The sequence below is a fragment of the Dyadobacter sp. LHD-138 genome (genome assembly GCF_030929615.1).
Classification (GTDB): Bacteria; Bacteroidota; Bacteroidia; order Cytophagales; family Spirosomataceae; genus Dyadobacter.
In genome coordinates this window covers 1-57,671 of sequence record NZ_JAVFVU010000007.1, presented here as the reverse complement: position 1 = coordinate 57,671, position 57,671 = coordinate 1, and the positions used below count along the sequence as shown (strand labels likewise).

Below are 57,671 nucleotides of genomic sequence, written 5' to 3'. Positions count from 1 at the left end.
GGCATTTCCGCGGGTAATTTAACACCGGCGGAATAAGCATTTGTCGTGATAATGCCCTGGCTGCTTTCCCGCCAGTTTTGTATCGAAGTACCCGACCAGCCGGTATTCACAAACAAAATGGGAACATTCAGGCGTTGCGCCAAAAGATCCCCCAAAATCCCCCAACACCATGAAGTATGGCCCCTTGGCCCCATAATGTTGGGATTTTGGCCATTCCCATTCCAGGCAGTTTGTAGCTGCAAGGGCTGAATATTAGCTATGGGCGCATCAGTCCATCTATTCTGGGCATCGTTATCAAATATCACATAATTTACCCTGTCGTCCCTGGCAGGCGGCGGCAAAGGTGCTGATGGGTTGGTCTCGTCCATGCCCTGGGCATTGGATTGGCCTGCAATGATGAAAACCTCCCCCACACCAACGCGGGAAATGGCATCTATGTTTCCAATGGCAATTCCACCTTTCAACCCGCGAACTTCTACTTTGTACCACCCTCCGGCCATGGACAATTTTCCGCTGAATACGCCACCAGCGGGTTTATCCTGCAATGTTGTCCATGCGATTGCTATACCCTGCCCCTCAGCAACAGGTGTTGCGCGCACCTCAATCTTATCCACTGGAATCGCGTAGTTCCCACTGATGATCACATCGGCAGAACCATTTTTTTCTCTCTGATAAACAGACCTTTCCAAAGGAGTCGTTACATCAATTTGTGCTTTAACAATAACCGGGACCGCAAGGATCCATAATAAATTTAGTACTATACGAAAGGAAAAAATATACTTACTCACTATATGCTTTTTGCTAAAATTAAATCAGGAGGACTATTAAAATATACCGGTTTTTGAAAAACCCATCGCTAAAAACAGCTGAATATGGGCTGATCTTTCAAAACACCTTCCGGCAAAAAGCGGACAAACCTTGATCTTAAAAATGCTTTCATAAACTGACTAATATAACAACTTTACCAATAATTACCTCTAGATACATAAATGCTAAAAGTGGTTGCAACATTGCAAAAAAAAAGTTGGGTTTAAGAAACAAAGCGGTTTCTTTTCAACGATAAACGTAACCACAAAGATAATCTTTCCATGATCTAAAAATGTCTTTTTTGTAAGAACCAATTCATTTCAACAACACATAATCACCGTAACACCCTAAATAACAGACAACTTACCATTAAATCAATAATTATATTTTCAACATCCTGCATATTAAATCCAGAGCCAATAGTGAATTATTTTAATATTGGAGATATCCGAATTGCTGTTAACCGATTCTCGCAGTTGTTTCACTCCATTTGTCTGTCCCAAACAAAATCGTCCTCCTTCCCACGGGGCTCGTCCGGAAAAATCCGAAAAACGTAAAATTTAATGACAAATAGTGTTATTTTTATATAAGTGTTATCAACCAAAATTACCGCCTGTCTGCATTTTCAGATGAACATTTGCAGTTCGTTTTACCATATTAATACTGCTCAGTAGCTGTTGGCAATTAGCGTAGTAACCGGATGATTTATAACCCATTATAAAATTCAATAATGTAAACTAATTTTTCACTACTACTTATTATGAAAAATTTGACACTTCTCCTTTGCATCTTTTGCTCCATTCTCAACTTCGCATCGGCACAGCAAATCACAGGGACATGGAAACGAACATCCATTGTCCTTGAAAAAAGTGATGGAACTAAGTCCGATATGTTTCAGTCGCAGCTCAAAACCATGCCCTGTGCCGCAACAATTACCTATACCTATGCACCTGGTGGGCAGGTGACGATGAACGCGGGCGGTTGCAGTAACATGAAAAATATGCTGGAAGCCATGAACGGTAAGACAACCTGGACCCAGACCGGGAACAAGATCACGATCAATTCGGGCGATGAAAACTTCCCTATCCAAATATACAATGTCAGTTTTGAAGGAGGTGCCATGATCTGGCTTTTCGATTATGCCAGCAACCCTAAAACACCGAATCCAACACATGTCAAGTCAATGAAGATTGTTTACAAGCGCTAGAACGTAAATGAGCGTATAAAACCAAATGGTCGTCAAATATCAGTTAATACACATCCGGGAAAGTTTTGGCTCATTTTCAAAAGTCTTACATAAAGTTGACTATATTTAGTAAAATATTTTAAAATATCTATCCGATAAAATTTAATGTATGAGACTTACATTTCTCCTGACTACTTCCCTTTTATTAACCGTATCCCGGGCATTTTTCCCCGTTTCTGAAAAACCTATTGAATCATCCGCCCCCATACCACAAGTAGCGGGCACACATGCCACCCAAAAAGCGCTTCCCCGCATAGGTATTGCGGGCTTAGCGATCGAATCCAGTACCTTTTCGCCTGCACTTACTTTGGAAGAGGCCTTCCATCCTAAACGCGGAGCTGAAATTTTCACATCCTATCCATTTTTTTCCGCCGACTCTGTAAACAGGAAACGGGCCGTCTGGCTCCCTGCATTGGTTGGCCGGTCGTTACCGGGCGGTACCGTGACCCGCGAAGCTTATGAATCTCTGGTGAAACAGATGCTCGAATTACTCAAAAAAAACGTACCTTATGACGGATTATTTTTCGACATCCATGGCGCTATGAGTGTCGTTGGTCTTGATGACCCGGAAGGAGATTTGATCGTAAGAATCCGCGAAGTGGTTGGCAAAAAAACGCTTATTTCTACGTCCATGGATCTTCACGGCAATGTATCTTTACGACTGGCACAAAACACGGACCTGATCACCTGTTATCGGATGGCGCCCCACGAAGACGCCATGCAAACTAAAAAACGCGCTGTCGATAATTTACTGGCCCGGTTGGAAAGTGGCAAGGGAAAACCTGCCTACAAAGCCTGGATCCCCATTCCGGTGCTGTTGCCTGGTGAAAAAACCAGTACGAGAATTGAACCTGCGAAAACAATTTATGCAGCCGTTGACCCGGCATCAAAACAACCCGGCGTTATCGACGCTGCGATCTGGGTAGGCTATGCCTGGGCTGATGAGCCTCGCAATCATGCCGTTGTGATGGTTACCGGTGATGATAAAACCACCGTAACGCAAACCGCAGAAAAGCTTGCACAAAGCTTCTGGAAAGCGAGGGCCGATTTTGCATTTGTCGCGCCGACAGGCTCGTTGACCGAAAGTCTTGACAAAGCCATAGCCAGCAAAACACATCCGTTTTTTATCAGCGATTCAGGTGATAACCCAACTGCGGGAGGCGCCGGTGATGTTACCTGGACTTTGAAAGAGATTCTTGCCCGTCCCGAGTTCCAGTCTGAAAACGGCCCTTCCTTGATTTACGCGTCCATCCCCGGACCGGAATTCGTACAAAGTGCAATGGCGGCGGGCGTAGGCGGCAAAGTAGATGCCTATGCGGGTGCAAAAGTAGATGCCCGTTTCGCGCCCCCGGTAAGACTTGTCGGAACCGTCGAATCCATCGAGCATGGTGACAGAAACGCAGAAACAGAAGTTGTCGTAAAAGTAGGGAGTGTTCATGTGATTGTTACTAAAAAACGCAAACCCTATCATAAGGAAGCGGATTTCACTCGTTTGGGGTTAAATCCACGTAAATCTGATATCGTTGTCGTGAAAATCGGTTATCTCGAACCCGAGCTTTATGCCATGAGAGCCGACTGGATCCTTTCGCTTACACCCGGCGGCGTTGACCAGAATCTGGAAAGACTTGGTTACAAAAGGATCAAACGTCCAATGTTTCCATTAGACAAGGATATGAAAGACCCGGATCTGAAAGCCAGACTGATCCCGTCCTCTGACAAATAAATCAAATGGCATGGGGTTTCTGTTTTGAAACAATTGAAACTCCATGCCATTATTAAAGCAAAGTACTGGGATTTTATAACATTTTGACACGCTTATCTGCCCATTTCCCTGCCAGATTCAGCGCCACTTTTGTTTCCTTGGCATCTTCGGTATCTCCCACGCTCATTTGTGCCCGATACAAACCTTTCAATGCCCAGATATTTCTTGGAAAAATTGCCAGGTCGGCCTTCAAAACCTTTTCTGCCTCATCGTATTTTTTTTCTTTAAGGAGCAAATCACCCAAATTGTGCCGCACTGAAAAAAACCAGTCCGGCGGTTCGTTGTAATTCAGATTATCTTCCAGTGCTACGGCCTCTCTTAGCAGTTTTTCGCTCATGGAGACATCACCTTCCTTACCAGCTATTTCAGCCTCCAATACCCTTCTGGCAATTTCCAAAACGGCATTTAATGGATTTATTCCCGACGAAGTCAATTTTGACATTTCAGGATCTGCCGCAATTTTTTCCAATTCCGACAGCTCCAATTTAGCTTTATCAACCTGATTCTTGACCACAAAAACCCGTCCCATAGCATAATGACGTATTGCCATCGGGTATTTCAGTTTAACAGAATCCGTATTATTCATTCTGACGATTTCATCCCACAAGGAAAACTTCAACGCTACATGATACCGGATCGTATAATAATGCTGCAGGGTGCTCCATGCAACATCCGGCATTAAATTTTTCCTGCTGTACTCCGCCATCTTGTTGGCCGCCAGCATGGCCCATTTCTGATTACCTTCCAGCGTGGCAGTGGCTGCCAGCAAATGGTAGTTATGTGGAAAATACATGAGCGGAAACATACCCTGGGCATAAGAGCCTTTCAGATAGGCGCTATCCACTTTTACCGAACGAATATTAGCCAGCGACGCCTCATGGTAATTACCGGTATGGATGTAGATATGTGAAGGCATATGCACCAGATGACTGGCATTTGGCGCAAGCTCTGCAAGAATGGCTGCACTGGCCAAACCCTTTTCCGGCGTCTTCGAGGCTTCAATGACGTGAATATAATAATGCTGAATACCGATGTGTTTGGGAAACCGCACCTTTAATTCTTCAAGTTCCGCAAGAATGTTTTTCGTCCATGGCTTCGGCTGACCGTTTTTCTCCCACAAATCCCAGGGATGCAAATCCATCACTGATTCGACGTATAACGCCCCAATATTTTCGTCGTTGGGAAACTGGTGGTAAATGTTTCTCATCGCCTCCGAATACTTAACATCATAAGGCTTGCGATCTTCCACGGGTCCGGGCGGATAACGTCTGGACAGGGCCCTGATCAGCATTTTCTCCTTGGCCGTACAATTGCCCGAAAGCTTTTCTGCCTGTTTTACCGCCTTATATGCCCGCGCATAATTATCCGGCTCCATGCCTGCGTTATAATTCGGCCCCAACACAAAAGCAAACCCCCAGAAAGCCATCGCACAGGTTGAATCAATTCTTGTCGCCTCAAAAAAGGATCGTGCGGCTTCTGCGTGGTTGAATCCCATCGCCAGCATAAGGCCCTGATTGAAATATTTCTGTGCTTCCTTACTTTGGGTAGATATCGGATAATGAACATTACCTAATCCTTCAAAAAGCGGCGCTTTTTTCCCGGAATTATACCAGTCTTTATCGGTAAGCTGTGTCCGGCAAATAATTTGGGAAATCGTCGAACTGTTGTCCGCTTGTTTTTTAGGCTGACAGGAAAAGAGCATACCAGTCATCAATGACAGGTACGTTAGAAGTATCTTTTTGTTTTTCATACACAACCTCCCGCAGGAAGACGTTTACAATCAGCAATTTATGCATTAATTTAAACAAATTTCAGACAGAATCCTATCAATACATTCCCGGAATATTTTTGTTTAAACAAATTTTATTACAAAATAAATTAGTAAACATGAACGCCCTCCTACTTTTGATAACAGCTAAATCCAGATTCCATGAACAGACGAGAATTCGTTAACAAGTCAGTTGTCCTATGCTGTGCTGCGCCAATCGTTAATATTTCGGGCATTATCCCCACCCGCGTTGAAAAAATGCCGCCATGGCTTCTGGAACTGATAAAAAACAATGATAAAGGGATAACTCATTTAAGAACTTTACAGGTTAAGGACGCGAAAAGTCCGGACTTTGGAGGTGTCATGGATGGTTTCGATATTTTGAATCCGCACAATACTGCTGCTGTCATTCAATGGGGCTCCTGTTCGCTTTCCTCGCCCTCATCCCAGTTTTATCAATCCGCTGAGCTGTTGAATGATATGAATCTGGCGGCGCTATATCTGGTAAAAACACAACATTCAGATGGCACGATTGATCTGCTATCGACTAATTTTCATTCAACACCTGACACTGGCTTTATTGTAAAACGGCTGGTGATGGCTTATGTTTTGATAGAAAAGTCCAAAACAAAGGGCCAGGAAAACCTCTTGTCCAACCTGAAAACATTTCTTCTCCGGGCCGGCGATGCGCTGTCCGTAGGTGGCATCCATACCCCCAATCATCGCTGGGTCGTTTCGGCTGCTTTGGCTAAATTGTATACCTTATGGCCGGATCCAAAATATGCTGCCAGAGCCGAACAATGGCTTGGGGAACACATTGACCTCGATTCAGATGGTCAGTTTAATGAAAAAAGCACCTACATCTATTCGGCACTTTCGGATCGTCTGCTGATAACCATTGCAAAAGGTTTTAACAAACCGGCACTTCTAGATGCCGTTCGTCGTAACCTGGACATGACCATGTACTACGTTCACCCGAATGGCGAAATTGTTACCGACGCATCAGGCAGGCAAGACAAAGCACTGATCGGAACATTAGAAAATTACTATTATCCATACCGGTATCTGGCCCTTTTGGATGCCAACGGATCCTATTCGGCCATGTGTGCTTTGATCGAGCAAACAGCCGGACCCAAAATTGGTGGTTTCCTCGATTATTTTTTAGCCGATCCATCTCTTTGGGCTAACCTGCCACCAGCGAAATCATTGCCCGTCGCGTACGTCAAATCCTTTCCAAATTCAGAACTGGTACGCATCCGGCGCAACCAGTGGGACAGCACTTTGATTGCAAAAAATCCTGTTTGGCTCACTTTCATGAAAGGAAATGCGGTATTACAGGGTGTGCGTTTTGCTTCTTCCTTTTTCGGCAAAGGCCAGTTTCAGGCTGACACCATTACCAAAACAGAACGCGGATGGGAGTTGACCCAAAAATTAGACGGCCCATATTTTCAGCCTTATCCGGTCGACAAAATATCGTCTGACGGAGATTGGGAGAAAATGCCCAAAACAAACCGCCCGCAAAGTGAAGTACAAATCCTTGAAACCAAAATTTTAATACATGAAGCAAAAGAAGGAATCGAAATAGAGATCACAACCAGCGGTACCGAACGAGTACCCGTTGCCTGGGAATTTGTATTCCGACCGGGAGGCGTACTTAACGGTGCGTCCAAAATCGAAAACACCAAGGATTCCTGGTTATTGAAAGAAGGTAATGGTACATACACGCTTGGTGAAAACACGATCACGTTTGGGCCAGGGGCGGCATTACATAAAAACATAAGTTTACGCGGTTCTTTACCTGCGATGGAAGCGCCAACGGTTTACATAACCGGTTTTACACCTTTCAGACATGTGATCACACTTTCGTAAAAGTACGGAACAGCGATTAACGGGAAACTTATTTAAGTTTTCGCGATAATTGCATCCTCGGCAAAGAAATCTTCCTTCCTGTAAAGCGTGTATCCGATCACAAGAACCAATGTAAATATCTCCGCAAACGAGCGGGACAATAAAATGCCGTTCAGCCCCATTTTAAAATACTCCGTGAGCAAAAACATAAACACAGCAATAAGCAAAAAGCCTTTTAGGATATTGATCGAAGTAGCCGGCCCCGACTTGCCAATGCTTTGAAGGTAAGCCGACAGGATGTAATTAGGACCAGCGCCAATGAAAAGAATAAAATAGAGTTTTGTAGCATTGCCTGCAACATTTGCAAATTCGTCCGTTTCATTTTCAGAAACCAAGCCGACCAGCAGATCCGGAACTATAAACCCAACGGCTGTTACAATGAAACCAAGCACGAGGGTAAAGCTAAATGCAAACTTAAAAATGTCCAAAACGCGAACCGGTAACTTTGCGCCAATGTTAAATGAAATGATGGGAAGCGACGCAATCATGGCTGCGGTAAAAAGCCGGATAAATATGAAGCTCAAATAATTCACCAGCCCAAAAGCCGCCACCGCCAGTGGCCCATAAGGAACAACACTGTGACTGATCATCAAAAGACCAGAGGAAAAAGAAAGTTCCGAAGCGAAAGACGGAAGTCCAAAATGAACCAGCACTTTCCATTCCTCGCATTTAAGGGTAAACTGAAAATTACGGAAACTGAAATTGTTTTTCCCTTTTCGAATATAGAAAAATAGATAGGAAGCCGAAACGAAGATCGAAACGGCCGTGGCAATGGATGCCCCCTCCACGCCTAAATGCAGGCCCATAACCAAAAGTACGTCTAAAATAACATTCAGCGCGACCCCGATCAGTGACGCATTTCTGGAAACTTTGGGGCCGCTATCGTTGCTGATAAAATTTCCCCAAAACATTCTCAGAAAGAAAAAAGGCAGGCTGATTAACTGCCAGAACATATAATCAGACAAATAATCGACGATCTTGCTATGCTCATTACCCGCCAGAAAATCAGCAATGGGTTTAATTAACAGCGGTGAACTGAATGCAATAATCCCCCCAAACAGCAATGCCAGCGTAGTGGCAAACTGAAAAATCTGCTGGGCGTTCTGATAATTTCCCGCGCCAATACTTTTGCCGATCAGAATGCCGCCTCCAACCATAACCGGAAGCGTTAAAGCAATAAAAACGATTACGACCGGTCCATACAAACCGACAGCAGCCAGTCCTTCCTTCCCGACCTGCTGTCCGAGAATAATCCCATTGACAACCTGATGAAACGTTACGGATAAAATACTGGTGAGTGCCGGAATATAGTACTTAAAAAACAGCGATTTTACCGGCGCCTCACCCAACTGATTCTGCGAATTCATAAGGAGCGTTTTTGAAATTGGGGGACGAAGGTAAACTTATTATCTGGATTCTTTGGCAAATACAAGAAAATCAATGTTCAATGCCGCGGTATGTTGATCACTAAAATTTAACGCGAAAACCAAAAACATAATTTTAGGGAGAATAATTTATACTTATTATTACCTAAATTTATAAAAACAAAAACCACCAAAATCATGGAAAAAATCAGCCCGAATACGAACGCGCTAAACTGGTTTGAAATACCGGTTGCCGAAACAGCAAGAGCAAAGAAGTTTTATGAAACGATCCTGGACATACAAATGGAAACCCAGGAAATGATGGGCATGGAAATGACTTTCCTGCCTTATGACATGGAAGGCCAATCGGGGAAAGTGTCTGGAGCACTGGTAAAAGGTGATATGTTCAAGCCCGGCATGGATGGCGCAATTGTGTATCTGAACGCCAATCCCAATATTCAGACCGTCATTGATAAGATCGAAGGTGCCGGTGGGCAAGTCATTATGCCACGCACCCAGATCAGCGAAGAAATTGGATACATGGCCTTTTTTATTGATTCAGAAGGAAACCGCATGGCCCTGCACGCCGAAAATTGATTGCAGGATGTACCAGAACATTCACATTCACATTCAGGAAAAATATTCCTGCTGCACTTTCAAAATAATTGTTCGATCACACGAAACTTAAAACCTGGTATGGCACAAATTAACCCCTACATCAATTTCAAGGGTAATTGCGAAGAAGCATTTAATTTTTACAAATCCGTTTTTGGCGGTGAATTTGCCTTTACAGGCCGTTACAAGGATATGCCGCCATCAGAAAACGGTCATGCCCATGAAATAGACGGTGAAAAGATCATGCACATCTCCCTGCCGATTAGCAAAGAAACGTTACTGATGGGAAGTGACGTAGGCGGGGAATGGGCAAAACATACCATTGACGGAAATAATATCCAGATCTCCATCAATGTTGACAGCGAGGCAGAGGCCACGCAAATATTTAACGGATTATCTGCGGACGGAAGAATCAACATGCCTTTGGAAAAAACCTTCTGGGGTTCATTTTTTGGCATGCTCACAGACAAATTCGGGATTAACTGGATGGTAAGTTATGACTACAATCAACAGAAATAGTTAAATCACTCCCACTTTGCCCTTACCAAACAGAACACCTGTTCCATTTGGTAAGGGCAAAATTTCCAAGGTTATCTTACAACCTCACCAATCAATTCGCCACGAATTTAACAACAGCATGGTCTTTTGGCGGAAGTGACTGAAGATAACTGAAAATTGCTTTCAGGTCAGATTCTTTCATACCCGCGTACATGGTCCAGGGCATCGGCGTGTTCATATCTTTCGGGCCGATGGCATGCGGAACATAGCCGGAGTCCGCGTACATTTTGAACCGTTTGACAAAAGTCTCTTCATTCCAGAGCCCCAGGCCAGTCTTTTTATCGGGCGTAATATTAACTGAACGCACGGTGCCCGACGGAATTTTAAATTCCATCCCACCGCCAAACTCGCTTCCTGCTACTGTTTGTCCTTTTTCCATTTTACTATGACACATTACGCACGAAGCGGCCGTCACAAGATATTTTCCATAATTTAAAGTATCACTTTCGGACGGCTTTACACGCAGGACAGCCTTTGCCGGCATGGTATTGATAAGAATATTAACAGGAAAATCTGCTTTCGCCTCGGGCACATCGTTTTTCACGGGTTCCAATGTTCGCAGGTAGGCAATGATACTATAAATATCTTCCTTATCGAGCTGACCGAAAGCATGGTATGGCATCACCGGAAACAGCGCATTCCCCTTTTTGCTTACGCCCGTCGTGATGGCTCTGAAAATCTCTCCGTCAGTCCATTCCGAAAGCGCATAGGGCGTAATATTTCTCGCATAAAATTCACCGGGAAAGCCCAAGTCCCTGCTGAATTTTTCGCCGCCACCACCAAAGTTTCCAGTCAACGGAGCGGTAAACCGGTTCCAGTCACGGGTACTATGGCAATCCATACAAACAGACACGTGGTTGGCAATGTACTTGCCCCGCTCCACTCTCGCCGCTGTTTTCTCAATCGCCAGATCCGGAGCTTCTCCTACATCCGGTAAGGCAGTTTTCACATAAGTGCCGGCAGCAATGGCAGCAAGGAGTACCACGGCTAAAACAATGCCGGTAATTTTTAGTATTTTTTTCATAACATATATAAGGGTTTCGTGTGTGACAAATTTAGAAAAATTATTATCACACTGATGTTAAACCACTTACAATAAGTTCAATAAAAATACTTAACGGTAAAAATCCTTACATTCCATCCAGATCTATCACTTGTTTTTTGTAATCCCGTGGCAGTATGCTATTTCTGATGACCTTTTCGATCCCGAAAAAACGGGTTAACTTATACAGTGAAAGCACAGGATCCAGTACCCGGAAATTACCCAGAGAAAGCAGCGCATTGACCCGTTCAGGAACCACCAAAACCTGTACCTGAAGGAGCAGCCGGTATCTGACCGGACCAAGATGTTTTTTGTATTGTTTGTATAAATCCAGCGTAAAATCGCTCTTCAACAGGTTTTCTTTTAAATGTTCCTCCCTCATAATCCGCCACTGCTCATAATGCTGGGGCAGGCCGGAAATATCCATCCTGGCCCCTACCTGATGAAAAACCTCGAAGATCTCCCCTTTCTCATCTTCTGTCAGCTTCCTTTCCAGCACTTCGAAAGAACGGATCGAATAATCGACCAGCATAAATAATACATCCCGATAGGCCCAATCCGGAATTTTGGCTCCCCTCTCTTTCTCTACGCCCTGATGGATCGCTGTGATCTTATCAATGGCATGTATGGCCGCGTCATATTCAGAAAAAACAATTTGCCGCGCATACCCAACCGTTGAGAAAAGTCGTCCCAAAGGATCTGTGGGAAGCCTACCCGTAAAATAAAGCCAGTCAACAGCCTTGTTCAGGGCAAATTCCGCCGATGCTCCGGCAAAAATAAAAAGGATAGCATCCGCCTGCCCCCATATTTTTCGTACAATCGAATCTTCACTGACAAAATATTTCATATCATTTTCATCTTACACCACGCCCTGGATAACAAAAACTATTTCAAGGACTTACATTAAAACAAAGTATGCGCTATTGTTTTCTTAAAACAAAAGTACTTTGTATAGCAAAGTACAATATAAAATATTGTCTTTGCAAGCCTGACCCTATTAATATTATAGCTGCTAAAAATTGAAACCGTTGAAACTTAGCGTTCATGATGTTAACTTTGAGATTATCAGCACACTAACTGGTTCAAAATCTATGAAATACTTTGGCATTGCACTGATTGCAGGTATCGTCGGTTATGCTTTCGCCGCTTTCCTGAGCTATTACCTGATCGGAAAATTTTCCTCAAACGCTCACGACCGAAGCGTTGAAGCGAGCATGACCTGCATCTTCGTCTACGGTCCTATCGGTTTCATCCTTGCCTTTATTGCTGGTTATCTATGGGCCAAAAATTCATTTTGAACCGCTATTAAGTAGTAGCGAAAAATTAGTTTATGTTATTATTTTTCATAAAACGCTATTAATCATTCGGTTACTAATCTAATCGTATATAGCTAATTGCTATAAATGAGAGTTCATTTCTCAATCAGTTACAAAATTTAAAATTTCTTCGAAATCGTATTGCTTCTTGCGTCACCATGAATGAAATGACGATACGATGAGAAATTTATTTTTGCTAAGCCTGATCCTGGTGTGTTTCTTAACTACCCATGCGCAATCTGTGAAGGTCACGCTATCAGGAACCGTGAATGATGTCAGGGAAAACAAAGCGCTGCCTTTTGTCAATGTTGCCTTGAAAAAACAAGCCGACAGTTCTTTTGTCTCCGGAACAATCACGAACGACAAAGGACTTTTTAGCCTTAGTGACGTCAGTACCGGTCACTATATTATGGAAATTTCTTACCTCGGATACCAGACCTCAACACATCCGGTACTGGTCGGGACACTGAGTTCTTTTTTAGGTCTGGGCATATTTCGTTTGCAGGAAAGTATCCAGCAGCTCAATGAAATAACCGTCACAGGAGCAAATGGGGAAGGTCCAAGCACCCATATGGATAAAAAAACATTTTCGGTAACCGATAACATCAGTCAAAGCGGCGGCTCGCTTTTACAAGCTATGAAAAACCTGCCCGGAATTACGACCGATCAGGATGGCAAGGTCGCGATCCGGGGTAATGACCGGGTGGTGATCCTTGTTGACGGGAAACAAACTGCCCTCACAGGTTTTGGAAATCAGACCAGTCTTGACAATATTCCCGCCTCGGCCATCGAAAAGATCGAAGTGATCAATAATCCTTCCGCAAAGTACGATGCGAACGGGAACGCTGGGATTATCAATATCATTTACAAAAAGAATAAACAGGAAGGTTTTAACGGAAAAATCGGGCTGTCAAGCGGACTGGGCGCGCTTTGGATCAAAAAAGAAAACCTGCCCGATATACGTCCCCAATACCGCAGGACATTTAAACTGAATCCATCGCTCTCGCTCAATTATCGAAAAAACAAGGTCAACATTTATTTTCAGGGTGATTATATGCACACCCCTACCCTCAACAAAAACGAGTTTGTTGACCGTTATTATGATAGCGGCGAGGTGGTCCGCCAGCAAACAAAAAGAAACAGAAATACCAATATCGTTACGGGTAAAACAGGCATTGACTACAACATAGATGCCAATAACACCTTTTCGCTTTCTGCGCTTTTCAGCAGTGAAAAAATCATTGACCGTGGCGATGAGCCATTTTTCAACGCCAGTCTTTCTGAAAGAAAACGCTTATGGCAATTTTTGGAGGATGAGCTAAAAACAACGGCGACAGCAACGACTACCTTTCAGCATAAATTTTTGCAACCGGGGCATTTGTTAAATTTCGGGTTAAACTACACCTTTCACAGAGAGGATGAAAAGTATTTTTTCACGAATACCCTTCCGACATTTACCGGGAAAGATGCGTTTAAACTACTTTCTGATGAAAATGTGGTGGACCTGACCGTCGATTACATCAAGCCACTCAAATACGGGCACCTGGAAGCGGGGCTGAAAGTCCGAAAGCGTTACATTCCGACCAACATGCAGTTTTTCCCCGGACTGAATTCGCCCATCGATAGTGCGGCGGGTGGCTGGGCCAATTACAACGAAACAATTCCGGCGCTGTACAGCAATTATGTTTTTGAAAATCAACGTCTGGAAGTGGAAGCCGGTATCCGCGTTGAATATGTGGACCTTCGTTACAGTGTCAATCCCAATCATCCAACCTATAAAAGCGCCGGATACCATTACACCCAACCGTTTCCAAACATCAGGTTTACTTATAAAATTGACGACAAAAACAGAGTGTCGTTATTCTATAACCGCCGCGTTGACAGGCCCAATGAGGTTGATATACGCATTTTCCCAAAATATGACGATGCCGAGATTATCAAAATCGGAAACCCGACCCTTCGCCCACAATTTACCAACGCCTGGGAAGCAGGTTACAAGACCAACTGGTCAACCGGCTACATCTATGCAGCATTGTTTCACCGGATGACCGACGGCACCATTACGCGGATCAGCAGTACCGTGCCGGGCAGTACGATCATTTACAATATATTTCAAAACGCTGGCAAAAGTTATAATACCGGAGCAGAATTAATCTGGCAGCAGCAGTTTGCCCCGTGGCTTACCGTTAACACCAGTATGACGATTTACAGAAATACAATCAACAAATTCTCCGTCGAAAACAAGTACCCGGTCACAAGCATCTACACCAGTAAAAAGCAGCAGCTCATGTCGGGCAACGGAAAAATCAATGCCATGCTGAAACTTGGAAAAGGTCTGGAAGCGCAGGTATCGACCGTGTATCTGGCACCTGATATTATCCCTCAGGGCAAAACGGGATCGAGGTTTTCAGTGGATGCTGGTATTAAAAAGCAGGTCAAAAAAGGCGACTACTTCATCAATGCAACGGATCTGTTCAACACCCTGGTGATTAAAAAGACGGTGAATGGTGACGGATTTCATTACATCAGTTCAGACTATTACGAAACACAGGTGATCCGGGTGGGCTATAATTATAAGTTCTAATCCTACCGGTTTGGTATTTTACCCAGATCACTTGCAGGTCATTTAGATTTTCACCTGTAAAGTCAGATAATAACCACGTTCATCGGAAGGCAAAATGCCGGGACCCGGATAGCCCGTGGCCCTTCTGGTATAATACATGGTATTGGCCAGATTGTTGCAGCTTCCCTCGATTCTGAACTTTTTAAATTCATAAGACAAACTGACATCCATGATCGTGTAAGCCGGAATCAAGCCTACAACCGAAGAAATGCCGCCGTCTCTTGCGTTGGTGGCATCAGAAAACTGATCGGTCAAATGTGTAAACTGAAACGATCCTTTTAACTTTTTATAACCGATCCTTACCCCGGTTTTCATATTAACCTTTGGCACGAATTCAACCTGATTACCCTGTACACCCGGCATGATGCTCTTTTTATATTCCGATTTAATAAACGCGAAATTGCCAAACACAACCGTGCTAAAATCCTTGCTTTCAGGAACCAGCAATTTGTAAAAATCAGCCTCTGCATAGGATTCAATACCCATAATCACCGCCTGGCCGACATTGCTGCGCAAACGCAGGATCCTGTTACTTTCATCATAAAACTGAATTTCTCCGATCCGGTTGTTGTAATTAAGATAGAACAAACTCACATCATAATTAAAAGCCGAAGTCTGCTGGCTTCTGACACCCAGATCAATGGAATAGCCTTTTTCGTCCTTCATATCAGGATCAATAACGGATGAAGGGTTCGAGATACGCATGTCGCTAAAAGTAATCGAACGATAATTCTGCGAAACGTTGGCGTATATTTCCGATTTCGCAAAGGGTTTATAACTCACACCGATACCGGCCAGAAGAAACTGACGGTTGTTTTTGCGAAACTCGTCCGTGCGGGTGATGTTGATAACATTTCCGGCAAGATCCCGCTGCACATTGCCATAAAAACCATCCGCCTTGGTGCTGATGAATTCATAACGTAAACCAGGCGTTACGGAAAGTTTGTCATTCAGGTAAAATATATTTTCAGCAAACAGCGAAACATTACGGTTAGGAAAACGGTAATCGTATGTAATAAAACGCGCAGGTTCTACAAAATTAAAATCCGCATCTTTTCCCGTGCTCCCCTGTCCCTGCAAACTATGGTTAAAACCATGATAATATCTGCCGCCCACCAAAAGGACCGACGATTTTTGCGCCAAAGTATAGCGTTTAAGATATCTGGCCTCAGCACCCCAGTTTGTAAATTCACCTTTGATCAGATCACGTGCACTGTTATCATCAATGGTTGCCACCCGGTTGGGTCTGAATCCAACAGAATAACGATGCGCACTTAACCCGAAAAGGCGAACGTTCAGGTCCGAACTCTGATTGAATTTATGGTCAAAATGAACCGCCAACATGTTCCAGCCCACGTCAAACCAGTTCCGTTCACGGTTGGTTTGCTTTGGATTATCGGCAAACATGGCGTCGGAAAGACCGCCGGGCTGTTTGGCCAGGTAGCTCATGCGCGTCACATCAACACCGATGGAAGTCTTTTCTGTAAGGCGATAGTCGACATCAGCATAAAGCGTATAGTTGTTAAAATGTGAGTTGTCCCGCCAGCCGTCGGCTTTTTTATACTGAAAAAAAGTATAATAACTTAGTTTTCCCACGGTGCCGCTCGCGCTGGTAAAAGCATTATAAAAACCAAAAGAACCAACACTTTGTCTGGCAACGAGTTCAAGCTTTCGGTCCTGCACCGGTTTACGCATCACAAAATTGATAAGTCCCCCAAACTGCGTTCCATATTGCAGCGAAGCCGCCCCTCTGACGATCTGAATTTTCCCAACGGCTTCCACCGGAGGCGTGTAATAACTCTCCGGATATCCCAGCGCATCGGCACTGATATCATGACCGTTTTGCCTTACATTAAAATTGGAGGTACGGTTCGGATCCAGTCCGCGGCCGCCGATGCTGAGCTGCAATCCGCCTCCTTCGTTTTCCCATATATTCAGACCGGCCACCCGTGCATAAATTTGTCTGGCGTTATTCGTCGACAAGTTCGCAACAAGCTGATCCGGCGTGATCACTTCGGATTTTTTTCCTTCATAAATCCCCATACTTTCCACTCCGCGCATTCTTGAAAAACCGAAATCTGTTCTCCTTTCCGATACCGTAACCTCATCAAGATCCAGTTCGGTAGATTGCAAAAATATCGTCAGCGATAAATCTTTACCCTTTACCACGACGTTCTGTTTCACAGGTTTGAAATTATTTGCGGATATCTTCAGCGTATGATTTCCTTTCGCAACGGATGTAAAAGAAAATGCGCCATCCTGATCCGTCATCACAGATTGTTTATCGTCAAGAAAAACCTGACAATAATGTAAGGGAATACTGTCCGGCTGAGACCTGACCACACCGCTAATACGTTGTTGGCCAAAAAGACAGGACAGCGAAAAACAAAATAAAATCGTACTAAAAGCCTTTAATTTCATCATTTAATGGGATAATCCAGGGTTTGTTCCGGAAGGAATCAACTTCCCTGGCCAAATCTGTTTTTGGGTTAATCAATGGTTTTCCAAGTCTTCCATTCAGCGCCACGTATGAATCTACGTACACCTGCGGGGATTGAAAACCGTGTCTTGAATAATAATCTTTCAAAATGTGTGCATACTGTAAAATAAAATCCGGCTGCGTAGCCATCATTTTCTCCTGAAGCGTCGTCAGAAAATCCGTGTTATTAACAACCTCCTGTTTCCCGTTTTTATCGATCACAGTAAACTGCGCATAGCCCGCCTTTTCCATCAGCATCACCCGCCATGAAAACCGGTATCCCTGTTCCGTCCAGAAAAGCGCTCCCGGATAAAGCAGATAACGGAAAGGAAACAGCAGCTGAAAAAGAAAAAATACGGCAAAACCGAGAATCAGTAATTTGCCCTTTACGGGTGAAAAAACATAGGCTTTCGGCGCATCCAGGAACGCCGTCGGGAGCTTGAAAAGTGAACGGGCTTTTTCAATAATTTTCCCGTGAAAACCGGGTGAGAAAAAAATCAGCCCCGTCCCGATCATGACGTAGGGAAACATGCCGATCGGAAACAAGATCGCCGTCATTAAATGAAATACGATCACGGTAAAGTATGCGAAAGGTCTGGTTTTACGGTTTAATAATAAAAACACAATACACAAATCATACAAACAACCAAACCAGCTAAAAGCAAAGGGTATCCATTCATAGTTAAAAAGAAAACCGATCACCGGCATATCGTTTCGGGCCGGGAGCCAAATTTTAAGCGGCAGCGCCGAAATCAGCCAATCGCTGTTCAACTTGGCCAGCCCCGCATAAAAGTACAATATGAATACCAAAAGTTTAATCACATCAATGCACCAACGCGGGATATAGCCCGACAAAAGTTTTTTGTCACGATAAGCATCCACTGAAAAATACACATGAGCTGGTAAAAACATCATCATCAGACACAGCAAACTGATGAAATAATAATGATTCAGATACGTGCTTTTGTCGATAAGTTCTATGTAAGTAAAACTCATAAACAAGGTGATCATGGCAGGTCTGTAATAATATCCCACCATGACAAAAATTGCTGAGAGCATACAAACTGCGAAAAGCAGATAAGTATATTGCCCAAGCGGCTTCACGAATTCAAAGCCGAAAAAAGAAAAAAAGTAACGTGGTTTTATGTAAAGCTCATAAATCCAGCCTTTGCTCCAAAAACGTGCAAGACTGATGAATAGCATCAAGCTGAGCATCATTCTGAACACAGCCAGCGGGGCAGCAGACGTCTTTTTTTCTAAATATGCAATCATTATAACGGGTGATCCGGTCGGGCGTACGTTTTCAATTAATCAGACTGACTTCAATTAATCTCCGTCGTTATCGGTATAAGTAATCGTAATACTCATGGCCGATGTCATGTCGACTTTCAGCATCCTTACTGCCTTTTGAAGCTCAGTATACGTGTCCTTCATCGCCTGATTGTTGGTCAGCACTTCCTGATAAAGGTCTGGTTTCAAAGCATCAATTTTGACTTTACCGGCAATAAATTCAGTATTAATGGTCTCGCTTAATGTTTTGCCTGACGCCACGTCCTTTGTGCCCAATGCATCCAGATAAGATTTAAAGGAAGGTCCTTCTGCGCCGGTTTTCACATTTTTTCCATTAAAAAAATCAGATGAAGCCTGATGTGCCGTTTGTGCTAGCGTTTTGGAAATATCTCTTTTATAAAATGCCTCCACTTTATCCGCAGCCACAACGCCGTTCAGCATAGCACCTGACGGAATTCCAAATTTACCGGAACGGATGTAACGCTCATAGTTCAGTATATAACCGTTGACCAGTTCTCCCATGGGCGAGCCGATATCCGTACCTGTTTTGGTTACAAACTCTTCGTGATAAGTACCGTTCCAATCCGCAATGACGCCCGAAACAAGCGCATCCATATGATCGGTGATACGTTTGATGTAAGCCAGTCTTTTGGTGCCTTCGGAAGGTGACGCGTAATAACCAACAATTTCGGTATCGTTACTGCCCACGCCATTCAAAAGATAATCCAATGCCGGAAAACCTTGTTTGTCAAACGATGCTGCCGTTTCCAGGTTGCTCGCAGGATTTTGGATATTGGCTTCAATCCCTTTCACATGGGTTGGGTAGATATTAATATAACTTCTGATCGCACGTTTTGCGCCCGGGCCAACATCAAAAAGTTCAACTTTCTGCCATTCCACGTAAGCATCGGCCCAGGCCTGACGAAACGCCGTAAGGGAAGCTGCATCCGGCTTGGCCGCGAAAGCAATACTCTTGGCTATCATGGCATCCTGTTTTACCTTGTAGTTGGCATACGAAGGAACGATGATATTATCCGCCCAGTGGGTTAAAACGGCCTTACGATTTTTGCCCTGGTCAACGGGCTCCGGATTCGGGTTTTTGTTATCACTGCTTCCAGAACAGGCATAAATCAGCATGGCAACTAGCAATACTAACCCGGCTTGTGTCCATTTAAAGTTTTTCATATCAATAATAAATAGGGAAAGGATTGCCGGCAAAATGCGGGCAATCCTTTAAATAAAAGGTATTAATTACTTGCTATTACAGCTTAAATTTCGCTTTGATCGCGTCAGATGCAGCTGCAACTTTTGCAGGCGTTAAATCCCACACGCCGTTTGGTGATCCAACCAATGCTACTAAAATATCATCTGAAAATTTAGCCGTTCCACCGTTAACCGTTGCAAAGCGAAGGGAATAAATAAATCCAAGTCCCTCGCCCATTGCGTGTACACGGGCAGCGTCTGTGGTAGCCTTATTGTATTTATCCAAATAGCCGACAGCCGCAGCTGCAATGGCTTTTTCAATTTCCGCTTTGATAAAATCGGCCTGCGCTTTTAATTCGGTTTTGTCGTTATTGGCAATCGCCGCACGACCTTTCAAAAAGGCAGGGTAGATTTTTGCATACGCACCTTTGTTATACTCCCAAACATAGGATCCCAATGCAAATTCAGTTGTACCTCTTTTCTCATCCGTCGAACCGATAAGATATACTGGGTTCAGCGTTAACAATCCATATGCCTCGTCCCAATTTTGTTCCAGCTGCGTATACGTTTTACCAGTTACAATAGTTTTGTTGTCAGCATCCAAACCTTTGGACAAAAGTACGTTACCAATGTAATCATACTGCAAAGCACCAATGAGTGATTTTTGAATGATCTGGATTGGCTCAATCCCTTGTTTATTAACAAGATAAGTTCCAATTTTCCCAGCCTTGCCCGCCGCTCCTATTTCCGCAACAGACTTACTGACTTCCGCAACTTCCGTAAAAAGTCCTTCAAATCTTACTCTTACTGCTTCCGCATCGGCAGCAGGCCATGAGGACGCAACCACGTTACGAAGCTGTACACCGGATGCATTCAATTTTGTTGAATCTGCAAAGGCGTTGCCTGTATTGCCAAACATATTTTTCAAAACAACGGCATCAACGGTTTTATTGGCTGCAATCGCAGCACTGATGTTTACATTCAGTGCCTGAAACATCCTATAACGGTTATTTCCGTTCGCCAGATCCACTGTCGATTTATTGCTTTTATCAACAAAGGGCGTTGTATAAGGAGTCGTAGCAGTTAATGTAGCGTAGTCGATTTTCGTACGTAACGGCGTTTCTACAACCGGTGGTACCACAACAGGAGGCGTCACGTCATCGTCGTCGCTGCATGACGACATTCCGGCCACAGCAAGGGCAATAAAAGCGTAGCGTAATTTGTTGGAAATTTTAAGCATTTTGCTAGGATTGATTTGATTAAATTGTATTAACTATTGCGTTGAAAATTCATTATTAATTGGACTTATTACAAACAGATTTACAAAAAAAAGCAATTTTTCTTTACTCCTCCCATTTATATCCAATACCATAAACCGTCTTTAGGTACATGGTGCATCCGGCGTCACTCATCTTCTTTTTCAGGTTTTTGATATGTGCATAAATAATGTCCGCATTACTTTTAAATTCGTGTAACTGGCCGGATAAAAACGTAATCAGGTTATCCTTTTTAATAACACTGTTCTTATGGTCCAGAAAATACAGAAGCAGTTCCAGTTCCTTTTTAGTCAGGTTTATTGGCGCGCCATTGACGGTCACCATTTTCGCCTGCATATCCACTTTGATCTCTTTGTAAACCAGGATATCCCTGTTATAAACCGCAGTTCTCCGACATAAAGCCAGAATCCTCACAGCCAGTTCAGAAGGCTCAAATGGCCTTGCCAGATAATCATCTGCACCGGTATTTAATGCATTGATCTTTTCCCGAAACGAATCCTTTCCGGAGGTAACAATCAAGCCGACATGCTTGCTGATTGTCCGAAGCTCTTCAATGAACCCTGTGTTAAAATCGCCCAGCGTCGAGGTGTCAAGCACTACGCAGTCGTATCCACCGCCTTTCAGATTATGTTTTAATGCATCCAAGGTTCGTACAAAATCGTATTGATAGCCCAGACCGGATAAATTTCCGGCAATGCTATCAGCTACTTCCTTCGAACACTCCATAATCAGAATTTTCATGCTGCGAATTAAAAAATGAATTCTGAATTTTTTCTAAACTATACTAATTCCAAATAAGATTAAATGTCCCTATTTGAAAATATAGCAAGAGAAAAAAACCGTAACGTATTGTAAATTAACAAATAAAACAACAAAAATACGGCCTTTTAATATTTAAAATTTATTTAGATTCATTAAACTTTCGGCCAAGTTCAATTATTTTCCTTCCTTTGAGAATTGATTCTCTCATTTCGCTTTATATTTTTAAGCGCGTATTAAATACCCGGGAGTTTCTAAGTTAAAAACGGTTCAATATTTGTAAATCCCAATTTGCCTGACCAATCAGACGAAAAGATAACAAGCTGAAGTTAGAAGCGTACTTTATGAAATTACTACTGATTGAAGATGAACCCCTGCTGCTTGACGAAATGGAGGGCTATTTAACGGAGCAGGGCTACCGTTGCGAAAAAGCTTCCAATTTTCAGGAAGGACAGGAAAAACTGCATCTCTATCAATACGATATTATTGTGCTGGATATCACGCTGCCTGGTGGCAGTGGTTTATCCTTGCTTGAAACTATAAAAACTGAGAATAAAAATCCGGGGGTGCTGATTGTATCGGCCAAAAACTCCCTGCACGATAAAATCAGCGGGCTTGAGCTGGGTGCCGATGATTACATCACCAAACCCTTTCACATGGAAGAGCTCAACGCACGGATCTTCGCCCTGTTGAGACGCCGGTCTTTTGACGGGGAAAATGAAATAAAGGTGGACAAACTGGTGATCAATATGGCTTTTAAAACAGTCTGTTTTAATGACGAGCCCGTAGGGCTGACCAAAAAAGAGTACGAGCTTCTTTTGTATTTTGTGATTAACAAGAACCGTGTCGTGAGCAGGCAATCCATCGCCGAACATCTGTGGGGCGACCATTACGACCTGGCCGATAACTACGACACGGTGTATGTCCACATCAACACCCTTCGTAAAAAACTGGCTGCCTACACCGTCAATGATTATATAAAAACGGTTCACGGTATGGGTTACAAATGGAAATATGAATCGTTTTAAAATACAAAACGCCGGATGAAACTACTATACAAAACAACCCGGGACTATCTGATCGCGTCAGTATCCATACTTATTTTCACGGGCGTCGCCCTTTTTATGATCCTGCAAAAGGCCGTTGGTGACGAAATGAACGAACAGCTGGAACTACAGGCCGATGAAATTTTCGCCAACGCCCGTGCCGGTAATTTTATGGATGCTCCCTTAATCAGAATTGTGAAGGTATCCACGCAGACAACACCCGGCATAACCTTTGGAGATTCCTTGCTTTATGACCATATACAGAAGGAATTCGAGGGATATCATTACATCCGTGAAACCCAAAAGATCGGACCGGATCATTACCAGGCCATCGTTATGACATCCCACATCGGCTGGGACCAGTACTATCTTACAATCCTTTACATTTTTCTCCTGACAGCGGTTTTACTGACCGGATCGGGTGTACTGATTAACTATTATTCCAACAAAAAAATCTGGACTCCTTTTTTTAAAAACCTCAAAAATGTCCGGAATTTTTCGGTAAGCTCTCCTACCGAACTGCAACTGTATGAATCCAGTATTAACGAATTCAAAGAGCTGAATGATACGCTGGAAGACCTTACCAAAAGGAGCCGGAAAGAATATCTGGCGTTACGGGAGTTTACCGAAAATGCTTCACATGAGATCCAAACGCCATTAAGTATCATTCAGTCCAAACTGGACCGCATGAGTCAGCTCGAAATCAGTGAACAGATGGCGGGCTACATCGTTCAGGCAAAATCCGGTGTCGACCGGCTTGCGAAGATGAATAAAAGTCTTTTACTGCTGGCCAAACTGGACAACAATATCTTTGTGGATAAACAGGAGATTCAGGTGCATGAAATTCTGGAATTCCAGGTCAGGAACATGGAAGATCTATTTCACAATAAAAAGATCGTTTTAACGGAACAGATAAAAACGGCCATTGCCACTTCTGACAAATATCTCGCGGAAACGCTGATTTATAACCTGCTGTCCAATGCACTGCGGTATACACCTGTGCATGGTGAGGTCAAAATCAACCTGAAAAATCAAAGTCTGTCCATTGCCAATACCGGTGTGGCACCTGATTTTCCTTCCGAGCAGATCTTTGAGCGATTTACGAAAAGCCAGTTGCACGTCACTTCCACCGGTCTTGGACTGGCTATCGCCAAAGAAATTTGCCTGATGAACCAATGGGAACTCAGCTATCAGTTTCAGGAAGGCTGGCACACCTTCCTTGTTAAATTTGCATGATAAGCCGCTCTTCCGTTTTCATTTATCCTATGCGCGTATCAGATCCGAATGCCTCCCCTATTTCATCATCTTGTTTTTAAACTGATAACTCGCCGTTTGATACCAAGAAATGGCTTCATTGGCCAACGATTTATTCAGATCCGTTTCCCTGGCGCTTCCATCTTTAAAATTGGGTACAAATGCGTTGGCGATCCGCTGAGGCTTTAAGATGATCAGCGTATCTTTTCTAATGTAACCCAAACTTTGATAGGTGCTGATAAAAGCGCGCTCACGGCCGCTTTCAAGTTTAAAGATATCATAGCCAAAAAACTTGCTGGTATAAGAGAAATTCAGAAGACCCAGGACTGTCGGGCCCAGATCGATCTGGCTCATCAGTCTTTCCATTTTGGCAGGCGCGATGTTCCCTGGTGAATAAATCAAAAGCGGAATCAGGTATTTATTCACCGGCAAATCGGCCTTTCCCGCACTTGACGCACAGTGGTCGGCCACAATGACGAACAGCGTATTCTTAAACCAGGGCTTTTTGCTGGCTTCTTTGATAAACTTGCCGATTGCATAGTCGGTGTATTTAACTGCCCCTTCACGGCTGGTGTGCGACGGGATGTCAATTCTCCCATCAGGATAAGTAAACGGGCGGTGATTGGAAGTCGTCATGACATGCGCAAAAACCGGCTTTCCTGATTTTATTGTCGATTCAATTTCTTTTGTCGCCAGCGTAAATAGATTTTCATCCGCTACACCCCAAATATTCTCGTAAGCAATGTCCTTTTTAGCGATTTTCTTACGGTCTACCACCTGATAATTGTTATGATCGAAGAAATAACCCATGTTATCGAAATAGCCATATCCGCCGTAGATGAATTTGCTCTGATATCCTTTTTCTTCAAAAACCCTTCCCATTGAAAACAATCCTTCATTTTTTGGCCTCCTGACAATGGATTGTCCGGGTGTCGGCGGTGTTCCGATCGACAACGCTTCCAGCCCGCGTACCGTACGTGTGCCGGTCGCATATAAATTCGTAAACAACAGACTGTGCCCTGCGAGTGAATCCAGATTCGGGGTTATTTTCTGTGTATTTCCAAAACTGCCCAGAAAATCTGCGCTTAAACTTTCTACACTAATCAGCACAACGTTCATCTTTTTTTCCTTGCCGGGATTCATAATTTTCCTCTCAATGCTAAAAGGGTCATTATTAACAAACTGGCTTTCAGGCGTTTTAATTTGCTCACGAATCATCTTAAATGCCTCTGCATTAGGAATTTTCTGATAAAACTGGGCATAGTCAAGTTCGTTATTCAGGTAGGCTGCAAAAAGCTCATACAAGCCGTTTCCAGCCAGTTCGTTTACGTAAGTATTTTCAGAAAACTGTTTAAACTTGTTATCAACGAGATAATAAAAGACTACCAGAACAGAGACATATCCTGCCATCCACAACGAACGGTATTTGAACGGAAGCGAATAACCCGTCGCGTTTTTTATCACCGGCCTTAAAAAATAAATGGCTGCAATCGTTGTCAAAAACAGCATGCCTACGATAATTTCAACCGGATAAGACTGACGGATGTTACCAATCACCTCATGGGTATACACCAGATAATCGACAGCAATAAAATTGAAACGGGAACTGAATTCATCCCAGAAAAACCATTCGGATACGATATTGAACAATAAGCCGAATGTGAAAAAGAAAAAGATGCCATAAAGCACGAAACGGTGCCAGCGTTTGTTCATAATCCTGCCCGGCAGAAGCCAGATGTAAAGCATCAATGGCAAAATAAAATAGGCTGCGTTAATCAAATCGTAGCATAATCCGATCCCGAAAATCCCAAGCAGATTAAGGATGGTGAAGTCAACCGTCGCGGCTGATTTAAATAATAATGCAATTCTGGTGAAAAACGACAGACCGATAACGATTGTTATCATCAGGCCTGCTAGTTGAAAGGAATTTGTTTGTTTCTTGGTTGGTTTTATAACCGGCGCTTCAAGGGTACTGATCATTGTTAGGTTCTGTTGCGTGCCCTTTGCCGGCACAGGCTTAAAATGTAAATTATTTCTTCAAATTATTATATTTTATCAATAAACGGCCGAAGATAGCCTATTCCTTTTATTTCCCCAATTCTACCGCCGCGTCTCTCATAAGACTTTCCCAAAACAACAAACCTGTTGTACCCTCCCACAATCTACGCTGCACGAACAGGCTATGCTGTACAAACAAAACTAAAATCAGGTTCTGAATTTTTTCTGAATTTGCCTCAGTGTCAGCCCTTTTTGTTCTGTCCACTATATACGATTATGATGATGGCAAGGTTATTGACCCAATATCTTATCGCTCGGATTCGTTTCCTGCCCGGATTATCAAAATGCAAAACCATATAACCCAACCCAAATTAAAAAGTGATTAATTTTTTAATTTAGTAGTTACAATCCATATCAATTCAGGGCGTAATACTTTAAGACACACAATTTCTCTGAAACCACGCTGCATTTTTTGCAGCGTGGTTTCAGAGAAACCGGAAAAACTTCTTCCGGCATACTTAATATAGATAAGACCGGTAAAATCCGGTCTCCAGTCACAGTTTATTCGAATAATCTCGCAAAATGATTTTCAAGGTGGTTCCTCATGCCATTGCGTAGTTTTTCGGAATCACCATGTTCGATAATTTCAACGAGGCCCTGATGTGAAACGTAAGGCCTGCCCGCCGGCATTTTTCGCAACAATCCACTTTTGTGAACGTAATCAAAAACAGGAAGCAGAAGCTTCTGAAATTTTTTCATCGTTTCATTTCTTGTGATGTCGTACAACTTGCCGTGAAACGCGATTTCGTGTTCAATTTGAAACAACATCTTGTCTGACATCGACGGCTCATTCTTCACCAGCAGCTTCAAAGCCTTGATATCGTCCGGCGTCACACGTTCCATAATAAAGTCGGCCATCCCGATTTCCAGGGAAAGTCTCATCTCGAATATTTCTTTTAACGTTTCATCCTGCAATATTTTGGGGTTCATACTTTTTTCAAGTATCGAAACCAGGTCAGGACTCGTGATAATGGCTCCACGATGTTTTTTTGATTCTACAAGGCCCATCAATCTCAGACGAAGCATCGCTTCCCGGACAACGGTACGGCTCACACCCAGCAGCTGCACCAGTTCGAGTTCCTTAGGAATCGAGTCCCCTACTTTAAAATCTTTTTCTATAAATAGCGCAATGAGATTACTCTCGACTCTGTCGACCAGCGAGCTCGTATCAATTGACTTAATATTTTGAAATATGTCCTCCATTTATTCTTTTAGCGTATTATGTATGACAAATTTGGTCAATTTCTTTTTATAATCAAGTTCAAAATCCATTAGATCCAAAATTTTCCAAAAATAAATATTGCAAGATGCTTGCAATTAATAGCACAATTCTCCTACCTTTATTATGTCATACATAATACATTTATAACCTACACTTTTATGCTCTTACTTATTACGCGTTTAAAACTGTTGCTGAGCGTCGCCGGAATTTTGCTGGTGACGCTTTTGCACGCACAATCCGGAAAAACAATCAGCGGAAAAGTTATCTCTGATGACGACAAAGCACCTTTACCCAATGTCACTGTCCTGATAAAGGGGAAAAACATAGCCACAGAAACCTCTTTGGAAGGCATTTACACGATATCCGCGGCAAGCGGTGACGTGATTCAGTTCCGGATGATGGGTTATGTAATCCAGGAAGTAACGGCAGGAACTTCGTCCAACCTCGATATTTACCTTAAACCGGAAGTGTCAGCGCTAAATGAAGTCGTTGTTACTGGTTATGGATCCAGCAGCAGAACAAAAATCACTTCTTCTATTGCAAAACTGGACTCGAGAATGCTTGAAACAGGGATGCGCTCAAACCCGGCCCAGGCCCTTGCAGGTACCATAGCCGGTTTGCGGGTAGCCACTGGAACGGGGCGGCCTGGCTCGCTGCCAACGATTATCCTGCGTGGCGGTACCAATTTCGACGGTAGCGGCAGTCCGCTAATTGTGGTCGACGGGCAGGTAAGAGGCTCATTGAGTGATATTAACCCGGACGATATTGAAAGCATGGAAGTGCTAAAAGACGCTTCTGCAACGGCAATTTACGGAGCACGCGCCAGCAACGGGGTTATTCTGATCACTTCAAAGAGAGGAAAAGCAGGTTCATCTTCCATTACACTCAAGACGAAAACAGGTATCAATTTTTTAAATATCCCATACAATTTTGTCGGTGCGGAAGATTATATTCACTGGACCAGGCTGGGCGTTGTGGAAGCCATAAAAAACGGGGTGGCCACCTCCTCGCTCTTAAGCGGCGTGGGTCCAAGAGGCACGGGAAACCTGTATAAAGATGCAGACGGAAAGATTCTTGACGGAAACTACGATTCGCGTGCGATATGGAGCACCATGCGGCTGACCGATCAAAACCGCGAGCTTTTATCTGCCAATGATGGCTGGAAAGTCATGAAAGATCCTGTTAAAACAAATGCCGCAGGCGCCTACGATCCCAACGGCACCAATGCGGACCTGATCTACAAAGATTTTAATTATGGCGACTACGCATTCCGCTCGCCTGCTATCTCGCAGGATTATAACATCGGCATGAACGGTGGCAATGAAAAGGGTGGTTATTATGCCAATTTGGGTTATTACAATGAAGATGGCCTTTCACTGGGAACATTTTACAAACGTTTGACTTTCACTTTGAATGGTGATTATAGAATTAAGAGCTGGCTCAAATCCGAAAGCAGCCTTGCTTTTGCCCGGGGAAACTGGCGTGATCAATCCCTGCAAAACGGTGAAGCCAATTACTGGGGCCGGATGCTGTCTGCTCCGCCGACCATGCGCGGAACCAATACCAACGGAGAGCTTATTTTGGGAAGGGATGCCAGTGACGGAAACCCTGCCATCAATATTGATAAATACAAAAGAAATAACCAGTCTGATAAATTTACCCTGGGCCAGTCCTTCAAGGTTGACCTGACCAAAGACCTGTTTTTCAAAATCGGTGGTATTTTAATGTACGATGAATCTACGGCTGAATCTTTAAACAAGGACTTCAGGATCGGGATCATGAGCCCGACCAACCCCAATACGGGCTGGAACCGCGACCGGGCTAGTTCATCGGGTTTTGAACGCACCATCAGACAAACTTACAATGCCATCCTGAACTACAAAACCGGGTTCCTGGGAAAAAACAACCTCGACGCGATGGCTGGTTTCGAATATTATGATGAGTACACCAAAGGATTTTCGGCTGCCGGAAAACTGGCTCCCACAGACGATTTTCAGGATTTATCGCTGACAACCAGCGACGCCAACACCCGGACCATCGACTCATACCACAACCGCGAAAGAATCATCTCCGCATTTGGAAGGCTCAATTATGATTACGACGGAAAATACCTGGCCTCCTTTACGGTAAGAAGAGACGGCTACTCCAGACTGATCGGCAACAACCAGTTCGGTACTTTCCCCGCGTTTTCGGCAGGATGGCTAATACATAAAGAGAGCTTTATGGTGCCTACGGAAAGATGGCTTTCCTTTTTGAAATTACGGGCCAGTTATGGTAAAAACGGAAACATCGGCATTGGTACCAACAATGGCATTGGTGTTTACGAATTGCAGGGATCTTATGGCTCACAAACGGCATACAATGGCACGATCGGCTTTCTGCAAACCGGTATCGCAAACCCTAACCTGAAATGGGAAAAAAGCAATACCGTGGAAGGCGGCATGGAAATGGGTTTTTTCGGCAACCGGCTAACAACCAATATAGCCGTTTACAACCGGATCACGACAGATAAAATTGCCAGTGTGATTCTGCCGACGTCTGCGGGTATTTCCAGTGTACGTACCAACAACGGCAGCATGCGCAACCGTGGGGTGGAATTGGAAGCCATTTTCAAAGCCGTTCAGAAAAAGGATTTTGCAATTCAGGTCGGTGCTAATGCCGCATGGAATAAAAACAGGGTAATCAAACTTCCTTTCAATGGAAATGAGAACAACAGGCAAGGCGGGCAGCGTGTTTATGACCCGTCTTCGGGAAAGGTTATTTGGGCCGGGGGCTTACAGGAAGGACAGGAATTCGGGCAGATTTATGGTTATGTGAGTGAAGGAATAATCAGAACCGGCGAAGACCTTGCCAAATACAATAAAATTGACATCGCCGCCGGTGAAGTACAGTACGGTGCATCGGCTGGAAAACGCGTGGCAAGCGCGGCATTGATCGCTTCAAAAGGCTTAAACAAAACGACTTATATTTCCACCCAGCTAGGCGATATGATGTGGAAAGATCTGGATCAGAATGACACGATCGACACACGTGACATGGTATCTCTGGGACGTTCCATTCCACGCTGGACGGGTGGTTTCAATACCACAGTGCGTTGGAAAAACCTGTCTCTTTTTGCCCGAATGGATTTTGCGCTGGGACATAAGCAAATGGATTTTCAGCAAATGTGGTCGCTGGGAAGTTTCCAGGGGGAATTTAACGTCACCGATGCCGTAAAAGATACCTGGACACCTGCAAACCCCAATGCAAAATATCCACGTTATACATGGGCGGATCAGCTGAATGCCAAAAACTTTGACCGGCCAAGCAGTATGTTCTGGGTAAATTCCTCCTACCTGGCTTTCAGAGAAGTTTCACTGAGCTACACCGTACCGTCTTCCTTGCTTCAAAAGGCAAAAATCGCGGGACTTACCTTTACTGTAACGGGACAGAATCTGGGCTACATTACCAATAAAATGCTGAGCCTACCGGAGCGCACGGGTTCCCAAAACAGCGCATACACGATTCCTACTACCCTAATTATTGGAGCAAATGTCACATTCTAATATGAAAACCGCGATGAAAAAGATCAAATATTATATATACTGTCTGTTGCTGGGTTTGATGGCAGCTTCCTGCCAGAAAACATTGGACCTAACACCGGAGGACTACTTCGGAGACGGAAATTTCTGGCAAAATGACGCGCAGGTGAGCAATTTCATGGTAGGCCTTCACAAGCAGTTCAGAGATAACCAATTTCAGTTTGTGCGTCTCGGAGAAATGCGCTCCGGTATTTACAGCAACGTAGACAGACAGGCAACATCACTCAACGAGCTGCCGGTTATCGAGCAGCGCCTGGAAGAAACTTCGTCGGGTGTGAACAGCTGGGCTGGTTTTTACGGGCCTATTCTTCAGATCAATCTTTTTATTCAAAAGGTAGAAGCAATTGGTTTCCTGGCTGAAACCAAAAAGAACTATCTGCTCGGACAGGCCTATGCCATGCGTGCCTATTATTATTTTCATCTGCTTCGTACATACGGCGGCGTGCCGCTTGTATTGCAGGCCGACGTGTTAAACGGAACAACAGACGCCGTACTCCTGCGAAAAGAGCGGGCTACTGAGGAAGCCGTGCTGGCGGCGATCAAGGCAGATGTCAATAAATCGATCAGCCTTTTTGGCTCCCAGGCTGGTGCAGCCGATAAAAGTCAATGGTCGCCTAAGGCTGCGTATATGCTAAAAGGTGAAGTATTTTTATGGTCTGCCAAAGTGTACAACCAGACGGCAGATCTTGCAGAAGCAAAAACCGCTTTGACCTCGGCAGCCGGAAATACGCTTTTGCCTAATTTCGCCAATGTGTTTGCCTACACGCAAAAGAACAACAGTGAGATTATTTTTACGATACGCTACAGAGTCGGCGAGGCAGAAATGGGTAGCGTGGCCGCTTACACCTATTCGACCTTCAATTTTAACGGACTCCATTACAAGGACTCGACGGCATCGGCCGGTGTGGGAAACTTTTTAGTTGATCCGCTTCTTTTGGCTGCCACCAATTCGCAGCAGGTCATTCAACGTTACGCTTATACTTTCGAACTTTTTCAGTCATTTGACATAACGGATACGCGAAGAAATGCAACTTTCTACGACTATTACAAGGTCAATACGGCAGTCAGCCCTTATGTTGCTACAATTAAAAATACGGTGCTGGTTAAATTCCTGGGTACCATTGACGCCAACAAGCGATATTTCTCTGACGACTGGCCCGTGTACCGGGAAGCCGACAGGCTTTTAATGCTGGCTGAAATTGTAAACGCCGAAGGCAACGATCCTACCGCCTATATCCAGCCAGTCCGTGACCGCGCCTTTGGTCCCGGGAAGGATCCGAAACCGTTCGTAAACGGGACCAAAGATGCCAACGAGCTTGCCATTTTCACTGAACGCACCAAAGAATTTGTACACGAAGGAAAACGCTGGTATGACCTGCGAAGGATGAAATATGCCACAACGCCCCTTGTATTTAAAAGCACAAATCATCCGTATGGTGTGTTGGACAAAGCCTCACAAGGATACAGAATCTTATGGCCAATTGAAACCGGTATCTGGACGAATGATCCGTTGGTAAAACAAACACCGGGATACAGTACGGCCAAGCCAAACTAAGTATGCAATCGCCCTTGCCGGGCTCGGCAAGGGCACAAAATCCTACAAAAAAATTCATTTTCAAACATTTAATACTACCCCCATGAAACCAAAATTAACAGGACTTATCGCTGCTCCCTTCACGCCAATGTATAACGACGGCCGTGTAAACACCGACCTGATACCGGCTTACTACCAATTTTTAAAGCAAAATCAGATCACCGGGGCATTTATATGCGGCTCCACAGGAGAAGGTGTTTCAATGAGCGTTGCAGAAAAAAAGCAGGTCGCTGAGGCCTGGGCCAAGTGCACAAAATCTGACCCCGATTTCAAGGTAATGACACTTTTGGGAGGTACCTGTATCGCCGACTGTATCGAACTCGCCAAACATGCGCAGCAAATCGGGCTCTATGCGGTTTCTTTCACGAGCCCTTTTTATTTCAAACCTGCCAATGTGGAAATGCTCGCACGTTCCATTGTCGCCATTGCGGAAACGGTTCCGGGGATGCCGTTTTACTATTATCATATCCCGGTCTTAACCGGTCTAGGATTTCCGATGTTTGACCTTTTGCAAACACTCGATGGCCGTTTGGATAACTTTGCCGGGATCAAATATACACATGAGGATTTCATGGATTTTCAGTCTTGTCTCAACTACAAAAACGGAGCCTATGATATGCTCTGGGGACGGGATGAAAATATGCTCTCAGCTTTGGCCGTCGGGGCGAAAGGTGCCGTGGGAAGTACATTCAATTACGCCGCCCCGTTATATCATGATCTGATCGACGCTTTCAATAACAACGACATGGAAAATGCCGGCCGGTTGCAGCAAAAATCAATCGACATGATAAGGTTGTTGGGGAAATACGGTGGAATTTCGGTTGGCAAGGCGTATATGAAAGTGACCGGCCTGGACTGCGGGGAATTCAGATTGCCCGTAAGAAATATGAGCGCCGCACAATTTGAAGACTTTAAATCTGACGTTTCCCAACTGGATTTTGATACCTTTAAATCCAGCTTGTTAACAGTAAATAATTCACTGTAATGCGGATAAACACCACCATTCCCTGTCTCGTATTTTGCATACATTTTATGTTGTTAACACCTCTATTGGCCCAGGAGCAAAAGGCAAATGAAATCATATGGTCTGAACTGACCAGATTGCCTGCGCCAGACAAAAACCAGACACAATTAGGCGTTGCAGGAGCCTTCACCGGTATCAGCAATGGTCTTTTATTGATTGCAGGGGGTGCAAACTTTCCGGACGGTATGCCCTGGCAAGGTGGTAAAAAAACGTATCGGGACGATATTTATGCGTTGAAAAAACAAGGCAATCAGTATAGCTGGATTACGACTAAACGATCAGGATTCCCCCAGAAAATCGCATACGGATCCAGTACAACCACAGCCATGGGTATCGTATGTGCCGGAGGAGAAACGTCTTCGGGTGTAAGCAAAGAGGTATTTTTAGTGAACTGGGACGCATCCAAAAATGATGTTGTTTTCAAATCACTGCCAGATCTGCCCCTTCCGGTTGCCAATGCCGGCATGACCACTATTGGCAATACCGTTTATCTTGCAGGCGGCGAAACGGGTACAGGAGTCTCAAATGGCTTTTTCACGCTGGATTTATCGTCGACGAACACCGGGTGGCAGCAATTACCGGCCCTCCCCGTCGCGCTTTCTCACGCTGTCGTCGTATCTCAAAACAATGGCAAGTATACAAACATCTATGTACTGGGCGGAAGAAGCAGTACAGCGTCCGGAATCAGCGATCTACATAGTACGGTTTTTTGTTTTGACCCGTTGGTAAAAAGCTGGAAAAAAGTCAAAGATATTGGTGACAGAAAAACGGTTACCACTTTATCTGCCGGCACCGGTATAGCGAACGGAGCCTCCTATATTCTTTTAATCGGCGGAGATAAAGGTAACGTTTTTAACCAGATTGAAACCTACAACGCCCGGATCGCCAAAGCGGAAACGAAAGAAGAAAAGCAGAAACTGCAATCCGAAAAAGTTTCCCTGCTCACATCCCATCAGGGTTTTAGCAAAGACGTCTACCTGTACAACACCGTGACCGATGCATGGGCAAGAATTGGTGCATTACCCGGATTCAGTCAGGTCACGACGACGGCGGTTAAATGGGATAACGAGATTTTCATTCCAAGTGGGGAGATCAAACCGGGAACCAGAACACCTGTGATCACCAAAGGTACCATTCAGCATAAAGCATTTTTTTCCTGGATCGACTCGCTCGTTTTATTTGTGTGTTTTCTGATGATGACTGCTGGCCGCTTTCTTTTTACAAACAAAACCAACAATACCGACGACTATTTCAAAGGGGGTGAACGTATTCCCCAATGGGCGGCAGGTATCAGCATTTTCGGCGCCAAACTGAGTGCGATAACCTTCATGGGCATCCCCGCAAAAACCTACGCAACCGACTGGACCTACTTTTTCCTGCTGATGACGATCATCATGGTGATGCCGCTGGTGGCCAGCTATTTCATCCCGTTTTACCGCAGGCTGAATGTAACTTCTGCTTACGAATATCTGGGAAAACGTTTTCATTATGGCTGCCGGGTCATGGCCTCTTCACTCTATGTATTGCTTCAGATAGGCCGGATGGGCATCGTTGTGCTGCTGCCCAGCATCGCGCTGACGCTGGTGACAGGAATCGACGTCAATATCTGCATCATCCTGATCGGCGTGATCAGTATTTTTTTCACCGTAAAAGGAGGAATAGAAGCTGTGATCTGGGTGGAAGTCATCCAGGTTTTGATCCTGGCAATCGGTGCATTGTTTTGTCTGTTTTATCTTCCGTTCCATATCAATGACTGGCATGGCGGCATCAAAGCACTTGATAATGCTCAAAAACTAAAAGTGTTTGATTTTCGTCTGGATTTTTCAGAACCTACTTTCTGGGTCGTTATTATTGGCGGGATGGCCATCAATCTGCTGACCTACGGAACAGATCAAACCACCGTTCAGCGCTATCTGACAACAAAATCGGAAACAGAATCCGTTAAAAGCCTTAAACTGGGAGCCTGGCTTACCTTGCCTTCCACACTGGTTTTCTTTTCAATCGGGACGCTGCTTTTTCTGTTTTTTAGAGAACAACCACAGCAGGTAAATATGGCCCTGGAGAATCAGGACAATATCTTTCCCTGGTACATTGTCAGTCAGCTTCCCGCGGGACTATCGGGCCTGTTGATTGCCGGTATTTTCGCCGCGGCCATGAGCAGTACCGAAGCCAGCATGAACTCCACAGCAACGCTGCTGACCACTGATTTTTACCAAAAACTCAGACCCAACGTTACACCAAACCAAACACTTTTTTTCGCAAGAGCCACGACCCTGCTTCTTGGCATTTTTGTCACCTGCATTGCGTTGTACATGGCACATAAGGGCGTTTCTTCGCTTTGGGATAAGTTCAATACCATTCTTGGCCTGTTTACCGGCTGCATTGGCGGTGCTTTTATTCTCGGTATTTTCACAAAAAAGGCAAACGGCAACGGCGTAATGATTGGTATGGCGGTGAGCTGCATCACACAGATTCTGATACAGCAATACAGTGATATTCATTTGCTCATGTATGCCTTTACAGGCCTGATCAGCTGTGTATTTTTTGGTTATCTGTTCAGCCTGCTCATGCCAAAGCAGCAGGATCTTTCGGGTTTAACGATGGAAGGTTAAATGAAAACAAACCTGTTAATTTGTCTCTTCGTTTTGGCATGTTTCGGTTTTGGACATGCACAGGATGATCAAAAACTGCGGGTGGCCGGAGTTTTTACGGATCACATGGTCTTTCAAAGAAATATGCCGCTGCGCATGTATGGTACCGCTGCCAGCGACGAGCACATTACGGTTCACTTTTCCGGCCATGAACAAAAAACAATCGTTACGCCGGAAGGTAAATGGGAAGTTGTCTTCATGCCCATGCAACACGGCGGGCCTTATGAAATATCTGTGGAAACATCGCAAGAGAAAATAGTAATCAAAGACATTCTTGTTGGCGATGTATGGATTTGTGCGGGGCAGTCGAACATGGATTTCCAATTGAAAAATGCAGAAACCGGTTCCAGGGAACTCGCAGGCAAAATCTCAAACCCTAATATCCGTTTCCTAAAAATGAACACACTGGCAGAAACCGGTAATTTCCCCTGGGATACTGTGACGCTTGAAAAAACAAATCAGCTGCAATTTTTCTCAGGCAGCTGGCAGCGCTGTGATCGGCAAAATGCCGGTTCCTTTTCCGCCGTGGGTTATTATTTTGGAAAAACCATCGCAGCCAGCGAGCATGTTCCGATAGGATTAATTCAGGTTTCCGTTGGCGGATCACCGACGGAGTCCTGGATCGACAAACAAAGTTTGCAACAGGACAGTTTATTAGTTCCTATGCTTGACAACTGGCAAAGTTCAGATATGGTGATGCCCTGGTGTCGCGAGCGTGCCGCAATGAACGTAAAAAATGCAAAATCAGCCGGACAGCGGCATCCTTATGAACCAGGTTACAATTTTCAGGCTGGTATAAGCCGTTTCGTCCGGTTCCCCGTCAAAGGCGTCATCTGGTATCAGGGGGAAAGTAATGCCCATAACATCAGTCTGCATGTGCACCTTTTTGAAAAGCTGGTCAAAAGCTGGAGAGAAAAATGGGGATATAAATTTCCGTTTTACTACGTGCAGCTATCAGGTATTGACAGGCCATCGTGGCCGGATTTCAGGGATTCTCAGCGCAAAATGCTGGCCAGAATTCCCAACAGCGGCATGGCTGTCAGTTATGATCTGGGGGATTCTTTAAATGTACACCCTTTGAAAAAACAGGAAATCGGTGAGCGGCTTGCTCGGCTGGCACTTTACAATACCTATAAAAAGAAAGTGGTACCCAACGGTCCTGTGCTTAGATCTGTTCAGAAAAAAGGGAATAAAATTCTCATCGACTTTTCATCCGCTGGCCACCTTTCAACGAAAGCGCATGCACCTTTAACTGGATTTGAATTGATAACCGATGATGGCAAACGACTGACAGCCAACGCCATTATTCTAAACAACCGGGTACATATTACGATTCCTGCCGGTGAAAAAATAAAATCGGTTTGCTATGCTTATCAGCCCTTTACCCGGGCAAACCTGATCAATGATGCCGGCCTGCCCGCATCTACTTTTATTGTTCCAATTCCCTAAAACGAACCAAAAAAATGACCTATACTGAAACTGACCTGGATAATCTCAGGAAATTTTACAACAACCAACTGTTAAATGACACCCTGCCATTCTGGTTTCCAAGATCCCTCGATGCGCAACACGGAGGTTATCTTTTGATGCGCGACCAGGATGGCACACTGCTTGACGACGATAAAGCCGTCTGGATTCAGGGCAGGGCCGCCTGGCTTTTATCGACCTTGTACAACACCGTCGAACCAAAACAAGAATGGCTGGACGGTGCAAAATCAGGTATTGATTTTCTAAACAAACATTGTTTCGATACCGATGGACGCATGTTTTTCCATGTCACCAGAGACGGCAGACCAATCCGGAAAAGAAGATATTTTTTCTCAGAAACTTTCGCCGTCATTGCCAACGCCGCCTATGCAAAGGCGAGCGGAGATGAGGCCGCCGCCGAAAAAGCCAGATATCTTTTTGGTAAATGTATCGAATATGCCACGACGCCCGGACTCCTGGAACCCAAATTCACTTCTACAAGACCGACGAAAGGAATCGGGGTTCCGATGATCCTGATGAACACCGCACAGCAGCTTCGCGAAACCATTGGCGACCCGCGCTGCGATGCGTGGATCGATCTGTATATTCAAGAAATAGAAACCGATTTTGTCAAGGACGATATTGCCTGCGTCATGGAACAGGTTGCGCCCGATGGCAGTATTATCGACCACATTGACGGACGCACCCTAAATCCTGGACATGCCATAGAAGGCGCCTGGTTTATTTTGCACGAAGCAAAACATCGAAACAATGACCCGTATTTGATTAAGCTGGGTTGTAAAATGCTGGATTATATGTGGGAAAGAGGCTGGGACAAGGAACATGGAGGCATTTATTATTTCAAGGATGTTTATGGAAAACCGGTTCAGGAATACTGGCACGATATGAAATTCTGGTGGCCGCATAACGAGGTAATTATTGCTACTTTACTGGCTTACACGCTGACCGGCAATGAAAAATATGCGGGATGGCATAAGCTCGTCCATGATTATGCTTACAGCCATTTTCATGACAGGGAAAATAAAGAATGGTTTGGCTATTTGCACCGGGACGGCACCGTGGCACAAACCGCAAAAGGCAATCTTTTCAAAGGGCCCTTTCATTTACCGCGTCAGGAATGGTACTGTGCCCAGCTTTTAAAAAATACAACAGGAAATAATTTGGTTTCGGGCCTTTATGAAATAACCGATAACAATATCTGACTATGAAAATTTCGAACATTCTATTGACCAGCGTTTTTGCACTTTTCCATCACCTGACTACCGCCCAAACTCCGGTTTTCGTATCCGGATCAGATGGCTACAAGTCGTTCCGTATACCGGCTATCGTTCGATCGCCAAACGGAGAATTACTCGCTTTTGCAGAAGGAAGGGTTGGCGGCAGCGGCGACTTTGGCGATATTGATATCGTTTTAAAACGAAGCAGGGATAACGGTAAAACCTGGTCTGCAATTGAAGTGGTGGCAGATTACGGCAAACTTCAGGCGGGAAATCCTGCACCGGTTGTGGATTTAACCGATCCCGAATTTCCGAAAGGCAAATTGTTTTTGTTTTACAATACCGGAAACAACCATGAAGGAGAAGTTAGAAAAGGAAATGGTTTAAGAGAAGTTTGGTTCAAAACTTCGGTCGATTCCGGTATCAGCTGGTCTGCGCCGGTAAATATTACAACCCAGGTGCACAAACCCAAACAGCCCGGTATTAATCCTGCCTATAATTTCTCTGAAGACTGGCGAAGCTATGCCATCACGCCCGGCCACGCCATGCAATTTACCGGAGGCAAATTCAAAGGCCGGATATACATTCCTGCCAATCACACTGCCGGTCCTCCCAAACCGCATTTCACCGATTATCAGGCGCATGGATTTTACACGGACGATCATGGAAAAACCTTTAAACTAAGCGAAAACATTTCATTTGAAGGATCAAATGAGTCGACCGCAGCAGAAATATCCGGCGGCCGGTTGATGTTTAATTCCCGTAATCAAAAGGGGGATGTAAAAGCCAGGATTGTTGCCATCAGCAGCGACGGCGGCGCTCATTGGGACTCGACTTTCTTCGACCATAACCTGCCTGACCCTGTTTGCGAAGGGAGTATTTTAACGATCGGAAAATATAAGAACAAAAACGTGCTGGCTTTTTCCAACGCCGCCGACACCGTGCAACGTGATAATCTTACCTTGAAAATCAGTTTTGACGACGGCAAAACCTGGGAAAAGCAATACCTGATTGATAAAGGTCCTGATGGTAAAAAAGACTTCACCGCCTATTCAGACCTGGTGCAGACGGCAAAAAATGCGGTGGGTGTTCTGTATGAACGCAACGGTTATAAGGAGATCGTTTTTAAAACCATGGACTGGAAAAAATAAGGTATTTACAGGAATTCCCTTTCGTGTCGTTATAAAACGGTTCAGGAAATCGCTGATTTCCTGGACCGTTTTCTTTTTCGTAAGTCACCCGATCTTCCAAACTACGCTTTCGTTACCCTACCCGAAGATTTTTTAACCTTTCATTAACTTAATTGGTTTCATCAATCACCACGAAACCTTCCTACGGAACGAAAATCACATCGATCTATCCCTGCTACCAACGAAATGTCCCGAGGGGACAATGATACAAGGATGTTTAGACGTTTTTGTTCTAGTTGGTATTTTTGTTCCAATCGGAACATTTCGTCGGTAGCAGGGATATTGAAATTGCAACATATCGTTCCTTGGGTTCCCTAAATCATTGTGGTTCAAATTGACGGACATCAGTAGTCGGTCCGCTATTGATAATATGCTCAACGCAACTGTGCTTTCAATTCCAAATCGTTATCATCAAGCAAATCGAAAACAGTTTCCCCTCCGCCATTTGGAATATTTTTATCCGCACCGGCTGCTATCAACAGTCTGACACATGCCACGTAATTTGACAATTTATCCCTCCCGCCGCTCTTCAGACCATGAATCGCCCAGAAAAGCGGTGTGGCTTTAAAATCAGCACATAACCTATTAATTTCCGCCCCTTCCTGTATAAGTCTCGCGACAACTTTATCCCGGCCGCACCATGCTGCCCAGTGTAACGCCGTCCCCCCGTGACAGCCCGAATGATTAATCTCCGCACCTTTTTCTATGTAAAAAATCGCAACCTGATCGGCATGCAGGCTCGAGGCGGCGATCAACGGCGTATCCTGTTTATCTTTTATTTTTCCACCGTTTATATCCGCGCCATATTCCAAAAATAGCTTTGCCATTTCCACCGCCTCTTCATCCGAATATATTCCAGAAAATACGCCGTCACAGATCCTGTGCAACGGATGCGCCTTCGCGGTGTTTACTTCATCATACGGAATACCCTCATTAGCCAGATCGGGATTCTGGGAAAGCGCTTTTTTGATACCGTCATAATCTTTGTTATGGATGAGCTCTCTCATTTTATTTTACAGTTTTTGCGTTTGTCTAACTGGTCAATTCATAAAAATCCAATTTTCATATCACTTCAGTCATAAACTATTCGAAGCCTTAGTGCCTGCAACCCGCTCAGGCCCTGAAGATCTTCAAGATCCAGCTCCTCAGTCTCTGGCGCAAGCGCATTGGTTTCCTGCAAATAGCTGATGAAAGGCAGGTAATCTTCAATATCCTTTTTCTGAAAATAAATCAGCGCAATGGTATCGGGCTGGGTCAGCCGTTCCCCGGTGTTTCTTAGGTGAACCTTATCAATGCGTTTCTTAATCATTTGATAACGAATATTGTATGCCCCCTCCACATCAAATTTCCTTTCGTCGGGACGAAAACTGATGTCAATCATGTGGTTATGTACAAAAATCAACTGCGTGGTGGACAGTCTCCTGGGCATGTCCGGCAGCAAAGCATGCGTCGTTTTCGCGACCGCGATCATGGATGACAGCTGCCAGAGCCGGAGATTTTTGAGATAAAAATGATTGAAAGGTTTTTCAGGGTTCATGGACTGGCCGATGTAAATATCGTACTCGACGCCATCCGTCCTGAATTTTTCGAAATAACACGGATATGGCTGCTGAAGCTTTTCCTTTTCAGATTCAAAGTAGTCGTTGACCGCATCATTGATCATCTGCATCGAATGCTCAAACGCTTTACGATTGCCGAAAACCTCACCGGTTTTGGGCTGAGTCGCATCCAGATATCCGGCAATCACGTCCCTGGTATCGGGCTCATATTGCTGCAAATGTGTAAAATAATCACTTATCTTAAAGTCCAGAAATGTGCTCAGGCCGGTTTCGTCCGCACTGCTCAATTCATCAGCATTAAAGGTTCGAATCCATTTACCGCAGCTGTAACGAAGCTCCTGCATAATGGAAGAATTATCCATTGAGGCTAACGACGCGAGTGTTTTGTCCAGCAATGCCAGATGAAAATTCAAATCCGTCCTGATGGCTGCATTTCTTTCAACGGTCGAATTCCTGATGTCAATCGCACCATAAAGCGGGTACACTTCCCGAAAGCAGATTGGCTCTACTTCAATGGGTATATTTTTCTTTTTTTTATACAAAAAATGCCAGGCCGTTTCGTTAAACTTCCATTGAACAGAAGGCTGCACGGAGGTAAATTTCTCTTTGATAATGCTTTCCAGTTCCAGATTAAATTCATCGATATAAATCTGAAGAAGCTGTGCAATCGGCTCAACGGCCGGTTCCAGCATTGCGAGTGTCTTTTCATCAAAAACCTCATCCCGCCAGGTATGCATCCCCAGCACACCAACGGCGGTTTCGTCAAAAAAAACGGGGAGCATCGCCAATGAACGTACACCGAGGTTTCTGAATGGTTCAAGAAAAGCGATCTGCTTTTCCTTTTCTCCCCCAATATCGGGCGAAAAGAAAGATATCGGTTTGGCAAAATAGCTCTCAGCCTGCCGTGTAAAAGCCTCGGGAGTCAACCTGTCGCCCCCCCATACTTTAAACATTATACCGGTGCCGCCCGTTTCATAACCAAAAACCGCCCTGTTATTAACCCGCACAAAGGGAAAAAGATCAAACTCAATTTTGTTGTTCTGAACGAGCGTTTTTAACGATTCAATGATATTCCGATAGCGCGTCGCTCCATCACCGGGAATCCGGTTCAGTCGTACTTTTTTGATATTTTCAACCGCCATTTGCGCAGTGACATCGGAGATGTTGAGCACGGCAAAACCCCTGAAGCGAAACAAATGAAGCGGGAGCATCTTTTCCAGTAAAAGGTGTCCGTTATCTTCACTGAACCGCGCATATAATTCTACGAAATCAATAACAGGCAGCTCGCCCTTCGGGGTTATTTCTACAAAATCGGTATTGACATTTGCTTCATAATAGCTCAAAAGGCCCGTTTCATGATTTCTCCATGCCAGATATTGCTGGACTTTAACGGGAACATGGAAATTATACAACCGCCGCAGGATCAGCGTATAGATCAGGTTCAACCTTTCTTTGATAAAATCCTCAACTGTCTTTTTTATCAGGTACTCATCTCCATCCGAAGGTTTTTGCCCAATCATCTCGAAAAGCCGGTCGGTTCCGTAAAATATTCTTGGGTTTACCGGAAAACTCAGTCCCCAGGCAAGGTCCTTTTCCGGCGATAGTACTGGTGAGAGGCAGGTATAAACATGTTCAAAAAAGCCCTCATACTGATGAACATCGTCGAGTGCAATATCCGTTTCCGGTATTTGCTGCTGCCGGAAGTATTCCAGTATTTTTTTATAAAAAACAGCTTTTGGAGTAGTTTCTTCCGCTGCACGCTGCGCTACAAACCTGATAAAAGGCATAAAGGAAATGGCTACATCAATCTCCAACCCCAGAGAATGAAAACCGGAGACCTCCTGAATTTCTACTTTCATGCTGCTGACTAACCGTTAATGACCAAACCCTGTTTCGTAAGTCGCCATATCTCCGGTTTTACGTAAACAATAGGTATGGTCAGCTAAAATTAACATCTTCGCGTATAAGGTTTGTGATTTTTTTGGTATTTTACAAATTAATCAGTTTAGTGAAACTACTTACTGTCTGGTATATTCTGATCTGACCAGATTAAAGCAATTGGTCGTTGTCATTTCGTTTTCACGCTGTTGTATTTTCAGCGTATCGCAAGCCACGCAATCAAAAGGTTGGAACACTTATAAATTTGCATGATATTGGTAACATCAGTGCATGGATCTGTCTCTCACTAAAATAACATGTCCGCCCTCTTGTCTGAATTTGACTTTCAACGGCCCCAGCAAATTTTGAAGCACCGCGCCCAGTTTTTCATCCTGAACATTCAGGTCAACAATTCGTTCCGATCTGATCAGCCGGGAACTATAAATAAACCTGACACCCGATACTTTTTCGATTTCCGTTAGAACCGTACTAAGCTGTTGCTGATTAATATCAAGCGTGAGCGCGCGGTTAAAGCTTCCCTGTAAATTACTGGTTTCGCAGAAAGCCGTGGACAGATGGATAACAAAAAGGATCAGAACCAGAACTTCGATGACAAGTCTTGATAGCATACCCTGTTTAAAAATTCCGGCCATAATTTATAGTTAAATTGTTGTCATAGTGTTCAGTCGCTCCCAGCCGGGCATAAGTAAGACAGATGCTATGAAGCAGAAACCCGGGCCAGGCAAAATCAAAAAGGGGAACCAACATAAAGCCTTTCCCCTTTCCATACACATCAACTTAAACAACGCAGTTATTTCAGCGAAGCCATATCAATCACAAACCTGTATTTCACATCACCTTTGAGCAGACGCTCATAAGCTTCGTTAACCTGATCAACGCCAATCAGTTCAATGTCGGAGGTGATATTATGTGCGGCACAGAAGTCCAGCATTTCCTGGGTTTCGGCAATACCGCCGATATTCGATCCTGCAAAACTTCGTCTGCCCAGGATCAAACTGAACGAGGTCACCGGAAGCGGCTCCATGGGCGCACCCACCAAGGCAAGGGCACCATCCACTTTCAGCAGATTCAGATAAGCATCGATATTGTGTTGTGCCGAAACACAGTCCAGGATAAAATTCAGGCTCTTTGCGTATTTACTCATTTGGTCCGGATCGGTCGACAAAACAACCTCATCTGCACCGAGACGTTTAGCGTCCTCCGTTTTAGAAACCGAAGTTGTAAAAACCACGACATGCGCACCCATGGCTTTGGCCAGCTTAATCCCCATGTGTCCCAGACCGCCTATGCCGACTACGCCGACTTTACTACCCGGGCCCACTTTCCAGTGTCTCAGTGGAGAATACGTTGTTATACCCGCACAAAGTAATGGCGCAGTTCCAGCCAGATCCAGATTTTCGGGTACGCTGAGTACGTAATTTTCGTCAACCACAATGCTCTGCGAATAACCGCCGTAGGTTTGTCCGCCCAGATACTTATCCGGCGAATTGAAAGTCAGCGTATTGCCCGGATCACAAAACTGTTCCAGACCTTCCTTGCAATACTCACATTCCCGACAGGAGTCCACCATACAGCCCACTGCCGCGAGATCTCCCACTTTAAACTTCTTCACATGCCCGCCAATGTTGGTGACACGACCAACAATTTCATGTCCGGGAACGATCGGGTAGATGGTGTTATGCCATTCGTTTCTTGCAGAGTGCAGGTCCGAATGACAAATACCGCAATAAAGAATTTCTATTTCAACGTCATGTGCCGTCGCTGTCCTCCGTTGAATAGCTAACGTTTTAAGTTCTTCTTCTTCTGCACTTGCTGTTCCAAATGCTTTTACATTTTTAACTTCCATGTCTGTTTCTTATTGTTTATGGTTCTTAAAATCCGTAGAAAATGGCAATGCACAATTTACTTCCACGGATGTATTTGATTAATTCAATTTTAACATTTGCCCGGCTCAATGCATTGCTGCCAGAAAAAACAATATCTGCGGATCTTCAATTACCTACTCTTTTCTGCAACGCTTCCGGATAGCGCGCGCCCTGAACGGTAATTTCCGATGCAGCATTTTCAATATTAATTAAATCCTCTTCACTCAATACAACCGTTGCACCGCCTAAATTCTCTTCCAACCGGTGCAGCTTTGTTGTACCTGGAATGGGTACAATCCATGGTTTTTGCGCGAGCAGCCAGGCAAGAGCGATCTGCGCAGGCGTTCCGTTCTTCTGTTCCGCGATCTTGTTCAACAAATCAACCAAAGCCTGATTCGCTTTCCGGGCATCCGCGGCAAAACGGGGAACAATGTTACGGAAATCCGTACTATCGAATGTTGTATTTTCGTCAATCTTTCCGGTGAGAAAACCTTTCCCGAGCGGACTAAACGGAACGAAACCAATGCCCAGTTCTTCAAGTGTCGGGATGATTTCTGCTTCCGGCTCTCTCCACCAAAGCGAATATTCGCTCTGAAGCGCAGCCACCGGCTGCACGGCATGGGCACGACGAATCGTTTGCACACCTGCTTCGGAAAGCCCAAAATGCTTCACTTTTCCTTGCTGAATCAAGTCCTTCACCGTTCCAGCTACCTCTTCGATCGGCACATTCGGATCAACCCGGTGTTGATACAAAAGGTCGATCCGGTCCGTTTTAAGCCTTTTTAAGGCAGCCTCAACAAACGTTTTTATACGCTCAGGACGGCTATCCAGGCCTGCTTTGGAATCTCCGTCTTCAAAGCCGAATTTAGTAGCAATAACAATTTCATCACGGAAGGGAGCTACGGCCTCTCCCAGCAGTTCTTCATTTATAAACGGACCATAAGCCTCGGCGGTATCAAAAAACGTAACGCCCCGCTCAAATGCCGTCCTGATTAATTTGATTGCATCCTGGGTATCGGTTGCAGGACCGTAGCCAAAGCTAAGCCCCATACAACCCAGGCCCAGAGCCGAAACCTCTAGACCATTGTTTCCTAATTGTCGCTTTTCCATTGTTTTTAGTTCTATCGGTTAATGAATTTTAAAATTAACGAGCAAAATACCAGCTAAGAAGCGGTGGGGTGCAGGTTTACGCGTATCCGTTTCAGTATAGACTTCTGTGCAAATAAGCTTGTATACACTGCCACCGTTCGCAACGAAAAATGGTCTTGTCAACCATCTTTCTTTGCAATCTATTTTGATCGTGCAAAGTTCGCGCGGCAAATGGTATTACCGTTAACAACTTTCAAACAAAAAAGTAAGAATTTCAAACATTTTACGCTCGAACAGACTTAGGTACCGTGCCGGTCATTCGTTTGAAATAATTATTAAAATAGGTCGGATATTCAAAGCCCAGTGCATAACCGATGTCGGCAATGCTCCAATCGGTATGCCGCAACAGCGCTTTGGCTTCACTGATGATTCTTTCGGAAATATGTGCGGTGGTTGACTTCCCCGTCACTTCTTTCACGGAGCGGTTAAGATGATTAACGTGCACGGACAGCCCGCTGGCAAAATCCAGGGCAGTTTTTAGTCGGAGAGACTGCTCCGGACTTTCGATCGGAAACTGCCGTTCCAATAGTTCAAGAAACAAAGAAGTCAAACGGGATGATCCGTTTTTATGTGCGAAAAAGTTTTCGGAAGGCTGCATTTTCAAAGCCTCGTGAATCATCAGATTAATGTAATTACGGATCAGCTCACCTTTATACACATAATCCTCAGCCTGCTCTGCCACCATCCTTTCAAACAACGTGATGAGAAAGTTTTTTTGGGACTCATCCAGATAAAAAACAGGTGTACCGCCAATCTTGAACAACGGTGATTGCTGCAAACTCTCACTACGCACATCGCTTTTCAGAAAATCTTCCGTAAAAACACAGGCATAGCCACTATATGACGACGAGACAATCTCCCACGAGTAAGGAATATGCGGATTGCCAAAAAACAGGATCGTCCCTTCCGTTTCAATGCCTCTGTCGGCGTAATGAATAATATTCCTTCCCGTATTGATACAAATTTTATAGAAGTCCCTCCGATTGTAAGACGGCACCGCATTCACACCGCTGTCCACTTTATACACCTTAAAACCTTTCAGTTTGAGGTCACTTAATTTTAAATCGGAAGTCTGAGAGATTGCATTTTTGTCCATATGACAAAGTTAAGAAAATCAAACAAACAATCACAAGGACTGATAGTGCGAACAATCTTCAAAAACAGCCTAATGGCCGTTTTCGGTTAATGCGGTATCAATCCTTGTGATTTTGTTATAGTTGGCGATGATCGGGTCATGAAAATCATCGTCTACGGGAAATATTTACACGCTATCGGTAAGCATAATACTCTTCATCCGTCACCGGTTGCAGCCATACTACGGCACCACCTTTGCTCTCATTGGGATTGATTGCAATATGCACAAACGGACTATCTGCCGCTGCGCCGTGCCAATGCACGACATCCGGTGCAATATTCACAGCATCACCCACCCGAAGAAGCTGAATGGCCTTGCCTTGCTCCTGATAATAACCAGTCCCAGCAGTAACCACCAGAATTTGTCCGTTCGGGTGTGTATGCCAGCTATTGCGTGCCCCCGGCTGAAAAGTGACATCACTCACAACACAATCCGTCTGATCATTCGGCGGCACCAGGGTTTTTATCCACGCCACGCCTGTAAAGTAGTCAACAGGAGCCTGTGCTGCCCCTTCGGGCGCTTCTGTCAGCTTTATATCTGTTTGGTTCATAATGTTTATTTTTAAGAATTCCGTTTTTTCTTTATTGCTCTCAAATGATCTATTTCTATACCTTTTTGTCTGAAAGGTTAAGCCCGATACGCGAAACGCCGACTTTTCTAAATTTCGTTTTTTTTTAGCAAATGATCCCATAGAACATTTTCGTTGTAATGCAAAGCCGACCGTCATCATTGTATCATGGTTAACATTACCCGACTTCAATACGGTTTGCAGGAATTCTGCTTCTTCGTTAAAAGATCATTGAAATCAAGGCAAAATTACTGATGGAAAAGATGCTCCGGGTAACGAATTACAAACAGAAAAGTAAATATTTCAAACAATTTAAACCCTGACCGATTTCGGCACGGTACCCGTCATTTTTTTAAAGTAGTTGTTAAAATGCGTAGGATACTCAAATCCGAGCCCGTATGCAATGTCGCCGATACTCCAGTCGGTATGCTGCAAAAGTGCTTTTGCTTCAATAATGATCCGGTCGGCAATCAGGGTCGTCGTGGATTTACCCGTCACCTCCCGGACTGAGCGGTTCAGATGGTTCACGTGTACCGAAAGCCTCGTAGCATAATCCTTAGCGGTCCTTAATACAAGCGGATGTCCGGGACTTTCGATCGGAAACTGTCTTTCCAGCAACTCAAGGAAAAGGGACGTAATACGGGAAGACGCATTTTTGTGTTTAAAGAAGTTGCCAGAGGGTTGTAATTTTAATGCCTCATGGATGATCAAATTGATATAATTACGCACCAATTCGTCTTTATAGACATAATCTGCATCCTGTTCTTGGAGTATTTTCCTGAACAGGATACCTAGAAATTTCTTCTGTTCTTGATCGAGGGTAAACAGCGGCGTACCCCCAAGTTTAAATAAGGGTGACTGCTGAAGACTTTCCGAGCGGTCATTAATTTTAAGAAATTCTTCTGTGAAAAGGCATGCAAAACCAGTCTGCGAGGAACATAAAACTTCCGACGAATACGGGATATGCGGGTTGGCAAAAAACAAAAAGGTATCATCAAGTTCAATGCCCTTATTGGCATAATGAATCATGGTTTTACCCGTGATCATGCATATCTTATAAAAGTCCCGGCGACTGTAAGAAGGAACGGGACTAACGGCCGTTTCTATCTCATAGGCTTTAAACCCTTTCAATTTAAGATCGACGGTGTTGAACCCCACAACAGAAGAAACCAGTTGATTTTCCATGGCACAAAGTTAATGAAATCAAATAATTCACAACTGGTTTTGCTGCGCTATTTTTTAAATCATCCTGTCGAAAACCTTACGTTGTTCCATCATTGACTTTACTTTATCGATCGGATCCGTGTGACATTCCAGCAGAACCCACCCTTTGTAGTCCATTTTTACGAGATTATTTAGCAAGGCCTGGTATGGATAATCTGTCCTGTCCAATTCCCGAACGTGACAGGTATCACCAAAGTATTGTTTGACAAGATCAAAATTATATTGAAAACCCAGGCCATTCAGATCCTGCTTATTGCAGTTCCAGCAGATTTTGGCATTGGGGTGGTCGGCATACTCCATGATTTTTTTGATGTTCGGAAGCTCCTGAGTTTCTTCTCCGTGCACTTCCAGTCTCAGTTGCTGCCCATAATCCGCCGCAAATTGGGCGAGTTCATGCAGAGACCCGCCAATCTGGGCAAGTGTTTTTTCGACCGGCACTTCCTTGTGAAGTCCGTTGGGTTTTACTTTAACCCCGGAGCCGCCCACATCTGCACTTAATCTGATAAATTCCTTTGTCCTTTCAATCGACGCCTTCACTTTTCCCTGATCCGGGTAGTCATACTGCTGGTTAGTGCCAAGCCCGATAATTTTCACGGTGCTGTCCGCAAACCGCTTTTTAACCTCTGTCCTTTGGGAGCTAACAAGTTCCGGCATTACTTTATGCGCATGATCAACCCGCAGTTCGACACCCCCAATATTGGTTTGTATACAGTTTTTGATAATCGTTGCAAGGTCCCAATCCTTTCCCCATAAATACGTAACAAACCCCAATTTAACGTTGCTCTTGCTCTCTTTGATTAATGCTGCGAAAACGTCAGACGAAATCACAGATGCGCCTGCCAGCAGGGAAATGTCTTTAAGAAATGTTTGTCTATCAATAAGCATGCCAATGATATTAAGGATGAGATAATCAGAAAGTAAAAGTCTGATTTGACTGGCAACTACTTTTATTAGGCCATTTCTGTTTTATAATATCTTTTACGAAGCCAGAAAGCGACATTGACAAGGGCAATCAGCGCAGGTACTTCTACCAGCGGCCCAATTACGCCCACAAACGCCTGACCGGAATTAATGCCAAATACGCCAATGGCAACGGCGATGGCCAGCTCGAAATTATTCCCGGAAGCAGTAAAGGCAATCGAGGCATTTTGCGCATAATCAGCCCCTTGCCATCTTGCCACAAAAAAGCTGATCAAAAACATGATGGCAAAATAAATAACCAGGGGTACAGCAATCAACAGCACATCACCCGGCAACTGAACGATCAGCGCGCCTTTCAGGCTGAACATCAGCATAATCGTTAACAAAAGTGCAAGCAAGGTTAAAGGCGAGATGAAAGGTATAAATTTATTTTCGTACCAATTCTCTCCTTTCAGCTTGGTCAGGCCAACACGGCTTACCACACCCGCCACAAAGGGAATCCCCAGATAAATACCCACGCTCGCAGCAATTTCAGCAATGGTGATGTCTACCGCCAGACTCTGTTCAAATCCTTTCAAGCCGATCAGCGGAGGCAAGACCGTAATGAAAAAATACGTATAAAAGCTGTATAAGAGTACCTGAAAAACGCTGTTCAATGCAACCAGTCCTGCTGCATATTCCCGGCTTCCATCCGCCAGCTCATTCCATACCAATACCATGGCAATACAACGCGCAAGACCAATCAAAATCAAGCCAATCATGTAATCCGGGTGATCTGAAAGGAAAACAGCGGCCAGTGTAAACATTAAGACCGGACCAATAATCCAGTTCAGGGTCAATGAAACCGTCATCACTTTAGTATTTCTGAACAGCTCCCCCATTTTGTCGTATCTAACCTTGGCCAGCGGCGGATACATCATCAAAATCAACCCGATGGCCAGGGGGATATTGGTGGTCCCGCTTGAAAAAGTATTGATATACGCAGGAATGGCAGGAACAAAATTACCCAGCCCCACCCCGATCGCCATGGCCAGAAAAATCCATAAAGTAAGATGCCGGTCAAGAAATCCTAATTTTTTACGGTCACTACATTTCATAAATTTTCTTTGACGAAGTTTTCACTATACTTCCTGATCATTTCCCGCACCGATCTGAATGATTCCGCTATCTGCGCTTCATCACCGGTCGCTTTGGCCGGATCAGGGAAGTTATGATGAAACTTGACTGCATTGGTTGGGAAATACGGGCAGCGTTCTTTCGCATTGTCACAGACCGTAATCACAAAATCGAAGTCCACATCCTGATATTCATTGATATGATTGGAAGTATGCGCTGAAATGTCAATTCCATCTTCGGCCATCACAGCAATCGCTCTGGGGTTAACCCCGTGGGTTTCGACGCCTGCGCTATACACGACGGCTTTATTTCCAGCGAAATATTTCAAATACCCTTCAGCAATCTGACTGCGGCAACTGTTTCCTGTGCAAAGCACTAATATATTTTTCATTTTTTAGATTTTAGATGTTAAAAATGAGGTTACACAGCGGTTCCACAACGTGAAAAAGAGATCCACCGAGCTGCATTAATGACCGAACAAAAAACTCTGTGTCCCTCTCTTTATATCTCAGTGGTTCTCTGTGTAACCTACTTGCAGCAGGACGCGCCGGATGCTGTAGTGCCACAACTTTCATTTCTGGTCAATGCTTTGCACTGCGTAAAGTCGGGAACCAGGTTTACTGTGAATGAGTCGCCCTCCGTATGAAACTCGCCCGGATACATCTGGCGGGTATCAAATTTAGAATTGCCAAACTCAATTTTCACCGTAGCATTCGGATTTAACCGAAGTGATTTCTCAACCAGGTTAATGATCGATAGGGCTTTGCTCACTTTCATGGCCCTTTCCGTTTCTCCAACCGGCGGTTCCCACAATTGGACAATAACTTCAGTCCAGCTGTTCATCACCCCGCCACAATCCACCGATACAATTGGTGCCTGCTTTATCTCCGTGATATGATACGATGTATCTACAAACAGATTCTCCCCATACTGGAATTGCAGGACCCGGTCCGGATTTTCCAGCAGCCTGTTTTTAAACGCCTGCCAGTTCATTGGATTTAAACTATTCATTGCTATATTACGATTAATTTATATATGAAAAACGAATACTCTTTTACCTATTTGCAACAATTAACGGCCACTTCTGTCTCAAAAATTTCGCCAAAAATAGCCTTTGCCTCCTGCCAGACGGTTTCGTTAATACAATAACATACACGCGGCGGATTAATTTCTCCATGAAGAATCCCAATCTGTTTAAGCTCTTTCAAATGCTGGGATACGGTAGCCTGCGCCAGTGGAAGCACTTCTACCAAATCCCCGCATACACAGGATTTTTCTTTCAGTAAATGCTGAATAATGGCAATCCGAGCCGGATGCGCCAGTGCTTTCGCCAAATCAGCGATACGGTTCTGTTTGTCCGTAAAAACTTCTGTCTTTGTAACTCCCATGTGCCAAAGGTAAAAATATTTTTATTTATTGCAATAATACGATAGATATTTTAGGGCAAAATAATATCATTGGCGTTTCTTATCAACCCGGGCGGGACTAGTAACGATGACTTTTACCTTCGAAGGGATAGGCTGACATTCATCCATATTTTTGACGGAACGGCTCAAAGAGATACCATGATTCATGAAAAGTTGATTCATTATCAGACATTTAGCAAATAAGGTATTAAATTCGTTTTGAAACCACTTTCACGGGAATAATAATGATAATACGAGCTGACAGATCTGGTTTGGACATACCGAAGCAATTCGCTTTTAGATTTCTGGAACAGGCCCTTGTTGGTTGTAATCCAGAAATAGCCATTTTTGTCTTCCAGGATACAATGAGAAGTATCGAGGAAATGATTTTTATCCGAGGGTAATTTGATTAATGTGTTATTTCAGTAAGGAAAAAAAACGTTCTCATACGTGGTGAACCATATCTCCGCCGGATTGGATACGTGAAGGCTTCTTACGTTCAGGTTTTCAGTGCCTTGAATAACATTGACTTTTCTTTTGCCGGGCCCAATGTTATAGAGTCCCTTAGGGCTCCCAATCCATAATGTGTTCCCTATTTTCTCAAGCCATTTGGGGCTTGTAGGCCCCCTGAAAAAAAATACAGGAGAAGATTTTTTTTTCAGGGGATCAATGCTATAAATTGTCCCATCTTCGGTAGCCATCCAGATTAACTTGCTCCTTTTCTCGTAAAACAATACGAATACATTGTGTTTTACATCCCAATGTTTCAGTATAGTCCTGGCGTTGGGAGAGAATTTGTAGAGGTGTTTTTCAAATGCTCCTCATGGATATTTTTTTGCATCCAGCGTGAGTAAATAGAGATTAAGCGGGGTGAAAATTGGAATTTTATTAATCAGGAATGGTTTCCTCCGGATCACTATTTGTATTTCGGCGGGGTCAGTGCAGTTCTTTGTATGCCGGGCCCGCTTACGGGTAGCAGGATTTTTAACAGTCCTTCCCTTACGTCTAAAATTCTGGCTACATATTGATTGTCCCTAAATACCTGCCCACCTTGAATTCGAAAAAAATCCATGTTTGAGGTCAAAGCATAAAGATGGTTGCTTCTTTTCTGCATACTTGGCTGAAACCAGGTAAGCCTGTTCGTTGAAATATCCAGATTTGATTTGTTGAAAACTTTAAATCGTCTACCGTCAAAACGAACCAGTCCATTTTCTGTCGTCAGCCAAACAAACCCTTCAAGATCAGGCGCAATATCTTTGACGCTATTCTGCGGAAGGCCGTTTTCGTCGGTATAATGTTTAAATGAACAACCGTCTGTCAAATCTGGCCCGTTTTGGGCATAAGCTGACCCCGTCACGAGGAATGCAAGGGGCAGAAAACAGGATCCCTTAGGGAGTCTTGGCAAGGGTATATTCATTTGTTATGAAGGTCTGTTATGCCTTTTGCATGGATCATTGCATACTATTGTGGTGTTCCGATTTCAGCAGTTCCACCTTTTTATAAAGATCAATGGAGTTGGTGACCCCCATCTTTTTAAAAATGTTCAGTTTGAAAGTACTTATGGTGGACATTTTCAGGTTCGTTATGGAACAGATTTCCTTCGAGGACAAGCCTTGTAGGACAAGTGTCATCACGTCTGTTTCACGATCGGTAAGTAGCATAAGAGGATTGTAACCATCCCTTTTATCCTTTTTCAATACATTCAACAGTTGTTGCTGAATCGCAGTACTCACATACTGCCGGTTGTTGATGAGGGATAAGACCGCATCCCGGAATTCTTTTTCAGAGCTGGTTTTAGAAACAAAGCCATTGGCACCGGCAGAAACATAAGGCAATGCATACAACGCCTCCTCGTATCCCGAGTAAATAAGGATAGAAACTTTTTCCTGTAATTGCCTGATCTTTTCAATCATGCCTAAATGATCTCCGCCAGGAACATTTAGATCCAGGATGATCATATCGTAACTATTGGCCTTTAGCCGGTTCTGGGCCTCGTAAAATGTGGGCACTTCATTAACTTTGGCACCAGGAACAATATCGTTGAGCATGATTCTCACGCTCATTCTGATGGAGGGGTGGTCTTCTACAATCAAAAAATTCTTCATGTGTTTAGCTTTATACAATCCGAGATGATAAAAATCTATTTCACAGGCAGAGATCCGATAGCTCAATATGCTCCGCCAAGATAGACATGATTGGTACGGGTAACCTCACAAATATTTGGAATTAAACTCATTTAATTCCAAATATTGAATTTTACTCAAACAGTAATAAATTTATTTCTAATTAAAATATTTCTACAAGATACTATTTCGCGAAAAACTATATTTGCTGGGAAGTTGGTGAGGCTATATCCAAAACAAAATGACTTTTGTCATTTATCTCATGTTATGTCTGTTGCATAAATTATGTTAAAGCCAATGGTACCCGGCAGGAGCCCTTAGCTCTAAATCATAGGTAATTTTAGGAGTGGAACAGACAAAAATATCTATTTAAGTAGTCATAGAAGTACAAAACCCGGACTCTTACCTAGAAATAAGGAGTGGAGCGGTCTAAGCGTCGTCAAACCAAATTATGAAGTTTAACCGATTCATGAATAAACTTACCAGTTTACGTGGCCTGAGAACGGAATAGCCGGAAGGATCATAATCCTTGCATAGAACCCATCCGATCTCTTAGTTTCATCACGTTATCGATATCCAGCTTTCTGAAAATCGTCGATTTTATCGTGCTGATCGTTGACGCTTTTCTGTCGAGCAAATAAGCAATCCGGCTTGTCTTCATTCCTTCGCTAAGGTATTTGGCAATTTCATACTCATGGGCCGTTAACTGTTTGCTTTTAGGTTGCTCTTCTCTAAAAAGATGCCAACCTGAAAATATAATTTCCATGATGTCCAGACCAATCCGCCTATTTCCCTGTAAAATATCCAGAAAATATTGTAACAGATCTTCCCGCGACGTCGTTTTAGTTAGATAACCGTCAACACCTTTTTGCATAAAGTAAATAACAGCCTCCGCCTCCGGTTTGTCATCATACAGAATTATTTTCGCCGACTTATGCAAGCGTTTTATATTCTTTAATGCCTTCGAAGTATTGATGGGATAGTGGTGACTTAAACCGATGACAATCAACCCCACAGACGTTAACATTGGAACATCAAAAAGGCGATCGACCTGGTCCCACTCATGGATGGTCGCACCAGGGAAATGATCATTTAAAAACCGCACAAGTCCGTTCCTTTGTATTGGGAACTGATCAACAACTATAACTTTCATATTGCTGGGTTAATAGAATGGAGACAACTGTCTGTAAAAAATATGGGAGCTGCATTAACGCCCAGCCATGGGCCGAGCCGTCTAGTTTCTACAATCGAATTCCGGCAGCTTCCATGTAATTATTACGATCAACCAAATGTGATTAAAAATCATCTTTGATTCATCTAAGTCATTGTTCCAACAAAGTCCGTATCTCCAAAACGCCGGATACGGGCTTTATCCTTTATACAAACTAATTTACCTGCTTACAGCAATTCCCTGAACGGTTTCTTTGCCATTTTTACGAACGATCTTTACAACATACAGACCGGCCAGGAGATTCTTGATCTTTGAAGTGCATTTATTTTTAACGTCGGATTTAGTGATCCGGATCAGGGAACATGGGGCCGGGGAAGTGCAATGTCTGTTCATAGTTTTCAAAGGATATCGTGAAGTGTATTGATAGCCCAAACTTAGGTAAGACAATGCAATTGTTTTATAGTACTATTCCCTATCTTCATAGAATTATTTCATCGGCACTTTGATTTATACTAAAACGGTCGCATGCGCTGCAAGTTTTGCGCCAATCCATACAAGGAAATAACGAGTAGAATACATCATATTCCCGCTTTTAAAACTAAAACTATTTTTCGCTCTAAACTTTCATGTTATGCGTAAAATACAATCCTCTTTACTGTATCGATGGTTTGATCAGGTTTGGAATCAAAACGATGAAAACGCCATCGACCGTCTTATGGCTAACGATGCTGAATTTCACGGCATTGTCACTGAAAATAATACAAAAGGAGTCCCCGGATTTAAGTTATTTTTCAGAGATTTCACTTCCCGGTTCCACAACATCACCATAGATGTGGAAGATGTTGTTTCCGAAGATGACATGGAATCTGCCCGAACCCTTATCACAGCTACCCATACAGCGAGTAATAAAGTTGTTGTCGTGCCTGGCATCTGCATGATAAAAGTCGAATCGGGAAAAATTGCAGAGGCCTGGAATCACTATGACTTTCTGTCGTTGCATGAACAGCTTGGGCAAAAATTAGTACCTGTGGAGTAACTGCCGGACTATTTTCTTGGATGTAAACCAAAAATAATGAGGCTGTCTCAAAAGGGCAGTCTCTTTTTTTGCGTATATAGTGTTGTTTATTTTTTCAGAATTGATTATCTTTAGTTATAAGCAAATCAGGAAAAATGGGCCGCAGACAACCTACTTT

The 57,671-nt window shown here is 44.0% G+C and carries 45 protein-coding genes (1 of these 45 running past the window's edge); 17 read left to right on the top strand and 28 right to left on the bottom strand.

Annotation, left to right across the window (positions count from 1 at the left end; translation table 11 throughout):
• Positions 1-788, bottom strand: the 5' end (the start) of a protein-coding gene (locus RB622_RS06955; RefSeq protein WP_308045832.1) for a sialate O-acetylesterase. Its footprint begins 1,414 nt before the window's first position; 788 of the gene's 2,202 nt are visible here — the first part of the coding sequence; it begins with the start codon at positions 786-788; its stop codon lies off the left edge, out of view.
• Positions 789-1,567: 779 nt separating this feature from the next.
• On the opposite strand from RB622_RS06955, the gene RB622_RS06950 reads away from it, so the two are divergent.
• Both RB622_RS06950 and RB622_RS06945 read left to right on the top strand, forming a co-directional pair.
• Entirely contained in the window at positions 1,568-2,014 is a 447-nt protein-coding gene (locus tag RB622_RS06950; RefSeq protein ID WP_308045831.1) for a hypothetical protein, read from the top strand.
• A gap of 148 nt (positions 2,015-2,162) precedes the next feature.
• Positions 2,163-3,776 (top strand): M81 family metallopeptidase, encoded by a 1,614-nt coding sequence (locus RB622_RS06945; RefSeq protein WP_308045830.1) that lies wholly within the window; start codon positions 2,163-2,165, stop codon positions 3,774-3,776.
• A gap of 73 nt (positions 3,777-3,849) precedes the next feature.
• On the opposite strand, the gene RB622_RS06940 is transcribed toward RB622_RS06945, so the two are convergent.
• Positions 3,850-5,565, bottom strand: coding sequence for a tetratricopeptide repeat protein (locus RB622_RS06940; protein WP_308045829.1), 1,716 nt, complete (start codon positions 5,563-5,565; stop codon positions 3,850-3,852).
• A 180-nt stretch (positions 5,566-5,745) separates the two neighbouring features.
• Between RB622_RS06940 and RB622_RS06935 the strand changes: the two genes are divergently transcribed.
• Positions 5,746-7,452, top strand: coding sequence for a hypothetical protein (locus RB622_RS06935; protein ID WP_308045828.1), 1,707 nt, complete (start codon positions 5,746-5,748; stop codon positions 7,450-7,452).
• 32 nt (positions 7,453-7,484) lie between these two features.
• Here the strand turns inward: RB622_RS06935 and RB622_RS06930 are convergent, their stop codons facing one another.
• The gene (locus RB622_RS06930) at positions 7,485-8,858 is read right to left on the bottom strand and encodes an MATE family efflux transporter (protein WP_308045827.1); all 1,374 of its coding nucleotides are present in this window, start codon (positions 8,856-8,858) and stop codon (positions 7,485-7,487) included.
• Positions 8,859-9,053: 195 nt separating this feature from the next.
• On the opposite strand from RB622_RS06930, the gene RB622_RS06925 reads away from it, so the two are divergent.
• Positions 9,054-9,452 carry a VOC family protein gene (locus RB622_RS06925; protein ID WP_308045826.1) on the top strand — a complete coding sequence of 133 codons (399 nt, stop codon included), beginning with the start codon at positions 9,054-9,056 and terminating at the stop codon, positions 9,450-9,452.
• Between the two features lie 99 nt (positions 9,453-9,551).
• Positions 9,552-9,989, top strand: a complete 438-nt coding sequence (locus RB622_RS06920) for a VOC family protein (RefSeq protein WP_308045825.1) — start codon at positions 9,552-9,554, stop codon at positions 9,987-9,989.
• Positions 9,990-10,080: 91 nt separating this feature from the next.
• Here the strand turns inward: RB622_RS06920 and RB622_RS06915 are convergent, their stop codons facing one another.
• On the bottom strand, positions 10,081-11,052 hold the full coding sequence (locus RB622_RS06915; protein ID WP_308045824.1) for a c-type cytochrome: 972 nt from the start codon (positions 11,050-11,052) through the stop codon (positions 10,081-10,083).
• Between the two features lie 106 nt (positions 11,053-11,158).
• Positions 11,159-11,917, bottom strand: a complete 759-nt coding sequence (locus RB622_RS06910) for an oxygenase MpaB family protein (protein WP_308045823.1) — start codon at positions 11,915-11,917, stop codon at positions 11,159-11,161.
• A gap of 181 nt (positions 11,918-12,098) precedes the next feature.
• On the opposite strand from RB622_RS06910, the gene RB622_RS06905 reads away from it, so the two are divergent.
• Positions 12,099-12,368, top strand: coding sequence for a hypothetical protein (locus RB622_RS06905; RefSeq protein WP_308045822.1), 270 nt, complete (start codon positions 12,099-12,101; stop codon positions 12,366-12,368).
• A 196-nt stretch (positions 12,369-12,564) separates the two neighbouring features.
• Positions 12,565-14,970 (top strand): outer membrane beta-barrel family protein, encoded by a 2,406-nt coding sequence (locus RB622_RS06900; RefSeq protein WP_308045821.1) that lies wholly within the window; start codon positions 12,565-12,567, stop codon positions 14,968-14,970.
• 42 nt (positions 14,971-15,012) lie between these two features.
• Here the strand turns inward: RB622_RS06900 and RB622_RS06895 are convergent, their stop codons facing one another.
• From RB622_RS06895 to RB622_RS06875, 5 genes are all read right to left on the bottom strand, one after another.
• The gene (locus RB622_RS06895; RefSeq protein ID WP_308045820.1) at positions 15,013-17,433 is read right to left on the bottom strand and encodes a TonB-dependent receptor domain-containing protein; all 2,421 of its coding nucleotides are present in this window, start codon (positions 17,431-17,433) and stop codon (positions 15,013-15,015) included.
• Entirely contained in the window at positions 17,411-18,760 is a 1,350-nt protein-coding gene (locus tag RB622_RS06890; RefSeq protein ID WP_308045819.1) for an HTTM domain-containing protein, read from the bottom strand. Before RB622_RS06890 ends, RB622_RS06895 begins: the two co-directional genes overlap by 23 nt.
• Positions 18,761-18,814: 54 nt before the next feature.
• Positions 18,815-19,963: an imelysin family protein gene (locus RB622_RS06885; RefSeq protein WP_308045818.1), complete on the bottom strand. Its 1,149-nt coding sequence runs from the start codon at positions 19,961-19,963 to the stop codon at positions 18,815-18,817.
• Between the two features lie 76 nt (positions 19,964-20,039).
• Positions 20,040-21,221 carry a DUF4856 domain-containing protein gene (locus RB622_RS06880; RefSeq protein ID WP_308045817.1) on the bottom strand — a complete coding sequence of 394 codons (1,182 nt, stop codon included), beginning with the start codon at positions 21,219-21,221 and terminating at the stop codon, positions 20,040-20,042.
• A 103-nt stretch (positions 21,222-21,324) separates the two neighbouring features.
• Positions 21,325-21,999 carry a response regulator transcription factor gene (locus RB622_RS06875; protein ID WP_308045816.1) on the bottom strand — a complete coding sequence of 225 codons (675 nt, stop codon included), beginning with the start codon at positions 21,997-21,999 and terminating at the stop codon, positions 21,325-21,327.
• Positions 22,000-22,361: 362 nt separating this feature from the next.
• Between RB622_RS06875 and RB622_RS06870 the strand changes: the two genes are divergently transcribed.
• The gene (locus RB622_RS06870) at positions 22,362-23,045 is read left to right on the top strand and encodes a response regulator transcription factor (RefSeq protein ID WP_308045815.1); all 684 of its coding nucleotides are present in this window, start codon (positions 22,362-22,364) and stop codon (positions 23,043-23,045) included.
• Between the two features lie 15 nt (positions 23,046-23,060).
• Positions 23,061-24,299: a HAMP domain-containing sensor histidine kinase gene (locus RB622_RS06865; RefSeq protein WP_308045814.1), complete on the top strand. Its 1,239-nt coding sequence runs from the start codon at positions 23,061-23,063 to the stop codon at positions 24,297-24,299.
• A 57-nt stretch (positions 24,300-24,356) separates the two neighbouring features.
• Here the strand turns inward: RB622_RS06865 and RB622_RS06860 are convergent, their stop codons facing one another.
• Together RB622_RS06860 and RB622_RS06855 are read right to left on the bottom strand one after the other, a co-directional pair.
• Positions 24,357-26,297, bottom strand: coding sequence for a sulfatase-like hydrolase/transferase (locus RB622_RS06860; protein ID WP_308045813.1), 1,941 nt, complete (start codon positions 26,295-26,297; stop codon positions 24,357-24,359).
• A gap of 579 nt (positions 26,298-26,876) precedes the next feature.
• Positions 26,877-27,578: an FCD domain-containing protein gene (locus tag RB622_RS06855; RefSeq protein WP_308045812.1), complete on the bottom strand. Its 702-nt coding sequence runs from the start codon at positions 27,576-27,578 to the stop codon at positions 26,877-26,879.
• A 177-nt stretch (positions 27,579-27,755) separates the two neighbouring features.
• On the opposite strand from RB622_RS06855, the gene RB622_RS06850 reads away from it, so the two are divergent.
• From RB622_RS06850 to RB622_RS06820, 7 genes are all read left to right on the top strand, one after another.
• A complete protein-coding gene (locus RB622_RS06850; RefSeq protein ID WP_308045811.1) occupies positions 27,756-31,142 on the top strand; it encodes a SusC/RagA family TonB-linked outer membrane protein in 3,387 nt (1,128 codons plus the stop codon).
• Positions 31,129-32,733 (top strand): RagB/SusD family nutrient uptake outer membrane protein, encoded by a 1,605-nt coding sequence (locus RB622_RS06845; RefSeq protein WP_308045810.1) that lies wholly within the window; start codon positions 31,129-31,131, stop codon positions 32,731-32,733. Before RB622_RS06850 ends, RB622_RS06845 begins: the two co-directional genes overlap by 14 nt.
• Positions 32,734-32,815: 82 nt before the next feature.
• Entirely contained in the window at positions 32,816-33,757 is a 942-nt protein-coding gene (locus RB622_RS06840; protein WP_308045809.1) for a dihydrodipicolinate synthase family protein, read from the top strand.
• The gene (locus RB622_RS06835; protein ID WP_308045808.1) at positions 33,757-36,408 is read left to right on the top strand and encodes a sodium:solute symporter family transporter; all 2,652 of its coding nucleotides are present in this window, start codon (positions 33,757-33,759) and stop codon (positions 36,406-36,408) included. The genes RB622_RS06840 and RB622_RS06835 overlap by 1 nt, the downstream gene beginning before the upstream one ends.
• Positions 36,409-37,896 (top strand): sialate O-acetylesterase, encoded by a 1,488-nt coding sequence (locus RB622_RS06830; RefSeq protein WP_308045807.1) that lies wholly within the window; start codon positions 36,409-36,411, stop codon positions 37,894-37,896. It begins immediately after the preceding gene.
• A gap of 14 nt (positions 37,897-37,910) precedes the next feature.
• Positions 37,911-39,137, top strand: coding sequence for an AGE family epimerase/isomerase (locus RB622_RS06825; RefSeq protein ID WP_308045806.1), 1,227 nt, complete (start codon positions 37,911-37,913; stop codon positions 39,135-39,137).
• 2 nt (positions 39,138-39,139) lie between these two features.
• The gene (locus tag RB622_RS06820; protein ID WP_308045805.1) at positions 39,140-40,303 is read left to right on the top strand and encodes a sialidase family protein; all 1,164 of its coding nucleotides are present in this window, start codon (positions 39,140-39,142) and stop codon (positions 40,301-40,303) included.
• A gap of 413 nt (positions 40,304-40,716) precedes the next feature.
• On the opposite strand, the gene RB622_RS06815 is transcribed toward RB622_RS06820, so the two are convergent.
• The 16 genes from RB622_RS06815 to RB622_RS06740 form a co-directional block, all read right to left on the bottom strand.
• Positions 40,717-41,349, bottom strand: a complete 633-nt coding sequence (locus RB622_RS06815; RefSeq protein ID WP_308045804.1) for an ankyrin repeat domain-containing protein — start codon at positions 41,347-41,349, stop codon at positions 40,717-40,719.
• 65 nt (positions 41,350-41,414) lie between these two features.
• Positions 41,415-43,760, bottom strand: a complete 2,346-nt coding sequence (locus RB622_RS06810; RefSeq protein WP_308045803.1) for a GAF domain-containing protein — start codon at positions 43,758-43,760, stop codon at positions 41,415-41,417.
• A 303-nt stretch (positions 43,761-44,063) separates the two neighbouring features.
• A complete protein-coding gene (locus RB622_RS06805) occupies positions 44,064-44,408 on the bottom strand; it encodes an STN domain-containing protein (RefSeq protein WP_308045802.1) in 345 nt (114 codons plus the stop codon).
• Between the two features lie 182 nt (positions 44,409-44,590).
• Complete coding sequence (locus RB622_RS06800) at positions 44,591-45,646, bottom strand: NAD(P)-dependent alcohol dehydrogenase (RefSeq protein WP_308045801.1); 1,056 nt, start codon at positions 45,644-45,646, stop codon at positions 44,591-44,593.
• A 145-nt stretch (positions 45,647-45,791) separates the two neighbouring features.
• Positions 45,792-46,775, bottom strand: coding sequence for an aldo/keto reductase (locus RB622_RS06795; protein WP_308045800.1), 984 nt, complete (start codon positions 46,773-46,775; stop codon positions 45,792-45,794).
• A gap of 262 nt (positions 46,776-47,037) precedes the next feature.
• Entirely contained in the window at positions 47,038-47,910 is an 873-nt protein-coding gene (locus RB622_RS06790) for a helix-turn-helix domain-containing protein (RefSeq protein WP_308045799.1), read from the bottom strand.
• Positions 47,911-48,082: 172 nt separating this feature from the next.
• Entirely contained in the window at positions 48,083-48,499 is a 417-nt protein-coding gene (locus tag RB622_RS06785; protein ID WP_308045798.1) for a cupin domain-containing protein, read from the bottom strand.
• Between the two features lie 330 nt (positions 48,500-48,829).
• Entirely contained in the window at positions 48,830-49,702 is an 873-nt protein-coding gene (locus RB622_RS06780) for a helix-turn-helix domain-containing protein (protein ID WP_308045797.1), read from the bottom strand.
• Between the two features lie 54 nt (positions 49,703-49,756).
• Positions 49,757-50,626, bottom strand: a complete 870-nt coding sequence (locus RB622_RS06775) for a TIM barrel protein (RefSeq protein ID WP_308045796.1) — start codon at positions 50,624-50,626, stop codon at positions 49,757-49,759.
• 65 nt (positions 50,627-50,691) lie between these two features.
• On the bottom strand, positions 50,692-51,759 hold the full coding sequence (gene arsB, locus RB622_RS06770) for an ACR3 family arsenite efflux transporter (protein ID WP_308045795.1): 1,068 nt from the start codon (positions 51,757-51,759) through the stop codon (positions 50,692-50,694).
• The gene (locus tag RB622_RS06765) at positions 51,756-52,169 is read right to left on the bottom strand and encodes an arsenate reductase ArsC (RefSeq protein ID WP_308045794.1); all 414 of its coding nucleotides are present in this window, start codon (positions 52,167-52,169) and stop codon (positions 51,756-51,758) included. Before RB622_RS06765 ends, arsB begins: the two co-directional genes overlap by 4 nt.
• Before the next feature lie 137 nt (positions 52,170-52,306).
• The gene (locus RB622_RS06760; protein ID WP_308045793.1) at positions 52,307-52,789 is read right to left on the bottom strand and encodes a DUF6428 family protein; all 483 of its coding nucleotides are present in this window, start codon (positions 52,787-52,789) and stop codon (positions 52,307-52,309) included.
• A 47-nt stretch (positions 52,790-52,836) separates the two neighbouring features.
• Positions 52,837-53,166 carry a metalloregulator ArsR/SmtB family transcription factor gene (locus RB622_RS06755; RefSeq protein ID WP_308045792.1) on the bottom strand — a complete coding sequence of 110 codons (330 nt, stop codon included), beginning with the start codon at positions 53,164-53,166 and terminating at the stop codon, positions 52,837-52,839.
• A 934-nt stretch (positions 53,167-54,100) separates the two neighbouring features.
• On the bottom strand, positions 54,101-54,601 hold the full coding sequence (locus RB622_RS06750; RefSeq protein WP_308045791.1) for a hypothetical protein: 501 nt from the start codon (positions 54,599-54,601) through the stop codon (positions 54,101-54,103).
• Between the two features lie 34 nt (positions 54,602-54,635).
• Positions 54,636-55,289, bottom strand: a complete 654-nt coding sequence (locus RB622_RS06745; protein ID WP_308045790.1) for a response regulator transcription factor — start codon at positions 55,287-55,289, stop codon at positions 54,636-54,638.
• 538 nt (positions 55,290-55,827) lie between these two features.
• A complete protein-coding gene (locus RB622_RS06740) occupies positions 55,828-56,460 on the bottom strand; it encodes a response regulator transcription factor (protein ID WP_308045789.1) in 633 nt (210 codons plus the stop codon).
• 649 nt (positions 56,461-57,109) lie between these two features.
• Here RB622_RS06740 and RB622_RS06735 point away from each other — a divergent pair.
• Positions 57,110-57,514 carry an ester cyclase gene (locus RB622_RS06735; protein ID WP_308045788.1) on the top strand — a complete coding sequence of 135 codons (405 nt, stop codon included), beginning with the start codon at positions 57,110-57,112 and terminating at the stop codon, positions 57,512-57,514.
• Positions 57,515-57,671: the final 157 nt, after the last annotated feature.

Bases quoted from the DNA above. Each gene is read 5' to 3' on its own strand.
- RB622_RS06880 (WP_308045817.1), bottom strand. From the start codon at position 21,221: ATGCTTAAAATTTCCAACAAATTACGCTACGCTTTTATTGCCCTTGCT.
- RB622_RS06930 (WP_308045827.1), bottom strand. From the start codon at position 8,858: ATGAATTCGCAGAATCAGTTGGGTGAGGCGCCGGTAAAATCGCTGTTT.
- RB622_RS06925 (WP_308045826.1), top strand. From the start codon at position 9,054: ATGGAAAAAATCAGCCCGAATACGAACGCGCTAAACTGGTTTGAAATA.
- RB622_RS06775 (WP_308045796.1), bottom strand. From the start codon at position 50,626: ATGCTTATTGATAGACAAACATTTCTTAAAGACATTTCCCTGCTGGCA.
- RB622_RS06760 (WP_308045793.1), bottom strand. From the start codon at position 52,789: ATGAATAGTTTAAATCCAATGAACTGGCAGGCGTTTAAAAACAGGCTG.
- RB622_RS06790 (WP_308045799.1), bottom strand. From the start codon at position 47,910: ATGGACAAAAATGCAATCTCTCAGACTTCCGATTTAAAATTAAGTGAC.
- RB622_RS06945 (WP_308045830.1), top strand. From the start codon at position 2,163: ATGAGACTTACATTTCTCCTGACTACTTCCCTTTTATTAACCGTATCC.
- RB622_RS06825 (WP_308045806.1), top strand. From the start codon at position 37,911: ATGACCTATACTGAAACTGACCTGGATAATCTCAGGAAATTTTACAAC.
- RB622_RS06785 (WP_308045798.1), bottom strand. From the start codon at position 48,499: ATGAACCAAACAGATATAAAGCTGACAGAAGCGCCCGAAGGGGCAGCA.
- RB622_RS06835 (WP_308045808.1), top strand. From the start codon at position 33,757: ATGCGGATAAACACCACCATTCCCTGTCTCGTATTTTGCATACATTTT.
- RB622_RS06740 (WP_308045789.1), bottom strand. From the start codon at position 56,460: ATGAAAGTTATAGTTGTTGATCAGTTCCCAATACAAAGGAACGGACTT.
- RB622_RS06755 (WP_308045792.1), bottom strand. From the start codon at position 53,166: ATGGGAGTTACAAAGACAGAAGTTTTTACGGACAAACAGAACCGTATC.
- RB622_RS06810 (WP_308045803.1), bottom strand. From the start codon at position 43,760: ATGAAAGTAGAAATTCAGGAGGTCTCCGGTTTTCATTCTCTGGGGTTG.
- RB622_RS06820 (WP_308045805.1), top strand. From the start codon at position 39,140: ATGAAAATTTCGAACATTCTATTGACCAGCGTTTTTGCACTTTTCCAT.
- RB622_RS06800 (WP_308045801.1), bottom strand. From the start codon at position 45,646: ATGGAAGTTAAAAATGTAAAAGCATTTGGAACAGCAAGTGCAGAAGAA.
- RB622_RS06845 (WP_308045810.1), top strand. From the start codon at position 31,129: ATGTCACATTCTAATATGAAAACCGCGATGAAAAAGATCAAATATTAT.
- RB622_RS06875 (WP_308045816.1), bottom strand. From the start codon at position 21,999: ATGAAAATTCTGATTATGGAGTGTTCGAAGGAAGTAGCTGATAGCATT.
- RB622_RS06855 (WP_308045812.1), bottom strand. From the start codon at position 27,578: ATGGAGGACATATTTCAAAATATTAAGTCAATTGATACGAGCTCGCTG.
- RB622_RS06805 (WP_308045802.1), bottom strand. From the start codon at position 44,408: ATGCTATCAAGACTTGTCATCGAAGTTCTGGTTCTGATCCTTTTTGTT.
- RB622_RS06780 (WP_308045797.1), bottom strand. From the start codon at position 49,702: ATGGAAAATCAACTGGTTTCTTCTGTTGTGGGGTTCAACACCGTCGAT.
- RB622_RS06870 (WP_308045815.1), top strand. From the start codon at position 22,362: ATGAAATTACTACTGATTGAAGATGAACCCCTGCTGCTTGACGAAATG.
- RB622_RS06920 (WP_308045825.1), top strand. From the start codon at position 9,552: ATGGCACAAATTAACCCCTACATCAATTTCAAGGGTAATTGCGAAGAA.
- RB622_RS06765 (WP_308045794.1), bottom strand. From the start codon at position 52,169: ATGAAAAATATATTAGTGCTTTGCACAGGAAACAGTTGCCGCAGTCAG.
- RB622_RS06915 (WP_308045824.1), bottom strand. From the start codon at position 11,052: ATGAAAAAAATACTAAAAATTACCGGCATTGTTTTAGCCGTGGTACTC.
- RB622_RS06750 (WP_308045791.1), bottom strand. From the start codon at position 54,601: ATGAATATACCCTTGCCAAGACTCCCTAAGGGATCCTGTTTTCTGCCC.
- RB622_RS06885 (WP_308045818.1), bottom strand. From the start codon at position 19,963: ATGAAAAACTTTAAATGGACACAAGCCGGGTTAGTATTGCTAGTTGCC.
- RB622_RS06795 (WP_308045800.1), bottom strand. From the start codon at position 46,775: ATGGAAAAGCGACAATTAGGAAACAATGGTCTAGAGGTTTCGGCTCTG.
- RB622_RS06745 (WP_308045790.1), bottom strand. From the start codon at position 55,289: ATGAAGAATTTTTTGATTGTAGAAGACCACCCCTCCATCAGAATGAGC.
- RB622_RS06910 (WP_308045823.1), bottom strand. From the start codon at position 11,917: ATGAAATATTTTGTCAGTGAAGATTCGATTGTACGAAAAATATGGGGG.
- RB622_RS06890 (WP_308045819.1), bottom strand. From the start codon at position 18,760: ATGATTGCATATTTAGAAAAAAAGACGTCTGCTGCCCCGCTGGCTGTG.
- RB622_RS06840 (WP_308045809.1), top strand. From the start codon at position 32,816: ATGAAACCAAAATTAACAGGACTTATCGCTGCTCCCTTCACGCCAATG.
- RB622_RS06940 (WP_308045829.1), bottom strand. From the start codon at position 5,565: ATGAAAAACAAAAAGATACTTCTAACGTACCTGTCATTGATGACTGGT.
- RB622_RS06860 (WP_308045813.1), bottom strand. From the start codon at position 26,297: ATGATCAGTACCCTTGAAGCGCCGGTTATAAAACCAACCAAGAAACAA.
- arsB (WP_308045795.1), bottom strand. From the start codon at position 51,759: ATGAAATGTAGTGACCGTAAAAAATTAGGATTTCTTGACCGGCATCTT.
- RB622_RS06895 (WP_308045820.1), bottom strand. From the start codon at position 17,433: ATGATGAAATTAAAGGCTTTTAGTACGATTTTATTTTGTTTTTCGCTG.
- RB622_RS06865 (WP_308045814.1), top strand. From the start codon at position 23,061: ATGAAACTACTATACAAAACAACCCGGGACTATCTGATCGCGTCAGTA.
- RB622_RS06950 (WP_308045831.1), top strand. From the start codon at position 1,568: ATGAAAAATTTGACACTTCTCCTTTGCATCTTTTGCTCCATTCTCAAC.
- RB622_RS06900 (WP_308045821.1), top strand. From the start codon at position 12,565: ATGAGAAATTTATTTTTGCTAAGCCTGATCCTGGTGTGTTTCTTAACT.
- RB622_RS06735 (WP_308045788.1), top strand. From the start codon at position 57,110: ATGCGTAAAATACAATCCTCTTTACTGTATCGATGGTTTGATCAGGTT.
- RB622_RS06935 (WP_308045828.1), top strand. From the start codon at position 5,746: ATGAACAGACGAGAATTCGTTAACAAGTCAGTTGTCCTATGCTGTGCT.
- RB622_RS06830 (WP_308045807.1), top strand. From the start codon at position 36,409: ATGAAAACAAACCTGTTAATTTGTCTCTTCGTTTTGGCATGTTTCGGT.
- RB622_RS06850 (WP_308045811.1), top strand. From the start codon at position 27,756: ATGCTCTTACTTATTACGCGTTTAAAACTGTTGCTGAGCGTCGCCGGA.
- RB622_RS06815 (WP_308045804.1), bottom strand. From the start codon at position 41,349: ATGAGAGAGCTCATCCATAACAAAGATTATGACGGTATCAAAAAAGCG.